Consider the following 55,611-nt stretch of genomic DNA (forward strand, 5'->3'; position numbering starts at 1 on the left):
ACACGTCCGAGCAGCGCAGAGTCTTTGGCTGCAACCCTTGGCTCGAAGGGCTCAAATCCGTCCAGATACGCTGACAACGCCAGATCGGTCGCCCGGCGACGTTCGCCCGCGCCGTAGGCCTGAACGGCTTCACTCAAGCGGGTCCGGGCCAGCTCGAGCGATGCCCCCTGGACCGGACTGAGTGCCTCAGGATGCCGGCGCAAATAGGCCGTGATGGCCGCGGCACGTTCATCACCCAGCTGGGCGACAAGCTGGGCCGGGGTCGTCCCCGCCAGCGCTTCCGGCCTTGGCAACACCGCCCGCACCATCGGATCTGAGCGCCACAGGCGCTCTCCTTCCGCGGAAAAGGACGCCGGATAGGCGAGCGTTCCGGTGTGGAACGCCAGAGCCCAGCGGTCTTCAGGCGATAGCTGAGCGAAGCTTGGCATTGCTGTGCCGTCCAAGCCCTGGGTGATTACCTGATAAAGCGCAAACAGACTGCGCTCCTGGGCCCGGGATCGATCGGTAAAGGCAATCGGTGGAGGGTCTAGGTTCGCAGCCGCCGGCCCATCGCCAGCACCGCTCAGACCATGGCAGCTGGCACATTGCTCAGCATAGAGAGACGCGCCTCGCGGCACGTCTGGAGTTTTTGCCGGAGCGAGGGGTACTGGATAAGCATTCAGCAAATGTGTGGCCAGGCCGCGCGCCAACCTTGCGACATCTTCAGGCAGGGCTCGGGCCGCAATGGCGGCTTCCAACGCTGTGACATCGGCTATCAGCTGAGCTTGTTGAGGATGAAAGGGCAGTTGGCCGAGGCGGGTTCGTACGGATCCGGCAAACTCGACCATCTCCTCATACTCGGACTGGCTGATGATGCGCCCGTCCTCGACCGCTCCCGGATAATCCACGGCAATGTAGTCCAGAAGGCGCCAAGTGGTTTGAATGGCCGCATCGTCTGCCGCTCGCCCCGGCTGGGAGAACACCAAGCCGAGAAGAAGGGACACGACCAGAATGAAGCGGTACGCCATTGATTCGCCTGTAGATTTGCGACTGCGAAGCTATCGCAGCGATGAAGTCATGCCCAGGGGAGAGATCTGGTGTTTCGGCGGTGGGCTCGGACGTACCGTGTAGATGTGCCTATGTTCCGGTTGGGGCGAGCGCTTCGATGATCCGGCACTCGGCGACCCGGCCATGCCGGCACTGTCCGATCAGGGAGTCCAGCTCCCGGCGCAGCGCCTGCAAGTCGGCAATCTTGCGTTCCACTTCCTCCAGATGCTGACGGGCAATCACATCGACGGCTTCGCAGGGCAGGTCCTGTTGCTCGGCGATATCCAGCAGCGTGCGGATTTGATCCAGCGAAAAGCCAAGGTCGCGGGCGCGCCGGATGAAACTCAAGCGGGCAAGGTGCGCGGCGCCGTACGCCCGGTAATTGCCGGACGTACGATCAGGAGCGGAGAGCAGCCCCACCCGCTCGTACCAACGGATCGTCTCCACCTTCGTGCCGGTCGCTTTCGCCAGGACACCAATATTGAAGGTGGTATCTGCTTCCATCGTCCTTGACCCTGTAGTGGCTACAGGGTCCATATAGAGGGTGGCGCGTGGTTCGGGCAATCCGAGATGCGCTCCAGGATGGGAAAACGACGATGGCGGACGGCGATCTGGTAAGTGTAGGCGCAAAGCCGCGAGCAACCCTGCGATACCGGGTGGAGGGCATGGACTGCCCCAGCTGCGCCTCAAAAATCGAAACGGCCGTGGGTCGGGTAGCCGGTGCTGAGGATATACGCGTCAACTATGGCACCCAGGTCTTGGCGTTCCGCCTGGACGAGACGACCACATCTCGAACGGCAATCGAGGAGCAGGTCCGCAAGCTGGGCTACGGCATCGCGCCTGTAGAGGCGTTGCGGGTCGAAGCGGGTAACGTAAGCGCCGCGGCCGGGGATGCGGGGCCTGGCCGCGCCCCCCTGCCCTGGTGGAAAGGCACCAAAGCTCGCCTGGCGGCTGCTATTGCGACCCTGACGGCGGCCGGTTTTGCCGCCTCGCTGGCCCTTCCTGATCTGGAGCATTGGGCGTACCTGCCCGCCGCCCTGCTTGGCCTGGCTTTCTTCGGCCGTAAGGCGATTGCGGCGGCCCGCGCCGGCTCGCCGTTCTCGATCGAAATGCTGATGTCGATCGCCACGGTCGGCGCGATCCTCATTGGCGCGACGTCCGAGGCGGCGGTGGTGGTGTTCTTGTTTACCATCGGCGAACTGCTGGAAAATGTGGCGGCCGGCCGGGCCCGGGCAGGTATCGAAGCGTTGGGCAGCCTGGTGCCGCGAACCGCCCTACTGGTGGAGAACGGTACGGCGCGTGAGGTGCCTGCCGCCCAGCTGAAAGTGGGTGATCGGGTGCTGGTACGGCCGGGAGACCGGGTTTCGGCCGATGGCGTCGTGGCCGAAGGCGAGTCTGAGATCGATGAGAGTCCGGTCACCGGAGAATCCGTGCCCGTCGCCAAGACGGAGGGCGATCTGGTATTCGCCGGCAGCGTCAATGCTTCCGGCGCGCTGCAGGTCCAGGTCAGCAAGCCCGCCTCGGACAACACCATCGCCCGCATCATCCGCCTGGTCGAGGAAGCACAGGAGGCCAAAGCCCCGACCGCCCGCTTCATCGAGCGGTTTTCCGCCATCTACACCCCCATTGCGGTGGCTGTGGCGGCGCTGGTTGCCGTGGCGCCGCCACTGCTCTTCGGGGCGGACTGGGACACCTGGGTGTACCGAGGGCTGGCGCTTCTGCTGGTGGCCTGCCCCTGCGCCCTGGTACTCTCGACACCAGCCGCCATCGCCTCCGGGCTGGCGGTTGGCACCCGGCGCGGTTTGCTGGTCAAGGGCGGCGGCGCCCTGGAAATCATCGGCCGTATCCGGACCGTGGCCTTCGATAAAACCGGGACACTGACGGAAGGCCGCCCGCGTGTGACTGACGTCCAAGCTCTGTCCGGCTCCGAGCGGACGATGCTGGGGCTGGCGGCAGCGGTCGAGAACGGCTCGAGCCACCCGCTTGGCCGCGCCATCCTGGAGCGGGCTGCGGCGGATGGTATTCCGTTGCGCCCGACCAAGGACGCGCGAGCCATCCCCGGCAAGGCCGTCGAGGCCATCATTACCGGCAAGCGGGTCAGTGTCGGCTCTCCGTCCTATGCGGCCGAGCAGGCGCCGCTGACGCCAGAGGCGGAATGGGCCATCACCGCCTGGGAAAATGAGGGGAAGACGGTCGTCGTCGTGGCGGTGGATAACGTACCCGCTGGCCTGATCGCGGTCCGTGACGAACCGCGCGCCGATGCAGCGGCTGGTATCCGGGCGCTTAATGCCCTTGGCGTTCAGTCTGTCATGCTCACCGGCGACAATCCTCGCACCGGCCGCGCCATTGCCGAAGCCCTCGGCCTTGAGGTGAAGGCGGGGTTGCTGCCGGAGGACAAGCTGCGGGAAATCGGCGCGCTGAAAGCCCAGGCGCCGGTCGCCATGGTCGGCGACGGCATCAACGATGCGCCGGCCTTGGCGGCGGCCTCGATTGGGGTCGCCATGGGCGGTGGGACGGATGTGGCTTTGGAGACGGCCGACGCTGCGCTGCTGAACAGCCGCGTCATGGATGTCGCTGCTCTAGTCGGGCTGTCGCGGGCAACACTGGCCAATATCCACCAGAACGTGGCCATTGCCCTTGGCCTGAAGGCGATCTTCCTGGTCACGACGGTGGCCGGAATCACCGGACTTTGGCCTGCCGTATTGGCCGATACCGGTGCCACGGTGCTGGTCACGCTGAATGCGCTGCGGTTGCTCGGCTACCGTTTCAAAGGCGCCACATAGGACCGCTTGGTCTCGCACCGGGCGAGTAGGTGACGGGCAACCTCAGGTGCACGGCTTGGCTGTTTCGTCCCCATAGCGGTCGCAGGCAGCGATGCCATCCGCCACGCCGCCCAGGAGATCCAGAGCCAGCTGTAACAGCTCACCGACCCGCGCATCGCCGAGCCGGTAATACACGAACCGGCCGCGCGGCTCGGCCTGCACCAGTCCGCACTCGCTCAGGCAACGAAGGTGATTGGAGACGTTCGACTGGCTGAGCCGGGTAGCGGCCACCACGGCGCCGACATGCAGTGGCCCGCGGCACAAGGCAGTCAGGATCGCCAGGCGCGAAGGATCGGCCAAGCCACGAAACAGCTTTGCCTGAAGATCAAGTGTTTGCGCTGGGGTATCGAGCCGCATGGTCTCTTTATCTACCAGCTCGACATATTGAGTTCCACTGATATGATGCGACATATCATCCACCACTGATACGAGAAGGGCGACGATGAGTACCACCACGACCTCCGCGCCCGTCACGGCGCGCTACCGCATTACCGGCATGGATTGCCCTTCCTGTGCCGCCAAGATCGAGCAGGCAACGCGGGCGGTCGGCGGCGTGGAGAAGGTGAAGGTCTCCCTCGCCTCACAGATCATGACGCTGCGCCTGGACAATCCTGACGCCCGCCTGCCGGAGATCGAGCGCACCATCACCGGCCTCGGCTACCAGCTCGACTGGCTGGACCGGCCCGCCCCTGTCGAGGGCGGCGGCGATGATGACGAACTGCCGAAAGACCTCAGCCACATCACGTCCGGCTACAAGCGGGCACTGTGGATCGTGGTCGCGCTGAATGTCGGTTACGGCCTGGTGGAGATCGTCGGCGGCTTCCTCGCGGGCAGCCAGGCGCTGAAGGCCGACGCGCTCGACTTCCTGGGCGACGGCCTGATCAGTTTCCTTGGCCTGTTGGCTATTGGCTGGAGCCTAGTCTGGCGCGCGCGTTCGGCGCTGATCCAGGGCATATTTCTCGGTGTCCTTGGTTTGGGTGTGCTGGTCGCTACTGGCTACCGGGTGCTGGTGCTCAACCAGCCGGATTCCGAGTTGATGGGCATCTTCGGGGCGATTGCCCTGGTGGTGAACGTCGCGGCCGCCGCCGTGCTGATCCCGCACCGCACGGGCGATGCCAATGTGCGCGCGGTCTGGCTGTTCTCGCGCAACGACGCCATCGGCAACGCCGCCGTGGTGATAGCAGCGGGCCTGGTCTGGTGGACCGGCACGGCGTGGCCCGATCTCGCCGTGGCCCTGGTGATCGCCGGGCTGTTCCTGCAATCCGCCTGGTCGATCATCCGGGACGCCCGGCGCGACCTGGCCGAGGCCACGCCCTGATGCAGGCCCGGCCAAGCCGTTTTCTGGTCTGGGGGCTGGCCTTCGCCGCCCTCGCCTTCGCCATCGACCAGGCGACGAAGGCGGCGGCATTGGCGACACTTGCCCTGGCACGCGGAATCGAGGTGCTGCCCTTCCTCGACCTGGTGCTGGTGCATAACCGGGGCGTCACCTTCGGACTACTGGCGAGCGATCACCCAGCCGGCCGCTGGCTGCTGATCCTGCTGACCGGCACGATCACGGTGGCTTTGCTGATATGGCTGAAGCGGGCGCAGAGCCGTACCCAGGCGGCGGCGCTCGGCCTGATTATCGGCGGGGCGCTCGGCAACTTGGTGGACCGCCTGCGCCACGGCGCGGTGACGGATTTCCTGGATTTTCATGCTCAGGATTACCACTGGCCGGCCTTCAACTTGGCGGACAGCGTCATCGTGCTCGGAGTGGCGCTGCTGCTGATCGCCGAGCTGCGCGCGCCTAAGGGCGGCGCGCTGAGCAGGCGGGAAGCGTGAGCTGCCATCGCGGTACTCGCCCTGCACCCTTCCCACTAGGGAGGGTCGTTCCATCCACTGGTCCCAACGACAAAGGAGGCTTTATGCGCAAAATCATTGCACTGCCTGCGATCATGCTCGCAGGAGCGCTTGCCACTGCCGGTGCGTTTGCTCAGGGCAGCGCACCGCAAGGTGGCATGCCGGGCATGCAGCAGATGCCCGGCATGCAGCACATGCCAATGATGCAGGGCCAAGGCGGCATGATGATGGATTGCCCGTGCCCAATGATGCAGCGCATGGCGTCGCTGGATCAGCGGGTGCGGCAGCTGGAGGAGCGAGCCAACCTCCCGACGCCTGCCCAGCCGAACGCGCCCGCGATGCCACGCTAGGGCTGCTACCATCCGTAGATGCCGAGGGCCGCACGTGGTGCGGCCCTCGTACCCGCGCGCTCTGAGATGATAAGGCCGCCTTCCCTTCATGATGCTTGAGCTGTCGGCGTTCGGCCTGTTTCTCGCGTTCGGCGGCGGACTGGTGTCGTTCCTCTCGCCCTGCGTGCTACCGCTAGTGCCGGGTTACGTGGCCTGGGTGGCCGGCGCGAACCTTGCCCAGGCGCAGGCGCGTCCCTGGCGCACGCTGCGGCTCGCTCTGTTCTTCGTGCTCGGCTTCTCGGCGGTGTTTGTTGCCCTTGGCGCAGGCGCCACCCTGCTCGGCGGCTGGTTGCGGCGGTGGAGTTATGAATTGTCTATCGCGGGCGGCATGCTGATCGTGCTGCTCGGTCTGCTGCAGATGGGGCTATTGCGGCTGGCGCCGCTGGCGCGCGACCTGCGCTTTGCCGCGCCCGATGCCGGCGGCAATCCGGTGTCGGCCGTGCTGATCGGTATCGCGTTCGGCTTCGGCTGGACGCCCTGCATCGGCCCGGTGCTCGCTGCTGTGCTGGCCGCCGGTGCCATGGCCCCGGTCGGAGGTGTGGCGCTGCTGGCCGCCTATGCGGCCGGCCTTGGCGTGCCGTTCCTGCTTGCTGCTCTTTATCTGCCGGCGCTGCTGGCGCGCGGCCGGCGACTGGGACGGCTCGGCCATGGGCTGCGCCTGGCCAGCGGTGCGGTGATGGTGGCAGCCGGCGTCGCCATCGCCGCCGGCGAGCTGACCACCGTGGCCGGCTGGATGCTACGCGCCTTTCCCTGGCTGGCGAGCATCGGCTGATGTGCACGGCGCCTATTCGCTTGTACGCTCAACGTGGCAGGCTGAAGCCTGAAAACGTCACACGGAACCGGGAAATAGCGCCTTTAGTAGAACATAAGCGGACGGACGCGCCATGTCTTCATGGCTGAAATCAAAATAAATACTGACCGTAGCCGATGACCAGATTATATTCACTGTGCTACGGCGTATCTGATACGTTATTACATAACAGGATTTCTGCTTCCTCCGTGCCTCATACCCTTCCTTTCCGCCCCACGACTGCTGGCCGCCGCCATGGGCTGATCAGCCTGCTGGTGCTCGTGTTTTTTGTCGCAGCATTGGCGGTCTCCACGGTGGCCCTGGCCTACCCGGCGGTTGGCGCAGGTTCCATTCTCACCGGGTCCGAGTGCTTCGATTGCGCCCCGGACAGTGATCTTCCCCAGGAAAAAGGTGCCGTCGCTGGCCACCATGGTGTTCGTTGCCTGTGCCATGGCGGCATGCGCGCCGATTATACGGCTACTTTCGCTCCCCCAACGCTCGGCACCGTGGCCTATGGCCCGATCCCGCGTGAACCGATGCGGACATCACGCCAGGACGCGCCGCCGCTGCAACCACCCCGCGTCTAAACCCCGGTCTTGATCCGTGCGGCCGCGAAGAATGCGGTCGCTTGTAGAACTGTGTTCAGGGACAGCGTGATGCGTACCCCCTCTTTGCCTGCTTTGCTGGCCGCACTGGTGGTGGCCATGCCAACCGCCGTGACAACGGCCCATGCCCGCGACGCGACTCATCGGTCGGCGGCCCCTCTTCCGGGTAGCACCCTCCGGGTCGCCTCACCGGAAGCCGCCGTGACGCTTGCGCTGGAGCGCTCGCCAACGTTGGGTGCGGCGCAGGCGGCGGTCCGCGCAAGCCGGGGTGAGGAACTCCAGGCCGGGCTGCGACCGAACCCTGAGCTCCAACTCAGCAACCAGAACAATAGCGGCTCGGGCCCATACCGGGGCGGACGCCCGCTGGAGACAAGCGCCGGCCTGTCCCAGCGGCTCGAGATCGGCGGCCAGCGCGCCGCTCGAACTACGGTGGCCGCCCGCGACGTGATCCTTGCCGGGCACGACCTGGCCGCCGCACGGCTCGACCTGGTGCGCGATGTCCGCACGGCATACGCCCAGGCCATCGCGGCGCGGCGCGCCGTGGACATCGAGCAGGAACGCCAGCGTCTTGCCGAGGAGGTATTGCGGGCGACGCGCGAACGGGTGAATGCCGGCCGCGAAGCGCCGGCGCAACAACTGCGCGCAGAATCCGCGTTGTCTACTGCCTCGATCGCGCGGGACCGGGCACAGCGGGAAGCGACAGTGGCGCGTCGCGGGCTGGCGGTTCTCCTCGCCGCAGAGGACGTCGAGCTCGTCGGCCGTACCGCTGATACCTGGTTTACGGAGATTGGCCCGGCCCCAGCCGTCAACGGTCGACGTCCAACCAACAACCCGGACTATGCCCGGCTTGATGATGCCGTCTCACGCGCCCGTGCAGCCCTGGACCTGGAGCGACGGCGGGCCACCCCAGATGTTACCCTGAACGGGTCCGTTAGCCAGTACCGCGAGGCGTCTGCGACCGCGAGGGACACTGCCTTCGTGGTGGGCCTGTCCGTGCCGCTGCAGCTGTTCGACCGGAACCAGGGCAACATCGCGCGCGCCGGCGCCGATCTGACCCGCATCGAGCTGGCGAGCCAGCAGGCACGCCGGACGCTCGAAGCCTCGCTGGCAGACGCCGGCCAGCGTTACGAGGCCGCTTGGCACGAGGCTGACGCCCTGCGTCGCACCGCGCTGCCGGCGGCGGAGCGCGCGTTTGGCTATGCCCGCGAAGGCTACCGCGAGGGCAAGTTCTCTTTCCTTGAGGTGCTTGATGCACAGCGCACCCTGTTCGAGGCACGCGGCCAGCTGAACGACGTGCTGCGAGAGCTCCATACCCGCCGTGCCGAGGTGGACCGCTTAAGTGGCGGCCCGCTGATCGGTCCCATGCAACCTAACAGCCCAGGAGGCCGGCCATGAAAACGACCCGTTTCACCACCCTGACCGGCCTGGCCGTTAGCGCGATGCTGGTCGGCGCCGTCGCTGGCGTTGGTATCCGCCCGGTCGATGCTACCCTGCATGCGTTTTGGACACGACCGCCTGCCGCAACGGTAGCAGAAGAGAAAGAAGCGGGGGAGGCCAGCCGAGAGCGCGGTGGCGAGCAGCACGCCGAAGGCGAGGTGCATCTGACCGCCGAGCAGATCGAGGCGGCTGGCATCCAGCTGGTCGAAGTCAGCGGCGGCACGATTGCCCGTCATGTGACGGTGCCCGGCACCGTCACGGCCAGTGCGGATCGTCTGGCCCGGGTGCCGGCGCGCGTGGCGGGGACGGTGACGGAGCTGCGCCGGCGGCTGGGCGACACCGTGGCCAGTGGCGACGTGCTGGCCGTGGTGGAAAGCCGCGAAATTGCCGAGGCCAAGGCCGGCTATCTGGCGGCGCTGCGCACCGAAGCCCTGGCGCGTACAACGGCCGACCGGGAACGCCGGCTATGGGAGCGGAAAATCTCGGCGGAACAGGATTTCCTGAAAGCCCGCACCGATGCCGAGGAGGCGCGCATCCAGCTCGACCTTTCCCGCGCCAGGCTGTCGGCGCTGGGGCTCGGTGCACAGGAGATCACTGCGCTCCCGGGGCAGCCAACCGAGGCGCTCCGACGCCAGGAGGTACGCGCCACCTTGGCGGGACGCGTCACTGACCGCCGCATTGATGTAGGCGCCTCCGTGACACCGGAGACGGAAGCCTTTGTGGTGGCCGATCTTTCTGTCGTCTGGGTCGAGATGACGATCTCTGCCAGCGACCTGGCTTTCCTGCAGGAAGGTCAGACGGTTTTGGTCACCGGTGCGGGCGTGGAGCAGCCGCGGGAAGGGCGCATCATCTTCGTCAGCCCAGTGCTGGACACGCAGACCCGTACGGCGCGGGCCGTGGCTGAGCTGCCTAATGCGGACACGGCTTGGCGGCCCGGTGCCTTTGTGGCCGCCGCGATCGCGGCCGAAGAACAGCCCGTCGAGCGGCGGGTGCCGCTTGAATCGCTACAGACCGTCGAGGCAGAGACGGTCGTGTTTGTGCGCACCGAAGAAGGCTTTGAGAAACGCAAGGTCACCCTGGGCCGGCGCGATGAGCGCGTGGCGGAGGTACTTTCGGGCCTGGAGCCGGGCGAGCAGGTCGCCGCAGCAGGCAGCTTCATCCTGAAAGCTGAACTCGGCAAGTCCGACGCCGAGCACGAAGATTGAGGGCCCGGTCATGATCGAACGTCTGATTGCCTTCTCCATCGCGCGTCGCTGGCTGGTCGTGCTGGGCACGCTGGTCGTGGCCGCGCTTGGGATCGGCGCGCTGAACCGGTTGCCGATCGACGCGGTGCCCGACATCACCAATGTGCAGGTGCAGATCAACACGGTCGCGCCGGCGCTGGCTCCCGCGCAGGTCGAAAAGCAGGTGACGTTTCCGGTGGAGACGGCGATGGCGGGCATTCCAGGTCTGCACGCGACCCGCTCGATCTCCCGCAACGGCTTTTCGCAGGTCACGGTGATCTTCGAGGACGGTACCGACATCTATTTTGCCCGCCAGCAGGTCACCGAGCGGCTGCGTGAGGCGGACGAGGCCCTGCCGCCCGGGGCCCAGCCGCGAGTGGGTCCGGTCACCACCGGCCTCGGCGAAATCTATATGTGGGCGGTCGAGTATGCCCCGGCCGGCGACCCGGCGCGGCCGGCGCCGCGCGATGGCCAGCCTGGCTGGCAGGGCGATGGGACTTACCTGACGCCGGAGGGTGAGCGTTTGCGCGAGCCCGCGCAGCGCCTCGCCTATTTGCGGACCGTACAGGACTGGATCATCCGGCCGCAGATTCGCAACGTGCCGGGGGTCGCCGGGGTGGACGGCATCGGCGGCTATATCAAGCAGTACCATGTCCGACCGGATCCGCAGCGCTTGCTCGGTCTCGGCCTGACCTTCCGCGAACTGATTGAAGCGCTGGAGCGCAACAACACGGCGATCGGCGCCGGCTATGTGGAGCGCGGCGGCGAGGGCTTCGTGGTGCGCGCCGATGCGCGCATCACGAGCTTGGAGGAAATTCGCGACGTGGTGGTCGCCACCCGGGCAGGCACCCCGATCCGGCTGCGGGACGTGGCAACCATCGAGCTCGGCCAGGAGATGCGGACGGGCAGCGCCAGCCATGACGGCGAGGAGGTGGTCGTCGGGACCGCCTTGATGCTGCTAGGTAGCAACAGCCGTACCGTCTCGGCGGCGGTCGATGCCAAGATGCAGGTGGTGGTGCGTACTTTGCCGCCCGGGGTGCGGGTGCAGACGGTCCTCAACCGCACGACGCTGGTGGAGGCGACCATCCACACGGTGGCCAAGAACCTGGCGGAAGGCGCCTTGCTGGTCATCGCGGTGCTGTTTTTGCTGCTCGGCAACCTGCGCGCCGCCCTGATCACCGCCGCCGTGATCCCGGTCACCATGCTCCTGACCGCGACCGGCATGCTGAAAGCAGGACTGTCGGCCAATCTGATGAGCTTGGGCGCGCTGGATTTCGGACTGATCGTGGACGGCGCCGTCATCATCGCGGAAAACAGCCTGCGTCACCTCGCCGAACGTCAGGAGCATGCCGGCCGGGTCCTGACCAGGCGCGAGCGGCTGGAGACCGTGCAGGTCTCAGCGGCGGAGATGGTGCGCCCGTCCGTGTTTGGCCAGGCGATCATCATCCTGGTCTACGTCCCGATGCTGACCTTTACCGGGGTGGAGGAAAAAATGTTTGCGCCGATGGCGCTGACAGTGATGATCGCGCTCGTGGTGGCGTTCCTTCTGTCTTTGACGTTCGTGCCAGCCGCGGTGGCCTTGGTCATCAGCGGGCGGGTGCAGGAGCAGGAAAACTGGTTGGTCCGCCGGCTGAAGTCGTCGTACACGCCGGCGCTCCAGCGATCGGTCAGCCGCCCCCTGCCCTTCATTCTTGGCGCCACGGCTTTGTTCGGCCTGTCGCTGCTGCTGTTCACGCGGCTCGGCCAGGAGTTCACCCCGACCCTGGACGAGCGCAATCTCTTGGTCCAGGCGGTCCGCATCCCAAGCACGGGCCTAGCGCAGTCGCAGGCCATGCAGCTGAGGATTGAGCGCACCCTGTCGCGTTTCCCTGAAGTCGCCTTCGTCTTTTCCAAAACGGGTACGGCGGAGGTTGCGACCGACCCGATGCCGCCGAATATCTCCGATACGTTCATCATGTTGAAGCCAAAGGAGGAGTGGCCGGATCCGTCGCTGACGAAAGACGAGCTGGTCGAGCGTCTCTCGGCAGCAGTGAGCAAGCTGCCCGGCAATGCCTATGAGTTCACTCAGCCGATCCAGATGCGGTTCAACGAGCTGATCGCTGGGGTACGGGGCGATCTGGCGATCAAGGTATTCGGCGACGAGTTCGAGCCGATGCTGGCGACTGCAAACCGCATCGCCGGCATCCTGCGGGAGACCCAGGGTGCCGCCGATGTACGGGTCGAGCAGGCCAGCGGCCTGCCCTTCCTCGATATTCGTGTTGACCGAGCAGCAGCGGCCCGGCGAGGGCTGGCCGCCGCCGATGTGCAGGAGGTGGTGGCGGTGGCTGTAGGTGGCCGGCCGGCCGGCCTCGTGTTTGAGGGTGACCGGCGCTTTGACATCGTGGTGCGCCTTTCGGATGCGATCCGGGGCGATCTGGAAGCACTGCGGAACCTGCCCGTGCCGCTGCCGACCTCCAACGGCCAGGCAGCCAGCGTGCCCTTGCGGGATGTGGCCAGCTTCGCCTTCTCCGAAGGCCCGAATCAAGTGAGCCGCGAGAACGGCAAGCGCCGCATCGTGGTCCAGGCCAATGCCCGTGGCCGCGACATCGGTTCGCTGGTGGCAGAAGTCCAGGAGCGTGTCACTGCCGACGTCAGGCTGCCGGCCGGCTATTTCCTCGAATGGGGTGGACAGTTCGAGAATCTGGCCGCGGCGCGGTCCCGACTGATGCTCGTTATCCCGGTGGTGTTCGCAGCCATCCTGATCCTACTGTACGGGGCATTAAGATCATGGCGCGATGCTGTGCTGGTTTATAGCGGCGTGCCACTGGCCCTGTCCGGCGGCATTCTGGCGCTATGGCTGCGCGACATGCCGTTTTCGGTCTCGGCCGCCGTGGGCTTCATTGCTCTATCCGGCGTGGCGGTTCTAAACGGGCTGGTCATGGTCTCCCGCATCCGCCAGCTCATGGCCGAGGGCATGCCGCATGCCCAGGCGGTGGTCGAAGGCGCCCTGACCCGGCTGCGGCCGGTGGTTATGACGGCGCTGGTTGCTTCCCTCGGCTTCGTGCCGATGGCGATCGCCACCGGCACCGGCGCCGAGGTGCAAAAGCCGCTCGCCACCGTGGTGATCGGCGGACTGATCAGCGCCACGGTGCTGACGCTGCTGGTCCTTCCCGCGCTGCATATCCGCCTTGGCGCCGGCGTTGTCCGGCGCCCGGAGGAGGAGGAAGCACCTCCAATCGTTCGGCCCACCACGCCGGCGGCTCACGCGTCGGAATACGCAGACTAACAGCGTCAGAAGGAGGGCGACGTGGGTTCAGGACATAGTCATAGGCGCGGCACGGAGTGCAAGCGACCAATGCTTATCGCCCTTACGCTGACGGCGACCTTTATGGTCGCCGTTACCTCCGTCGCCTCCTGTACCGCAAACAGCGATTGAAGCTGCCATCGAGTGCGGCGAAGGCGCATCGTGCCGTTGGACAAAGCCCTCGAAAGCACTGAGAGATACCCGGCACCTCAACGCTTGTGAAAGCGCGGCGTCCAGCTCTCGGTCAGCGCCTCTTCTTCGTCCTGCTCGTCGTCATAAGTGTCGTCCCTGACGGTGCAGGTTAGCACCGTCAGCGTCCGTCCATAGCCGCCGAGGCCGATCACCTCTTCCCTGCCCCGCACCGACTGGCCACTCAGCCAGTCCGAGATGTCGATATCATCGTCATCGCGGCCGGCAGCCTGTACACGCTGCGCGTCGGCATTGAAGCGTGCCGTCAACGTACCGGCCGGTACGGGAGCACCCTTGCGCAACCAACGGATGTCCTTCAGCGACTTGATGCCTTCGGACAGGAAGGCGAACTCAACGATAGGTCCACTGCTGACGATGACCGCGATCGCACCCCGGCTTAGATCGGCATACCGGATAGCCGTGGCCGTCAGCGACGAGCAGCAGAGCTCCGATAGCTCCATAATCGCTTCAAGACCGTCGTCACGGCGGCGCATCTCGCGCTGAAACGGGTCGGTAGGCATCAGCAGGCCGGAGGCGAAGTAGTCGGCTTCGCGCTCCATGACATCGTCGGAGGCGAAACCGGCATGGGACTGATGCATGCTGCCCGACGTTGGCACCAGTTGCTCGGCATGGCCTTCAATGAAGAAATGCCCGAGCTCATGGGCAATGCTGAATCGTTGATAGCCGACGCTCGGGATATGAGTGGAATAGTAGATACCAAAGTCATTTCCAAAACGCAGTAACATGCCGGAGACACCCGCGGCAGCATCCGGCTTGGCCTGAACAATGATGTCACGTGATGCAGCGAGTGCATCGATGTCGACTGGCAGCGAGTTCAGTCCCTCGTCTTCGAGAATCCGTTCGGCCTGGTTGATGATCGATCGGCGACGAAGGTCTGGATGCTTGGGTTTCGCGCCACTCATGTCTCGTCTTTACGCCGGTTTTGGTTTCGCTCGGCCAAAAGCCGCAGCATTTCCTCGGCCAGAGGCCGATCCGCGCCACTGATATTCGCCATGTGGCGGAATAGGGGATCGCCGGCGCCTGCCATATCCGGGATGTCGACCCGGCCGAGCAGGTAATCCGTCGTCACCATCAGCGCGATGCCGAGGCGGCGCAGATTATCGAACGAAGGCTTCCGCGCCCCCGATTCGAAATGGGCGATCGAGCTCGCTGGAAGCTTGGCGGTAGCGGCCAGCTCGCTCTGGCTCATCCCCTTCAGTTCGCGCGCGGCGCGCAGCCGGTCCTTGAAAATATCGGACTGGTCGGTGGTCATGGCGTTTTCGGCATAAATTTCTTGTCGCTTTCGACATATATCGCTATACTAGACATAGATGGCATGGCGAACCCGACAAGAGCAAGGGGGATGCCCGCTACAGGTGGCAAACCGTTACGGAAAGGTTGAAACTATGGTTGATACGTCACAGGATGAGATCGAGGACCTCGCCAGCACTGCCCTGGCGGGCCGGCGCCCCCGCGAGCACGGCCCGTACCGGGTGCTGTTCGGCAATGAGGAGCTCGCCTACCGGCCCGCTATCATCGCGGATCCGGTGCCAACCGGGCAGCAGCTGCTGGATGCCGCAGGCGCGCACCCGGCGAGCGAGCATTCGGTGTTCCAGCTGCTGAGCAACGGCCTGCTGGAAGGGCTGCGACCGGATGAGACCACCGACCTGCGCGAACGGGGCATCGAGAAATTTCTGATTTTCCGTAATGACCGGTCTCTTCGGTTCGAGCTGGACGGCCGGCAGTTTGAATGGGGCGGCACGTTCATCTCGGGCCGGACGCTGAAGTCGCTTGCCGGCGTTGATCCCCAGACTTACGGCGTCTGGCTGGAGGTTCGCGGCGCGGATGACCGGCCGATCGGGGATAGCGAGATGGTGGATCTCGCCGCCCGTGGGGTGGAGCATTTCTTCACCGGCATCGTCCAGACCACGGAGGGCTGATCGGTGACCGCCCTCCCCCTCAAATGCCGGCGGTATCTGACCGGGCGCGACATGCGCTTTGATGAAATCGAGGAAGGCGGCCAGAAGGCCGTCATCCTGCGCGGCGTGCCCCTGCCGGCTGGGCGCTTCGACGCTGCGGCGGCAGACATTCTGATTCTTCTGCCGGCGGGCTACCCGGACGTCGCCCCCGACATGTTCTATGCCCTGCCCTGGCTTCGCCTGGTGCCGGCGAATCGGTACCCCAACACCGCCGACCAGTCCTTCGTATTTGGCAGCCAGAATTGGCAGCGCTGGTCTCGCCACAACGATGCGTGGCGCTCAGGGGTCGACGGCATCTGGACCATGGTGAAGCGCGTCGAGACGGCGTTGGCGGTGGCGGCATGACGCCCGTCGATCTGACCCTGCAGGAGCCGCATCTGGAAGCGCTGCGCGGCCTGGTCCTACGCGAGGATGGGGTCGAAGCGGCGGCCTATTTGCTTTGCGGGGAGGCACGGATCGCCCGCGACCCTTGGGAGCGGCGAAGCCGGCGGCGCTTTACCTCCTATGCCGTTTTGCCGATTCCGCCGGAAGACGCGGTATCGGCCAGCCATACGCATGTCACCTGGTCGACCATGTCCTTCGTGCGCCTGCTGAAGCGGGCCAAGGAGGAGGGTCTGGTCGCGGGCATTGTCCACGCGCATCCGCGTGGTCCGGACCGCTTTTCCGACCAGGATGACCGCAATGAGCGCGAGCTGGCTCGCCTGGCGCGAAATCGCAATGGCGAGGATGCGGCCCTGCTCAGCGTGCTGCTGATCGGCGACGGCGCGGTGCGGGCGCGGTTGTGGCCGGATCTGCATGCCCCGGTCGCGGCGGATCCGGTCCGGGTCGTCGGGCGGCACCTCACCTTCCACGGTGCGCCGGCACCGGGAAGCGGTGGCCTCGAGGCCTTTGCCCGCCAAGCCCTGGCCTTCGGGCCGGAGCTTACCCCCCGGCTGCGTGCCTTACGCGTCGGCGTGGTTGGGTGCGGCGGCACCGGCAGCCCGACGGCGGTGCTGCTGGCGCGCCTCGGCGTAGGCCAGCTCGCTTTGTTTGACGATGATATCGTCGAGGTTACTAACCTGAACCGGCTCCACGGAGCACGGCGGGCGGACGCCGATGCCATGCGGCCGAAGGTCGAGACGCTCGCGCGCGAGATCACCGAGATGGGCCTCGGCACGCGGGTGGTGCCGGTGCGCGGCTGGATTGGTGACCCGGCCTGCCGCGACGTCCTGAAATCCTGCGACGTCATCTTCGGCTGCACGGATGACCATGACGGTCGGCTGCTGCTCAACCGCCTTGCCTATTTCTACCTGATCCCGGTGATCGATATGGGGCTGGCGATCGATCCGGCCCCGGGCGGTGGCCTGCGTGATCTGACCGGCCGTGTGACGGTGCTGACGCCGGGCGCACCCTGCCTTCTGTGCCGGGGCATCGTCGATCCGAGGATGGCGCGCGACGAGGATCTGCGCCGCAAGCAACCCGAGGAGCATGAGCGACGCAAGCGCGAAGCTTACGTTCGCGGTGGTGGTAATCCGGCGCCGGCGGTGGTGACCTTCACCACGGCCACGGCCTGCATGGCGGTGGATGAACTACTGCAGGGCCTGACCGGATTTCGCGGGCCTGACGGCTGGGTGTGGCAGCGGGCACGGCGTTTCGACCGTTTGGAGGACCGCCGCCCCGGTGCCACCCAGGATCCAAACTGCCCGGTCTGCAGCGACAGCGGCTACTGGGGGCGCGCCGATCTTGAGCCGTTCCTGGATCGGGTCGGTTAGCCATGTGGCGCGACGCGCTTCGCCGGCTCCTGGTCAGCCTGGGCGCCATCAAGCGGCCGGATTTGGTGGCTCGTACGATGGACCGCCATCCAACCCCCGAGGAATTGCCGGCAGGTAGGCTGGTCGTCGTCGAGGATGGCGGACGCCAGAAATGGGTCTGCTTCCGTTGCCCCGGTGGCTGCGGGGCGCGCCTGCAGTTGTCGCTCAATCCCACCCGCCGGCCGCGATGGGGCGTCTCCCTCGACTGGCTTCGCCGACCAAGCATCAGCCCGTCCGTGCATCAGACGAACGCCTGCCGCTGCCATTTCTGGGTGAAGCAGGGCGCGATTGATTGGTGCCGCGATACCGGCACCCGCCCGCCTGTCTCCAACACCCCGCTAGCCACTTCACCGATGGAAGGCCCATCACGATGACCAAGCGAAACCAGCATATTGTGCCGCATCCCGATGGGTGGGCGGTGCGAGGCGCCGGTAGCGAACGCGCCAGCTCGGTGCATAGCACCCAGCAGGAAGCGATCAGCCGCGGACGGGAGGTGTCCGGTAACCAGGGCACGGAGTTGCTCATCCATGGGCAGAACGGCCGCATCCGGGAGCGTGACAGCCACGGTAAGGATCGCTTCCCGCCCAAGGGTTAATCACCCAACATGCCCTACATATGCCCTGCACATGCAGGGCGTTTTTACAGATAGGAAGTACCAGCCCTATGGCGATGAAACTAGAAGTCGTGTCGGTCCATAACCACGGCAAAGCCGCGGAGGAGCATGTGCTCCTGCGGGCAAACGAAGATTGCGACGTCGGCAAGTATCTCCTGGCGGACAGCACGTTCCTGGACAACGGAAAGGTCTCCAACCGGCTGCGCCATCTCTTCTGGTTTCCTAAGAAAGCCGTCAAGAAGGGGGAGCTTGTCTCCGTCCGGACCGGCAAGGGCACCAACACCGAGGTCACCAACCAAAGTGGGACCAAGGTGCACCGTTTCTACTGGGGCTTAGGGGCAGCTGTGTGGAACGATGAGACGGACTGCGCGGTCCTGATCGAGGCGAATACCTGGCAGTTTCGTCGCGCCAAGGGATAGGGGGCGGGAGCGGACGTTCAGGACGACAAACTTGACTTTACGGTCTTGCTTCGCTAGATTGCTTTCATCAACACCGCCCTCGCCTCTCCGGTTTTCGGACCGTGATGCGTACTAGGGCGGTTTTTTATTATGGCCGTCCGTATTTATAGCCGCCCTGCCCTCTCGGTCGACGACCAGCTCGCGCGACTGCGGGCGCGCGGTATGCTCATCGTGGATGAGCCGCTGGCCCGCCATACACTCACCGTGGTCAGCTATTACCGCTTCACCGACTACGCACAGCCACTGCTCGACCCGGCGGCATCTACCATCTGCTACCGTGCCGGCACCGGCTTCGAGGACGTGCTCAGCATCGTTCGCTTCGATGAGGCACTGCGTGGCCTGCTCCTGCCCGTGCTGGAGCGCATCGAGATTGCCGCGCGCACGGTCATCTCCAACGATATGAGCGTACGGCACGGGCCGCACTGGTACCTCGACGCGGCCCACTATTCCGATCCGGTCCGTTCTGGCGAGACCATCGCCAGGATCCAGGCGGATATCGGACACACCGACCCGCGCAAGCGGCACGCCTCGGTCCGGCAATATTACGAAGACTATGACCAGCCGGTGATGCCGCCGAGCTGGATGGTGTTCGAAGCCCTGCCCTTCGGCACGGTGGCCAACATCTACCGCAACCTGAACGGCCACACCCACCAGTACCGCATTGCCAAGGCCTTCGGCCTACCCCACCAGCTGGTCGGCTCGTGGCTGTTTGCCTGCTCCTATTTGCGCAATCTGGTGGCGCATCACGGGCGGGTATGGAACCGCGTTTTCACCATTAAGCCGCACGTTCATACGCCCCATAAGGCCTACATGGATGGTCGCAATGACCGGCTATTCGGCTTTTGTGTGGTCCTGCAGCTGCTGAACAAGGCGATCTCGATGGAGACCGGCTTTGCCACCCAGCTGCGGGCGCTGCTGGAGGCCTACCCTGCCCTGCCGCTTGAGGCCATGGCATTCCCTGACGGCTGGGCCAAGCGGCCGCTGTGGCAGGAGAAGTTGCGGCGACCGCCCCCTCCCCTTCCTGCGACAGCGACTTTACCGAGCACCCCATAGTGGCAAATCTACGCCCTGCATATGCCCTGCGAAAGCAGGGCAAACGCCAGCCGCCTGCCCTGCCGTTTACTCCGCCACGTCGGACAGACCCGAGCGGCGCCGGGCGGTCTTCAAGGCGTCCAGCTGCCGATCCAGGTCGTGTGCAGCCGCTCCCCGCACGATGCTCGCCAGGGAATGCATCTCCTCCTCCATCTTTGACACCTCTTCCTCGCGTAGCCGCCGGAGCATCACGTCGCTGCTGACGATGGTCTGGTCGGTATCCTGGCCGGTGGTGAGGTAGGTCCCGACGAAGGTCATCCGCTGCTCGAGAACCTCGCCGATATCGGTGATGAAGTGGATGTAGTCGCCACGATGGCTGTAATTACGCTTCTCGAACATCCAGAACACCTTGTTGGAGAGGACGCGCAGGAAACCATCATATTCCCAGTACGGTGGGTAATTCGGCTCACGGTTGATGATGGGCACATTCAGCTTGCATCGGATGACCAGGCCACGCCGGATCTTCAGCACGTAGCGGACGCGCAGTCCGCATAACAGCCATTCCGAGCCGCGCCGCATCCACATCCGGTAGGCACCGCCATAGGCGGCGAGGCGCTGGCTGGCCTGAGCGCGACCAGTCTGGTCGGCCGGATACAGGAGCGAGGGAAAGACCGGCCAGTGGTCATAGATGATGTTGTCGATAATCTGCTGAGCCGTGCTGATATCCATGCCGAACCGGCGAGCCGTGTCATAGAGATGCTCGCCAGGCTCCGGCAGAAAATAAACGTCACGTATTTCCTCGATGCGGTCTAGAATCTGCTCTTTCTCGCCCGGGCCGTATTGTTTTGCTTTGATTGTATTTTCTACGGCGCGAAATACCTCTTCGGCAAACCCTTCATCGATCGGCCGGCCCAGTTTCCAGTAATGCCAGGTCGCCGCAGCAATGTCGGCTTCCGCCAGAATATCCACCTGCTTGATGCCGCGTGGCGATTTGAGGATCCGGTTCCACCACCGGCTCTTTGGTGACAGGAACAAGATCATGATCTTGTTCTTCTTGGGCAAGGACATGGCAGCTCCTCCGATCAAGCACGGAGGCTCCGCGCGGTGAAACTTTCACCCAGGCTTCACCCGCCAGCAATAATCCGCCGGCCGTTCGGGAGGTCACGATTTGGGTTAGGTGGGTCGACCAGGGTGGCAGCGGAGACGAAAAATGTCCTGCCTACGGCCGAGCAGGCCACAAGATGGAAGCGGTGCTACGGCGCTGGTGTGTGAAGCGCAACTGGCGTCGGGCGAACTCTCCCGTGAGGTCATGCAGCACCTCCGAGAGCTGCATCCCGAGCTGCTGGGTGCGCTGCCGCCACCGCTGGTGGAGCTGTTGCAGCAGACAGTTCAGCAGCACGGGGTGCAATGGCTGTGCGCGACGGCCCAATGGTGGGCAGACCGCCAAGGCGGTGAGGATGCGGAACGCTGCAGTCACTGCCGCGGGCCGCTTTAAATCCGAAAAACAGGGAACATGCCCTGCAATGGCAGGGCATGTGCAGGGCGACTGTCCTGCCTGCTCAGTCCATGTCGGAGCGGGCGTGCCGAACGGCGTCGACCAGGGCCCGGGCATCGGCCTTTTCCCCAAGCACCAGCAGGCCGCGCAGGAGATCGGAATCTTTGATGGGGCGGCCAGCCTCTTCGCTGACGCGTGCCACAAGGCGCTGCAGGCGGCTTTCCTCGGTGCCGCTCAGGCGTACCGTGTGATTGCGGCGGCGGCCTACTGTCTCGCGCTTGATGGCGGGCCGGTCGGCCGCGCTCGTCTCGGCCGTGCTGATGGCCAACTGGCCCAGTTTGCTGCCCCCTGCCCCACCGAGCTGCCGCTTAGCCATGACGCAGCACCTCCTGCGTCAGCGCCTCGAAATCCTGAGCCCCATGTCCGCTCGGATCGAAGGTGAAAATCGGCTCGCCCGTGATCTGGGCCTGGTTGATCGCCTCGGTCTTGCGGATCACCGTCTGCAGCAGCAGGTCTTTCACCCCTTCAAGCTCGCGATTGACGTAATCGTTGGTCTGGCGGTTCCGGCTGTCGAAGGCGTTGCGCAGGATAAAACGTCCGCCTGGCCGCTCGCCCCGGAGCACTTCAATCGAGGCGAAGAGATCGGCGATGCCGTCGAGGGAATATTTTCCGTAGGTCGTGGGGATCAGGATGGTATCCGCGGTGTAGATGGCGTTGGCCGTGATCACACCGAGATTTGGAGGGCAATCCAGCAGGATGACATCGTAGGTATCTTTCAGGCGCTTCAGCGCCCGGTCGAGGATCTGCTCCCGGAAGTGATGCGAGATGACCCGCTCGGCGGTCACCGCCAAGTGGATGTTGGACGGGATGATCGAGAGATTGGTGGTCGCCTCACCTTTCGCTTCGGCGGGACGCACCAGAGCGGACAGGTCGGTTTTGCGGTCCTCGAACACCGCCCCGATGGTGGCGTCCTTATCGACCTGGGGGCAGTAGATCGCGGTGGAATGGGCTTGCGGGTCGAGGTCGATCAGCAGCGTACGTTTGCCGGCCCGTGCCAGCCCGTAAGCAAGATTGACGGAGACCGTGGTTTTTCCCACGCCTCCCTTCTGGTTCAGCACCGTGATTTTCATAGGGCTCCGCCGTCGGTTGTGCTGGGCGAAGGCAGGGCGTTCGCCTTGCATGCGCCCTGCGTTTGCAGGGCAACCATGAGCAGTTGCGAGGCCGTCGTCAAACCGCACGCGTCAAAATCGATGCCGCAGCAGCGGATCGGCGGACCGGTGTGGCGAATAAGCCGCGGAGGGCGCCTGCCGATGCAGGGCTTTCGCAGGGCAACGGCGCAAAAGGGCGGAAGCTCAGAAATCTCGGCGGACCGATCGCCGGCGGATCCTGCCCTGGCCGGACCGCTTCATTCGCTTCTTCGACATCGGTTAAGGCTCAGGGAAGCCCACAGACGGAGCCGATGCCTCCGCAGCACCCGAGGGGGCACTTTTTGGCTTCACTGCCTTCCTGGCGCAGCTATGGGGCACTGGCGGTGCCATTCGTCGCGCACCCCTTCTGCAAGCCAATCTTTTCCGTTCCACAGGGGAGGGCGGTCATGGAGTCCACTTGTCGATGACCATCATAGCTCGGTCGTTCTCGTTCGATCGGGAACGGTGAATGCGGGTCGGCTCGACGAACAGCTGGAGCGCGTAGCGCTCGCCGTTTCTCCCTTCAGTGCCGCTGCTGCCAGTCGTCGTCGGGACTTTGGGAACGCTTATCCCCAGGCTCGGCGGGTTAGAGAGGTTAGATATACTAGAGTTAAAGAGTTAAGGGCCTCAGACCGCTCGAATCTGCTCCGAATTTCAGTGACTTACGAGAAGTGCCCGTTCCTGATATCCCGTGGATCTGTTCCTGAAGTCCCGAGGGTCGCGTTCCTGATGTCCCGTGGATCCGTTCCTGAAGTCCCGAGCCTCCGTTCCTGATATCCCGATAGGCTGTGGATAACTCGCCCTTTGGCTACCAGGGCTAGGCACAGGTGGCGCTAACCCGCAGAAACCGTAGCGCCTGCAGGCCATCTATCGGGATATTAGGAACAGCCGGTTTAGGCGCGCCGGGCATGGTGCTGACGCACAAACCCGTAGAAGGCCGCCTCGTAATTTGCGGGGGCGCGGCCCTCCTTGCTGGCCAGCCAGCCGTCAAACTCGATCTGCAGTTCGTCAAGGTCCCAGCCGGGAAAATCGCGGCGGATGCGGGCGACGGCGTCGGCGGACAGGACATGCCGTGGCTGGAAGAGCGGGAGGGCAGGGGGCGGATCGGGCGGCGCAGGTTTCGCCCCTCGAGGCGGCGCTGGAGGCACTGATGACGGTTCCTCGGATGACGGGGTGGCATCCCGGCGGATCATGCGCAGCAGTGGCTCGCCCTTGCCGTGCTCGAGGCTCAGATTGAAGTTGGGAAGCTTGTTCTCGTTGGCGATCGCCTGCATCTCGAACTTGAAGCGGCGATAGGTGCCTTCGGCGCCCGATTTTTCGAACAGCGTCTGCAGGGAGATGGCGAAGCCGTCCGGCCCGGCGCCGCCAGCATGCTTACGCGCCACGCGGTACAGCCAACGCTCGCGGCCGCCCGTGATCGAAAAATACACCGGATCGATCGATAGCAGGCCGCCATCCATGAGGATGCCCTCGTAGAACCATTCCGAGAGCGTCAGCGTCATGCCGCGGCTGGCGCCGGTCTCCTCGTCCTGGAGGTCGGTCCAGCCTTCGACCCAGCTGAACTGACGGTGCTTCTTACCCCGGCTGACCCGGATGTTGGTGACCACCGTAGTGGCCTGCAGCCGCCCCAACCCCTCGCGCAGCAGCTTGTACTCGCGTCCGCCGGTCTCCCGGTAGATCGTCTTGAGCAGCTCATAGGGATGGAAATGCAGCGTACGCGGCAGGTCATTGATGCCGCGCTTGCGCATCTCGTTGAGCACCGAGGCCGCCCAGATCAGCACGTCGGCATCCCAGATCGTCGCCATCCCGAATTCGGGGTTGGCGGTGACGCGGACGAAGACACCGTCGCGGCTGGTGTACTCGATGGCCTTCAGCCGCTTGCGCTTCGAAAGGCTGAAAAAGGGCCGTTCCATCGTCTCGCGCTGGTCGCGCATCGGCAGGTCCGCCACGTAGGGGACGAACAGGTCGAATTGCGGGTCGGCGGATCGGCGGGTCACCATGCGATGGGGCTGATTAAACTGAGTTTCATTGAGTCATAGAACCATAATGACTGCAAGCACTTAGTATAACATGCCCTGCCAATGCAGGGCAAGCGCCTTGCATTGGCAGGGCAGATGCAGGGCGCTTCTGGGTCTTGCTCTGCCCATGGATCGATCCGTGACGACGGTCGACATCGTGCTGGTTGGTCGCTCCGGGGCGAAGAGGAGAGTGGCGGAAAGCCGGTTATCGTGCCGAGGCGTCCGCCGTATCGGGGTTGCCCCACTTCGCTGCAAAAGAAAGCGTCCTTAAGCGGAGACCGGGCCACCCCTTCCACGGGACTGCCGCGTGCCTGAGCGACAGGCTAGTTCATTGCATGGACCAGGGTATCCGGGGAGGTCGAGACCATCTCGGCCGCCGCATAAAGCACGAGCATGGCCACCAGCGCTTCCATGGCGATCGACCGAGCCAGCCGGCGTCCTGCGCCTGGAATGTTGGCAGCGAGGGCAGGGGTTAGTCGGCGATGGTGCCAGGCGGCAAAGCCCAACAGGACGCTTACCAGAGCAAGCTTCGCCAGAAGTGCCCAGCCATACCAGGAGGCAAAAAGCTGCTGCACGCCACCCAAAATCCACCAGGCGAGCAGCAGGCCGGCCACCGCGAGCACCGGCACGGCGATCATGGCGACACGCGCCCAGGCCTCGACCAGGTGCGCCGCCGCCGGGCCTTCACGCCTGGCGCTCCAGGCGAGGGGTAGCAAGCTGCCGATCCAGAAGGCGGCCACCAGTAGATGGACCAGCAACAGCCCCGCCAGAACCGGTCGCGGTGTCAGCATAGTGGTATGCCCGAGCAGGGCGTAGCTGGCGCAAACAAGAACGCCACCGAGAGCCGCAGGTATCGTCCAGCGTGAGCCCACGGCCAGCAACGCGACGAGCAGCAGGCCGGCACCCCCCAGCCCGTAGGAGCTGCCGGCCCGGGAGGCGAGTACGACGTTCCATACCTCCGGATCGGTGAGCGCTTCACCGTCGGTGAGCACGCCAACCTGGGCGGCTAGCGCGCCGATCCCGGCCAGTAACCCGAGTACTGCAGCACCCAGTGCCCAGCGGCGCAGCCGCTCAGCATCGGTCGCTTCCTGGCGGGAGCCTAATAACAAGGCGAAAAACGCCAGTCCTGCCCCGCCGAGGCTGCCGACATAGTAGGCGGCGCGCAGCACGACGGCGGCGCCGGGATACCCCACCTGGCCGCTTTGCAGCGCCGCCAGAATCACCGCGACGGCTCGATGCGGAACCGCACCGCGCTGCCGCCGACATGTCCGTCGGGCGATGCACCGCGCCATTCGATCCGGTAGTCGCCCGGCGGCAGCGTGCCCTGCACCGTGGCGCGGGCCTCGCTCGTGGCGGCGGTGCGATCACCCTCACGTCGAAGCGGCCTTTCCTTCCCGGCCTGATCCACCAGGCGCAGGGTCATCACCTGCACCGGAACGGGAAAGGCAAGAAAGATCGAGGTAGGCGCGGTGCGCAGCACCGCGCCATCGGCGGGTTCGGAATGGTGCAGATCGGAGTGGGCCGCGGCCGGCGTCGCAGTCGCCAGCGCCAGCAAAGCGGCAAAGGCGGCCGCTATGCGGCGGGAATGGCGAAGGGCAGGGGTCATGCGGTACCTCGGTGCGTTAGTGGACATGAGCAGGGCCGGCGGTCGCGGGTGCTCGGCCGGGATTCAGCGCCGCGGCCGGCACCGCGGAGGGCCGTTGGTTCTCACCCGGTACTCCCTCGCCTGAAGCATGCGCAGGCGTGACAGCGCGCTGAAGTCCGGCGGTGGACGCCGCGCAGGCGGCAAGCAGGGCGGCAGTCGCCGTGAGCAGCATCGAAGTCCGCAGATAGCTCATCGTGATCTCCTGGCGACATGCCCGTGGCGGCGCTAGCGGACCGCCACGGGCATCGGATTAGTTGGTGCGGCGGGGTTGCGGGGTGGCAGGCCCATGGCCGTGCTGCACCTCAGGGCCGCCACTTCCACTGTTGCCAGTGATCGTGCCACCCGACGGACTGCCCATATTGCCGCCGCCCATACGGCTATGGTCCATCGCGGCGTCGGCGCTGCCGCCACCCTGCGGCGTCAAGGTCGGTGCCGGTGTTCCTGGCCGGGTCGCCTGGCCTTGGCCGCCCATGCGGCTGTGATCCATCTCGGCGTCGGCGCTGCCGCCACCTTGCGGTGACAAGGTGGGTTGAGCGATCGCGCTGCCGGTGACGACCAGCAGGGCGGCAACGCCCGTAAGCAGAGGACTGGCGTATTTACTAGTCATGGCACTATCCTTTTTTCCGACCTTCTTTTGTTGCTAACGGAATGCCGATTTTGAAGGTCATCGGCCATAACTATTACCGCTAGCATGACGGTGTCGCAACATCATCCAGGTAACCAAACGGGGACGTCAGAGCACAGAGTGCATTAAACTATTAAAATTGCTTGTTATCAGATCCATCGGGCAATGCTTTGTCATAGAGTAACATTGCGAACGGTCCCGACAAACTTTGCAGAACCAGCAATATTTTAAAATAATTAGGACGCGTCGTCCTGCTGTGCTGACGAGCTGGGCAGCAAAGGAATCGCTTGCGTCCGCAGGGCACTTGCAAGGCATAAGCCCTGCAGGTGCCCTGCGACATGGAATCAAAAGAAGAGCCGGATGCCGGCAACGACGGTGGATTGGGAGGGTTTTTCGCCCAGGCGGCGGTTCAGGCCGGCCGCGCCGCCAGTGTAGGATTCATACGAGTAGCCAATATAGGGCGCGAACTCGCGGGTGATCTCGTAGCGCAGCCGCAGGCCAGCCTCGACCCGGTAAAGGCCAGGAGCGATCAGCGCATCGCTATCGCGCCCAGCAGCAAAATTGAGCTCCGCCTCGGGCTGCAGGATCAGGCGGTTGGTGATCAGCAGGTCGTACGATGCGGCGGCACGCGCGAGCAGGGTGCCGCGTTCGCTGACAAAGCCATGCAACTGGACCTCGAAGAAGCCGGGCGCCAGGCCCTGCAGACCGAACACACCATAGGTGCGGGAAGGCGTGCCTTGCCGCGGATCGATCTGAAAATCATGGCGCACGCCGGCCTGGACATCCCAATAATAGCCAACGAGGCGGGAGTAGAGCGCTTGCACCTCGGCCCGCTCCAGCCCGCCGCGGTCGCGGTTCGTTTCACCGCGGGCATTGACCCAAATGCGGTGATAATCGCTGCCGTAATAACCGAGCCCCTCCCAGGCAAATAGGGGATTGCCGCGGCCGTTGCTGCGCATCTCGAGCTGGTCGAACAGGACTGCCCCAAAATACAGCGGCGCATGGCCGCTATGCTCGTCCGCACTGGCCACGGTCATGCTGCCGCCGGACACGGGGGAGGGACGTGGCGCCGCGGGTGTAGCGTGCGCCTCGTGGCCGCCGGCTTGCTGTGCCCAGGCGGCGGGCGCCATCAGCGCCCAGACTCCTACCGCCAACACCTGCAAGAACTTGGACGTCATGCTGATCCCCGCGCCGTTAGTGAGAGTGAGCCGCAGGCATTGCAGCGGACGTTTGCCGCGGCGCGGCCGCGACCGGGGCGCCGTCCCGCACGACCCGGAAGATCCGCATCATGCCGGATTCCATGTGGTAGAGCAGATGGCAGTGGAAGGCCCAGTCGCCCTCCGCATCGACGATGATGTCCACGTCCTGCGTCGTGCCAGGCTTGATGTTCACCACGTGCTTGCGCGGATTGAAGGCACCCTTGCCAAGCTCCGGCACCATCCACATGCCGTGCAGATGCATCGGGTGGTTCATCATGGTTTCGTTAATGAAGCGGATGCGTAGGCGTTCTCCCAGCCGGGCGACGATTGGCTGCGCGTTCCAGAATTCATTGCCGTTCATCGACCAGATGTAGCGCTCCATGTTGCCGGTGAGCCGCACTTCGATCATGCGGTCGTAGGGGCGGAATTCCGGATCGGCGCGTAGCGGCCGCAGGTCGCGGTAGGACAACACACGGGCGCCCGGCGGTGCGCCGGTATCCTGGGTCAGCGGGTCGGCCATCGTGCCGTGGCCCATCGCCGCATGCGCGGACATGCCGCCGGCGGTCGTGGCAGGCGGCGTACCAGGGCCGTTCGCGCCGCCCTGCTGGACCGGTGCCGGGGGCATGGCGTGGCCCATGGCGGCATGGTCCATCGGCATGTCCATCGCCATCGGCGGTTGCGCCGGGGCGGCGGCGGCGCCATGGCCCATGGCTGCGTGATCGGGTGCGGCGCCGCCGGCCATGGCGCCTGAGCCCATCGACCCATGGTTCATGCCGCCCATGGGAGCGACCTGGCCGGGCCGGTCGGTCTCGGGCTGCGGCGTGCCGCGATCCAGTCCGGTAGGACCAGGGGTCATATACATGTCCGCCATGGTCAGAATCGGCCGCGCCCGGTGCGGCGGCAACGGCGCGGGCGGTGTGGCCGCGCGCGGCGCAAGCTGCGCCCGCGCCCAGCCGGTCCGGTCCATCGTCTCGGCGAGAATCTGGTACGCACGGTCCTCGCGCGGCTCGACGATGACATCGTAGGTTTCGGCCACGGCGATCCGGAGTTCGTCGACCACGACGGGCTGGATGTTGTTTCCGTCTGCCTGCACCACGGTCATCTTCAGGCCGGGGATGCGCACGTCAAAATAGGTCATGGCACCGGAATTGATCAGGCGCAGCCGGACCCGCTCACCAGGGCGAAACAGCAAGTTCGCTGGCGTTTCCGGCCGGATGCCGTTGACCAGATAGCGGTAGGTCGCACCGGTGATATCGGCGATGTCGGTGGGATCCATCCGCATATTGCCCCACTCGATGCGGTTCTGGATAATGGCCCGCTGGGCATCGCCATCCGGTGCACGACGCAAGTCGCGCAGCAAATCGGTCAGGGTGCGGCGGTTATAGTTGTAGTAGCTCGGGTCGCGCTTGAGGTTCTGCAGCACCCGCGCCGGCCGTTCGTCGGTCCACTCGGAAAGCTGGACGACATGCTGGCGATCGTAGCGAAACGGCTCCGGCTCGCGCGGGTCGATGATGATCGGCGCATAAAGGCCGCGCTGCTCATGATCGAGGTTGTGCGCATGATACCAGTAGGTGCCGGACTGCACGACGGGGAAGCGGTACTCAAAGGTCTCACCCGGACCGATGCCGCGTACAAAGCCCGTGCTGAAGCCGGGCGCGCCGTCCATGGTGGCTGGCAGAATCAGGCCATGCCAGTGGATGCTGCTTGCTTCCTGCATCTTGTTGGTCACGCGGATGACGGCGTCCTCGCCTTCGCGCAAGCGCAGCAGCGGCCCCGGGAATTGGCCGTTGACCGTGACGGCCGGACGGTCCTCCCCGTTGAAGTTCACGGTTCGCTGCTCAAGCACCAGATCGATGGGCTGTGCCAAGGCCGGTACGGCCAGTGCGATCAGCACCAGGCTCATCAGCAGCGAGCGCGCAACGGCGCACCAAGGCTTTGTTATCATCATTCCATCACCCTTCGCTCAAAGCGCAGCGAGCGACCTCGCTCGCACAGGCGAGCAGGCAGTACCGGCCCGAGCGAAGGAAACTGCCGGGCTGGCACTTGATCTTCAATGCACAGACGGTCTTGGGACATACTACGTAATACAAGGACAGCACCGAACTGACTGGCAGGCGGTTCAGCTCGTGCGGGCGGCATGACTGAGACGGATTGCATAAGGCTCTCGGCAGCCAATACCGATCGGCCCGTCACCGCATCCCATAAGCCGGCCTGATTCATCGCGCCCACTACTTACAACATTGAACGCAATAATCCAATATCGAAACTTAATCTCGATTGAGCGTTGTGAAAGAAACAAAGAAGACGAAAGGCGCAAGCCGCGAGGCCTGGAAGATATTCTGCCATCGAGATGCTGACATACTATGTCATGCACTTCGTTTGAACTGACGTCATCCGGTCGGGTTCTCGGTCGCTGCGCAGCCCACCAGACAAGGCGGGTAGCCGGACCAGCAACAAGACGGAGGACGATATGAAAAACGGTAGAACGATCAGCGAGACCGGGCAGGAGCAGGCCTCGGCCGCGTTCACCGGCATGCCTGATCATCAGTTGGCTATTGGTGGTCCGGGCACGGACCAGTTCGGCGGTACGGATGCCGCCGATCATTACTGGGGCTTGGCGGGTGCGGATGCGTTGGGAGGAGGCGCCGAGGGCGACGTGCTGACCGGCGGCGAGGGGCCGGATCTGCTCTCCGGCGGGCCTGGCATGGACCATCTGCATGGCGAAGCGGGGAACGACACGCTCTACGGTGGGGCAGACTCCGATGCGTTGATGGGCGGTCCGGGCAATGACTATCTGGACGAAGGTCCCGGCCATAGCAGCATGGACGGAGAGGAAGGCAACGACACCCTGGTAGGCGGCCTGGGACCCGACGCCTTCATCGTACGTCCGGGCTCAGGCGATGACGTCATCCGTGATTTCACCGCGGGCCCCGGGGTGGGTGACCACCTGGCGCTTCAGGACATTCGGTGGGACGACCTCACGGTCACCGATACGGATGGGGGCGTGAAGGTCAGCTGGGACAGCGGCTCGGTGTTGCTCGAAGGCGTACAGAAGGCTGAGCTGTCGCAAGACGATTTCATGTTCTTCAACCAGCCGGACCTGCCGCCGGCGGCGCGTGCACCCGAGGGACCGACAGAGGAGCGTCCGAGCCCAAGTGAGGACGGCCCGTCCATCACCGGCGCCTTGCCTCCGGTGGATACCGGCGTGGTCCCGTCGGACGGTGAGCACGCCCGCACCCTTTCGTTCGATAGCTATGCCGCCATCATCGGAACCGATGACGCCGAGCAACTGCGCGGCAGCAGCGCCTGGGACCAGATCTTCGGTCGAGCAGGCGATGACCGTCTATTGGGCCAGGAAGGGGACGACGTGCTCGACGGCGGTGCAGGCAATGATTGGCTGCGCGGGGGCGCGGGACCGGACCAGCTGGAAGGCGGTCCCGGCAACGATCGCCTGATCGGCAACGCCGAGAACGACGAGCTGATGGGCGGACCGGGCAATGACTGGCTCGCCGAAGGCCCCGGCCACGGCATGCTCGAGGGAGGGCCTGGCAATGACATCTTGCTGGGCGGTTCGGGCTCAGACGCCTTCATGGTCTCGCCCGACAGTGGGGATGATGTGGTGCTCGATTTCCGCGCGACCGGCTTGGCGCAGGGCTTATTCGATCATATCGCCTTCCGCGATATTGAAGCGAGCGACGTCACGGTGCAGGACATGAAACTCGGCGCTGAAGTGGCCTGGGACGTGGACCATGACGGAACAAACGACGGCTCCGTCCTGCTGCTTGGGGTGGCCAAGGACGAATTGCGGCAGAGCGACTTCATGTTTGAGACGCCGCAGTTTGTCGACGGCATAAGTGACGTGGGATCCTGGTATATCTTCAGCTGACCAGCAGCGCGCCGGCTCCATTGTGGGGCCGGCGCATGCAGTTACTGGGTCGATGCTGCGGCTGACGTGTTTCGGGGCGGCAGATCGGGTGCATCCGACGGTGTAGGGCTCCGCTCGAGATCGGCAATCAACTGTTTCATTTCGCCGATCTCACGGACCTGCGCCTCGATAATCTGGTCGGCGAGACGTCGGACGCGCGGGTCGCGGAGATGGGCGCGCTCACTGGTCATAATGGCAATCGAGTGGTGCGGGACCATCGCTTTCATATAGGCGACGTCGCTGACGGTCTGCTGACTGCGCACCAGCCAGAGGGCCGCCGCGGCGATCACCACGCTGCCCACGATAATAGCAATGTTCGCCCGCTTGCTGGCGTACATCTTCAGCATAAACAACATCATGATGACGGCCATCACGGCGCCCATCAGCACGGCCATCCAGGTGCGCGTCTGGCTGTAAAGGACGTGATCGAGCGCGTAGGTGTTGAGATACATCAGGCCGAACATCACGACGGTCGAGGTCGCAATCATCGTAGCGAAGCGGGCGTAGCTCATCATGGGGCCTTACGTATCTGGAGTAGGTCCGGCCCCGGACGCGGCCGCGACATCAGGCCGCCATCTTGCGGCAGCTCTCAGCACAACGGCGACAGGCCTGGACGCAATCGTCCATGCCGCCGACCTGTTCGCAGCTGCGGGCGCATTCCTCGCAAATCTCCGCGCATTCGCGACAGGTATGCTTGTGGTGCCGGGTGCCGATCAGCATGAAGTTGGCAGAGGTTTGGCACATCTCGGCACAGGCTAGCATCAAACGGAAATGCTCAGGCTCGACGTGTTTGCCGCCAGCTTCCAGGCAGTGGTTCATCGCCATGCCAAGGCACGTGCTGTGGCAACGCAAGCACTCGTCGATGCAGGCCTGCATTTCGGCGGTCATGTGGTGCATAAAAGTTCTCCTTCTTGAGTGGTGCACTCGGTCGCTTTTTACCAGCGCATGACCAAAAGCAGTATGTCGAGCAAAACGCAGCTAACGGCAGGAGCTCCTCGGTAACGCTTCTCCGACGTTGCGATATATTGCGTAAAAGATCGATTCTGATTAAGCCATATGTTGAAAGGCAGGCTGGACTACCTGATCTCCGTGTCGAGACAACCAAGACCGACGTAATGAACGAGGAAGGGTGAAGCCGGTTTGCGAACTGATTGCGACAAAGCATGTCCGACAGGCTGCCAAGTCGTTGCAATGCTTGACCTTCCCACAATGGGAGACCCCATGTCGCCCGTCAGAGTTCGGTATCGGGAGATTTGGATGGTCCGCTTCAAAGTTGGGAACATGCGCTGCGGTGGTTGCGCCCGAGCCGTGACCGCCGCCCTGCGGAGCGTTGATCCGAAGGCGGAGGTCCACGTGGACCTCGCCCGACGCGAGATTTCCGTGGAAAGCTGGACCAGCGATGACCGCCTGTCCCACGCGCTGCGTAATGCCGGCTTCGAGGGGCAGAGGCTCGCGGCGTAATGCAGTCGGTATCGGCCTGGCCAGCTTGGTCATGAACACGCCGCGCGATCCGAAAGGCGGCTCAGGCCCCGAGCTGCCTGCGCGGCGCAGTTTGGAACCGGAGGCCCATATTCTGGTCGTCGAAGATGATGGGCCGGTGCGGCATCTCATCACCCGCCTGCTGCGGGAAAATGGCTTTCGTGCCACCGGGGTCCGCGACGGGCAGGAAATGTGGGAAACGCTCGGACATGCCGAGGTCGACTTGGTACTGCTGGACATCATGTTGCCCGGACAGTCCGGCCTGGAGCTTCTACGCGCCCTTCGTGTCAGGCCGGGTTCGCCGCCGGTGGTGATGGTGACGGCCAAGGGCGAGGAAGCGGACCGCGTCCTGGGCTTGGATCTGGGAGCGGACGACTATCTGCCAAAACCGTTTGGACGGCCGGAGCTTCTGGCGCGCATCCGCGCTGTGCTGCGCCGCGCTCGGGCGCCGGCTTCTAGTTCGGCCGAATTGGTGACCGGTGCCACTGCCCGCCAGCTCCGCTTCGCCGGTTGGACGCTCGATATGGCACGGCGTGAGCTGATCTCGCCCAGCGCCGCTGTGGTGGATCTCTCCGGCGCGGAGTACGACCTGCTGCTGGCCTTCCTCGAGCATCCACACCGAGTGCTGGCGCGTGATCAGATCTCCGAGCTGGCACGGGGACGGCTGGCGGACCCGTTTGATCGAAGTGTCGATGTTTTGGTCAGCCGCTTGCGCCGGAAGATCGAGGGGGAGGGCGGCACGGTCATGATCAAAACGGTGCGCGGATCGGGATATATCTTTCTTGCCGCGGTGGAACGCACGGCGTGAACCGGGCACTGGACCGCATCTTGCCCGGAAGCTTGGCCGGACGGACCACGCTGACCTTGCTGGCCGGATTGCTGGTCTTCCATCTCGGCAGTGTCTGGTTGCTCCAGCAAGGCGTGCACGGCGCGGTCGAGGACGGACGCGAGCTGCAGGTGGCGGAATGCTTAGCCGCTGCCCGGCGCACCCTGAGCGCTTTGCCTGAAGACATGCGCGACACCGCAGCGCGAGCGCTCTCGTCTACGGCGCTCGACATTATCTGGCGCCGCGATCCGCCGGCCAATCCATTGGATGAAGCGGCGCTGACGGCGCTGCGGGGGCGGCTGGAGAACCTCGCGCCGCAGCTGACCGGGCTGCATATCGGATATGACACGGCGGCCGTCGAGGGGCGGCGGATTCAGGGCAGCATGCCGCTCGCGGACGGCACCTGGTTCACCTTTGCCAGCCCGTTGCTTGACCAGCCGCCCCGGCCGCCCGGCCATAACTCGCTGGCGTCGCTCAGCGCGATGGCGATCGGTATCGTGCTGGCGTCGGTCCTCGTCGTGCGTTGGATCACCCTGCCGCTGCGCCGACTGGCCGAAGCGGCCGAAGGCTTCGGCAAAGGGGCGGCGCCCGTGCTGATGGCCGAAGAGGGTCCGGACGAAGTCCGGGACGCCGCCCGCACCTTCAATGCCATGCAGGCGCGCATTCATCGGCTGATCGCGGACCGCACGCAGGCGTTGGCCGCTGTGAGCCATGATTTGCGCACCCCCATTCAGCGTCTGCGGCTCCGGGCAGGGTTCCTGGAGGACATGGAAGCCCAGCGCGCCATCGACACCGATCTGGAGGAGATGGAAGCCATGGTGGAGGCGACGCTTGCCTATTTGCGTGGCGACACTGAGAGCGAAGCCGCCCGGTCGGCGGATCTCGCCGCTATTCTGCGGACGCTCTGTGATGACGCGGCCGACCGCGGAGCGACGGTGGCCTATGACGGTCCCAGCCAGCTGCAGCTGCGCCTGCGGCCCGTAGCGGCAAAGCGCGCGTTCGCCAACCTGATCGACAATGCGGTGAAGTATGGCGGTGGGGGGCGAGTGACGCTGGAAGGCTTGCCGGCCACCGTGGTGGTCCGGGTCAATGATAACGGCCCCGGGATCCCGCCGGAGGCGTTGGAGACCGTGTTCGAGCCATTTCGGCGGCTGGAGGCGTCGCGTAACCGCGGCACGGGCGGATCCGGCTTGGGTCTGACCATCGCCCGCCAGATTGTACAGCGGCATGGCGGGGCGCTCGCCTTGACCAATCGTTCGGGCGGCGGCCTCGCGGCCGTCGTCGAACTGCCGCGAGACGAACCAAGAGGCGGAGAGGACCCAAGATGAGGCGTCGATGGCTTTGGACGATCGTGACGTTGGGGATGGCAACACCCGGTGCGGCGACACCCGGTGCGGCACAGGCCCTGCACCGGCGGCTACAGGTCTGGCGCGACCCGGCCTGTGATTGCTGTGGCGGCTGGGTTGACCATATGCGCGCGGCCGGGTTTCAGGTGGAGGAGCATCACGTCGCGTCGGTGGCCGCGGCGCGGCGACAGCTCGGGATTCCCGCCGACCTGCTCTCCTGCCATGCCGCATGGGTGGACGGCTACGCCCTGGAAGGTCACGTGCCGGCCCCGGCCGTGCTGCGGCTGCTGGCGGAGCGACCAAGCGGTATTCGCGGCTTAGCGGTCCCTGGCATGCCGCTGGGATCGCCGGGAATGGAGATCCCGGGCCAGCCCAACGACAGCTACGACGTCATCGCCTTTGCGGACGGCCATCCACACCGCGTCTTTATGCGCTTTCGGGGTAAGCAACAGGTCTGAAGCTGACATGGCTGGCAACGGCCCGCCCGGTGTTCTGCATAATGAGCGCAATACGACAAAGTATTGCTGGCGCCGTTCTGGTGCCACTCGCGCTGGGCACCGGCGTTGCCAAGTCCAACCATGACGGGTGGCTCGCGCGGATTCGCGTAGGGCAGGCCGGTGCGGCACGATTGAACATAAGGAAAAGAAGCATGACACAATGGAAGAATGGAATGGCCGCAGGCCTGGCGCTCCTGCTGACCGGCGGACTTGCCGCCTGCGCACCGCAGCAGCAAAGCGCCCCGCCGGCAGCGTCCGCGCAAGGGATGAGCGGTATGCAGGGGATGCAGGGCCATAATATGTCCGGCATGCAGGGCCACAGCATGGCGGGCATGGATCATCAGGCAATGATGGCCCATTGCGCGCAGATGCGGCAGCAGGGCGGGCGCATGACGCCTGAGATGCAGCAGATGATGGCCCAGTGCGCCCAGATGGATCGCTCGATGAGCGCGCCGCCAGCACGGTAAGCAAGCCGACACTGGCGACAGCGGACGCCAGCGAGACCCGCAGGTCTTTACCGGCCGGCGCGGGTAAGAAGGCCGACCAGCTCCTGGACTTTGCGGCGCTGTGCGGCCGGATCGCCGGACGCGATGACATCCTCCACGCAGTGGGCGGTGTGGTCGCGCAGGATCTCTTCCTCGACCCGCCGGAGCGCCGCCCGCACGGCGGTGATCTGGGTGATGACGTCGACACAGTAGCGGTCTTCGGCCACCATTTTGGTGATGCCGCGCACCTGCCCCTCAATGCGGCCAAGCCGTTGTAGGCAGGTATCTCGTGTAGTGTGCTGCATCCTTGAATGATACCCCTACCGGGTATAGGTATCAAGGACCGACAGCGGAGAGACCTCCCGCGGCAAAGGAGACCCGCCATGGAAAAGCAGCCCGTCCACCCATCGTCCGCTTGCCAGCACCACGGCCACGAGCACCACCACGGCGCAGGGCATGGTGCGCCGGCGGCGCCTGACGCGGTGAAGGATCCGGTGTGCGGGATGACGGTCGATCCGCACACCACGCCGCATCGCGCCGAGCATCACGGCCATCCCTATTATTTCTGCTCGGCAGGATGTCGGACCAAGTTCGTCGCTGAACCCACGAAATATCTGGGAGACCGGGCGGCGGACACGGCAGCGGTAAAGCCCGGCACGATCTATACCTGCCCGATGCACCCGCAGATCCGTCAGACGGGGCCGGGCAGCTGCCCGATCTGCGGCATGGCGCTGGAGCCGGAGGTACCGTCCGGCGAGGCCGAACCGAACCACGAGCTGATCGATTTCACGCGCCGCTTCTGGATGGGCCTGGCGCTCACGGCGCCGGTCTTTGCGCTGGAGATGGGTGGTCACCTGCTTGGGCTCGACCATCTGGTGGCACGCGGGACGTCGAACTGGATCCAGCTGCTGTTTGCCACGCCGGTGGTGCTGTGGGCGGGATGGCCGTTTTTCGTGCGCGGCTGGCAATCGGTGGTGAACCGCAGCCTCAATATGTTCACGTTGATTGCACTGGGTACCGGTGTCGCCTGGGCCTTCAGCGTCGTAGCCACGGCCGCGCCTGGACTGTTTCCGTCGGCGTTCCGCGGGCCGGACGGCTCGGTGGCCGTGTATTTTGAGGCGGCGGCGGTGATCGTGGTGCTGGTGCTGCTGGGGCAATTGCTGGAGCTGCGGGCGCGCGAGCGTACCGGAGGCGCCATCCGTGCCCTGCTGAACCTGGCGCCGGCCTTGGCCCGGCGCATCAAGGCGGACGGCTCGGACGAGGAAGTGCCGCTGGCCTCCATCCAGGTCGGCGACCGGCTGCGGGTGCGCCCGGGAGACAAGGTGCCGCTGGACGGCGAGGTCCTCGATGGCGGCAGCAATGTCGATGAGAGCCTAGTCACTGGCGAGCCGGTACCGGTCACCAAGGCACCGGGCGCGCAGGTGATCGGCGGGACCCTGAATGGCCAGGGCGCCTTTGTCATGCGTGCTGACCGGATTGGACAGGACACAGTGCTGGCGCAGATTGTGCGCATGGTGGCCGGAGCGCAGCGCTCGCGCGCCCCGATCCAGCGGCTGGCCGATCAGGTCGCCGGCTGGTTTGTGCCGGCCGTGATGGGGATCGCGGTGCTAGCCTTCATCGCCTGGGCCGTCTGGGGACCGGAGCCGCGGCTGGCGTATGCGCTGGTCGCCGCCGTAACCGTGCTGATTATTGCCTGCCCCTGCGCTCTGGGTCTGGCGACGCCGATGTCGATCATGGTGGGCGTGGGGCGCGGCGCTCAAGCAGGCGTGCTGATCAAGAATGCCGAGGCGCTGGAGCGTATGGAGCGCATCGACACCTTGGTCGTCGACAAGACCGGAACGCTCACCCAGGGCCGACCGGAAGTGGTGGCCGTCGTGCCGGCGGCAGGATTCGACGAAGCGGATGTGCTGCGCCTGGCTGCCGGGCTGGAACGCCCAAGCCAGCACCCTTTGGCCGAAGCAGTGGTCCGGGCCGCGCAGAAGCGTGGCCTGCCGGTACCGGCCGTGGACGGCTTCGACGCACCAGTTGGGCGCGGCGTGACCGGCAGGGTAGAGGGCCGGCAGATCGCCGTGGGCAATGCACGGCTGATGCAGGAGCTCGGCGTGGACGCCACGCCGGTGGCCGCCGAGGCGGAGCGGCTGCGCGGGGAGGGGGCCACGGCCTTCTTCGTGGCGGTGGATGGCCAGCCAGCCGGTCTGGTCGCAGTCGCCGACCCGATCAAGGAGACCACCGCAGCGGCTCTGGCGGGGCTGGCGAAAGAGGGCGTACGGGTGGTGATGCTGACGGGTGATAATCGCACCACGGCTGAAGCTGTCGCCAAACGGCTTGGCATTGCCGAAGTGGTGGCCGAGGTGCTGCCAGAGGACAAGCAGCGGGTCGTCGAACGGCTGAAGTCGGAAGGCCGTCGCGTTGCCATGGCTGGCGACGGCGTCAACGATGCGCCGGCGCTGGCCGCCGCCGAGGTGGGCATCGCCATGGGGACTGGTACGGACGTAGCCATCGAGAGCGCGGGCGTGACGCTGCTGGGCGGCGATCTCACCGGCATCGTCCGGGCCCGCCATCTATCCCACGCGGTAATGCGCAACATCCGGCAGAACCTGTTCTTCGCATTTGCCTATAATGCCGCCGGCGTGCCGCTGGCGGCCGGAGTGCTGTACCCGTGGTTCGGGATCCTGTTATCGCCCATTATTGCTGCCGCCGCGATGGCGCTTTCATCGGTCAGCGTGGTCGGCAATGCCCTACGACTGCGGACGGCCCGGCTGGACTAGACACGTCGAAAGCACGCTGCGGCCAGCAAAGGCGCCGCAGCGTGCTGGTTGGACAGCAGCCAACAGGCAATACCAAATCATAAATAACGCGGTAGCCAGAGCTGGCATACGACATTCAATTCGCTCACCTTCATCATTCTGTCATGTAAATGTTTTAGGATAAGAAATTCTAACGCTAGTTATTACCGAGATAATGCAGGATATATCCCTTTCTACGGACGCAATAAACAAAGCAACCGAAGCTTTTTATAAAACTATTGTTGAAAAATACGGTGAGCCGCATCGCTTCGACAAGCATCGAATGATGGGATCTCGTCCAGGATCGTATTTGGAATTGTACAACCGCGAGCTCTTCGGCCGCACCCTTGACATCCCCGCATTGCCCCAGACAGTCGGACAGCTGGCCGAACGCCTTGAAGCCCTATGCCAAGCTGTCAATCGCCAAGTGAAAAAACATCCCAGCCAATACCGTGACGGCGACGCAGACAGGGAGGCTCGATTCACCCAGCCCGAGGAAGCGAAAGACCTTGCGAAGCAGGCCGCCCGAGCAGCGATGGAAGCGGCGCTACAGAGCCTGCAGCAGGCTCAGGAACAGGCAGCGCACCAGGTGGTGGACCTTCGCGAAGCCCTACCATCCACCAGCTTGAATGCCCGCACTGCTACCCATGAAGGGTCGCCCGGAGCGACGCCCGACGACGGCAAACCCGGGCCTGCACGCTCGTAAATCCGCTTTAATCTGATTCCCCTAATGCCCGCTCTTCGAGACAAACCTCGAGGACCTCAAATAAACTCAGCTTCTAAACAAACATTCAGTAAAAAGTCCTAAGCGCCGCTTAGGGGAGACGTCTGTACCATTAGATATTTCGCTTGTTTATAGCATTTTTAGTTTTTTGCCCTCGCAACCCGCGTTAGAATTATATCATGCTGCGGATACATCAGAGCGTGTCGGCAGCCGAGGCCAAATCGTACTATACCCAAAGCCTGGGGCACGCGGATTACTACGTCCAGGGACAGGAAATCGCCGGGCATTGGCATGGAGCGCTAGCGGCACGGCTCGGCCTGTCCGGGCCCGTGACGCGCGAAGCCTTCCATGCCTTATGCGACAACCGCGACCCTTCGACCGGCCGGACGCTGACCGCTCGGCAAAAGGACGATCGCCGGCCCGGCTACGACCTTACCTTCAGCGCGCCGAAAAGCGTCGCGCTCCTCTATGCCATGACGAACGACGCGCGCATCCTTGCCGCGTTCGATGCCGCGAGCAACGCGACCATGCGTGAGATCGAAGCCGAGATGCGGACCCGCGTGCGCCGGTCGGGCCAAGATACGGACCGCGTCACCGGCAACGCGGTCTATGCCGACTTCACCCACTTCACGACGCGCCCGGTCGACGGCCAGCCCGACCCGGATCTGCACCGCCACTACTACCTGTTCAATGTCACCTTGGATCCGGTCGAGCAGCGCTACAAAGCGGCGCAACTGGGCGACATCAAGCGCGATGCGGGCTACTTCGAAGCCGCCTTCCATGCCCGCCTGGCAGCCGGTCTATCTGCCCTAGGCTTCCGTATCGAGCGCCACGGCGAGAAATGGTGGGACGTCGCGGGAATCCCGCGCGAGATGATTGAACGCTTCTCACGCCGCTCGGCCGAGATTCAGGCGAAGGCCGCCGCACTCGGCATCACGGATCCTGATGCCAAAGGGGCATTGGGGGCACGCACCCGCCAAGGCAAGGACACGAGCCTTGATTTGGAGGAGCTGCGCGGGTTGTGGGGCGCGCGGATGAGCATGAAGGAGCGGCTGCAGCTGGAGGCGGTGGTGCGCGCCGCGGCAGTGGGGGAAAGGAGCCCGCCGATTGGGGAGCGGGTGACGCCAGCGACGGCGATGGATTTCGCGCTTGCCCATGCCTTCGAGCGTGCCTCTGTCACCAGTGAAAAGCAACTGCTGGCCAGCGCGCTGTGGCGCGGCTGCGGTGTGGCGCTTCCCGAGCAGCTGATCGCCGAGTTGGCACGGCCCGAAATGATAGCGCGGGAGGTGGAAGGCCGGCGCTTGGTCACCACCCGGCCCGTGATGGCACAGGAGCAGGCAATGATCGCCTATGCCAGGCAGGGCAGGGGCATGTGCGCCATGCTTGGCACGGGGCGGCATGCCTTCCAGGATACCCGCCTGAACGCGCAGCAGCGCGCAGCAGTCAAGCATCTCCTTAACTCGCGGGACCGGGTCATTGCGGTACGCGGCGGCGCCGGCACGGGCAAATCCACCCTGCTGAAGGAAGCGGTGGCCGGCATCGAGGAGGGCGGCTGCCAGGTCGGGCTCTTCGCCCCCACGGCGGCGGCGGTCGACGTGCTGAAATCGGACGGCTTCCAGGAGGCTGCCACGGTGCAGCGGCTGCTGGTCGACCCCGAACTGCAGGCGGCCATGCGCGGCGGGGTCATCCTGATCGACGAAGCCGGGCTGGTCGGGGTGCCGACGCTGGCCCGGGTGTTCCGCATCGCCGAGGCGGTAGGCGCCCGGGTTATCCTTTCCGGCGACACCCGGCAGCACACGGCGGTCGAGCGAGGCGACGCAATGCGGCTTCTGGAGCGTTCAGCCGGCCTGCCGGTGGCCGAAGTGCAGACCATCCTGCGCCAGACAAAAGTCGAGTACCGCGATGCCGTGGCCGCGGTTGCGCGGGGTGACGCGGCTGGGGGTCTGGCCCGGCTTGACGCGCTCGGCTGGGTGACGGAGGGCAACATGATCGCCCGCAACCAAGCGCTGGTGTGCGACTATCTGGCGGCGATCGGCGCCGGCAAAACCGTCCTCATCGTGGCACCGACCCATCGGGAGGGTGAGGCCGCGACCCGCTTGGTGCGCGAGGCGCTGCAGGCAACAGGACGCCTCGGCAGCGAGGAGCGCACCGTTTCGGCCTTGAGAGATCTCCGCTTTACGGAGGCAGAAAAAGCGGATCCCTATCGCTATCAGCCGGGCATGGTGGTGGAGTTCCATCAGCATGCGCGCGCCATCAAGAGCGGTACGCGGCTGCGCGTGACCCGCATCGACGATCTCGGCCGGGTGGTCGCGGTGGACGGGCGTGGCCGCGCTCATGCACTGCCATTGGATACGCCTGGGCGCTTCACCGTCTATCAGCCGCACGCCTTGGCGCTGGCACCAGGCGATTTGGTGCGGATTACCCGAAACACCACGTCCCTCGACGGGCACAAGCTGGCGCGCGGCAATGTCTACCGCCTGGCAGGCTTTACTAAAACCGGAGACCTGCGGATCGAGGCCGGCCGCGAAGAATGGTGTGTCAGCGCCGATCATGGCCATTTGGCGCATGGCTACGTTGCCACCTCCTATGCGGCGCAGGGCCGGACGGTCGACCAGGTCTTCCTGCTGCAGACAGCGCAATCGTTGCCCGCTACCTTCGCTGAGCAGTTCTATGTGTCGCTCAGCCGCGGCCGAGAGCGTGTCCGGATCTACACCGATGATCGCCAGGGACTGCTAGCCGCCGTCGCCCGCTCCAGTCAGCGCGGATCGGCGACGGAGCTACTGGAAGGGCAGCTTGACCGGGACAGCTTGAAGCCGCGCGTGGCGGCCCGGCGCCGACAGCAGGCGCGGACCCAGCGCTACGCGGCGTATCTGGAAGAGCAACTGGGTGACGTGACAGCCGACAGCGACGGCAGCCGGAGAGGACGGGATGTTTCAGCCCGCACCTGAAAGCCATGCGGCCCGCTTGGTGCGACCACACCTGGCGCCTGCGGACCCGGTGGCGGCACTGCCGGATCGCCGGCAAGCCTTCGACTTCCGGGCGCGACCGTTGATGGCGCTCGACTGCCGCTTTGAAGGTGGGCAGCGCAAGGCGTTCAAGTATCCGGATTTGCTGAGCTGTGAGTTCGACGGCGGCCGCCGCATCACGCTCTACTTCGAGATGGCGACGGTGATTATCGAGGGTCGGAATCTCGTGACCGGGTACGACCACCTGGTGGAGTGCAAGGTGGCCTCCGTGCAGGAGCGGCACTGCTCGGAGTTCGAGCTGGAAGATTGCGGAAGCTTCGTCGAGCGCATTCGCGTCGGCGATCCGCAGCCCCGCGGCCCTGCCGAGCACCCGGCGGGAAGACCCGGAGGCCAGGCTATTACTGGATGAGGACGGCGCCTTTCATGTCGAGCGTCACCGTAATGGTGTTCTGATCGGTCGCGGTGCGGCTGGTGGACCCGCCGACGGTCAGCACGAGAATCGTCACCTTGAGCCCGCCTTTGATGACCTCTTCCGCCGTAAAGTCGAGGGCAATGCTGTTGGCGCGGTTTCCGTCCTGCGCGAACTGCAGGCACTGGCCGCCGCTGTTGACGGTGGCCAGCTGCTTACGGAACTCCAGCAGGGCTTTCAGCAGATGCATGTCGGCAGTATCTGCGGTTGTCCGGCTGCGCGTCCCTCGCCCCGGTGGGGCGAGGGTAAAGTTCAGAACGGTCGTCTGACGATTGGTCGACGACCGGCTACCGCTGGCACTGGGACCAATAACGACGGGAATCGGTCCGGCTGGCACGTTTGCCCCGATTTCTGCACCGCCCTCGATGGCAAGGGTGGTCTGCACTTCCACTTTGACGCCGGCCAGCGTCATCGTGATGTCCTGATTATTGTTGCAGGCATTGCCACGGATTGGCGTCGCCGCGGCTTGGCGATTGTACTCCGCCAGTTCGAGTTTGATTTGGTTGAGGACATTCGAAAGCGGCACGGCAGGTGGGGGCGGCGCAGCTATCGGCCCATGGGTGCAGGCGGCTACGTCCAACAGGGTCGCTAACGCCATCGCGGCAAGACCTCGTCTCATCCTGCTTCCCCCTTGTTGCCAATAACGGTGAGGCGGGGGTGGCGGCCTTGGCAAGCGTTAACGCTTGGCGGTCATCGTCGAGCTGCGCCCGGCATGTGCAGGGCATCTGCAGGGCGCTCCCAGGGGCTTCACGTGACCCTCCACGTCCGCTTCAACGGGAGCCGTAGCAGAAGCGCTAAATTTCATAGGACTTAGCGTGAAAACTTCACAGCAGAATCCCCAATTCCCATCGCCTCCTCTAATCTATGCGCTGTATTGTGCCGACAGCGAGATGAAGGGTGGAGGCGGTAGGACTTGGCGAAGCGATCAGCTCACGGTCCGCATGCGGAATTTGACCAACCGGTCCAAGCGGTGAGGGCGTCTCACATGCACGAGGAAGAGGAAACGCTCCCGCTATCTCCTTCAGACATGCCGCTTGAACAATTCCTTCGCCAAAAGATCAACGAAGATCAGTTATATAACTTCGCACGGCGTTTGCTGAACTGGCAACACGTCCAAGCCGCCAAACAAAAAGAGTCTGCTAGAAAAGGTGCAAGAACCAACATTGGAGCAATAGAAACGTTTATTGCTGAATTTTACTCACCAACCGTAGATTTCCTACGACACTGCTGCGCGGTAACCCGGATACCGAGTTGGTATTTTGAACCCATTGCTGAAATTGATAAGTCAGAACTGAGCCAAGATATTGTTGAACGCTGGCCGATGGGCGTGATTGGCAAAGTCCGCCGCGCAGTACAGGACTTTCTCAATGCCTGCTGGGCATTTCATATAAACGGCCCTCTCGCAGAAAAAGAGTTCTCTGATGTCAGAAGCGCTTTGGAGCGCCAGGTGGCGACGGAGCTGGCTGGCTGGCAGGACGCCAAGGCGACAAGCACGCACAGAAGCGCCGCGCCTGAGGAGGACGCACGCACGCTTGGGGCCAACCTCTACCGGTTACGGGTCGGAAGCGGGCTGACGCAAACGGAGCTCTCGGCGCTGTCCGGAGTGACGCAATCTCACATTAGCGCGATTGAACGGGCCGCGTTTGAGCCGCGCGTCAAGACGATCATGGCGCTGGCACGAGCGTTGAAGGTGCAACCCGGCGAGCTGTTGCCACCTCTCGACGAAAAATAGCTTGTGTTCGACTAGTAGAATCGCATCTAAGATGCCTGGGCCATCCGGTCGAGGTGAGTCTTGGAGCCGCTGTCTCTCGCATTGGTCCTGCAACTGGCGTCCACCCCGGCCTGCACGGCCCCGGGAGTGCCGGCTGAGAATGTAGCCGCCGTCGCCCGGCAGGAAAGCGGCTTCCATCCCCTCGCCATCCGCGACGAGCAGACGGACCGCTCCTACTTCCCTGAGACGCTCGAGGCAGCGGAGACACTGGCAACCAGCCTGACTGCGCAGGGGCACCTGCTGGGGGTTGGGCTCATGCAGCTCACGCCTCCCAGCCGGTTCGGGCTCTCGATCCGGGAGGCGCTGGACGCCTGCAAAAACATGCGCGCCGGGGCCGAGCTGCTGGCGACCAATTACCGCCGAGCCATCCGCGCTGCCCTGTCGACCTACAACTCCGGCCACCCGACACGTGCTGAAGCGTATGCCCGCTCGGTAGAGGCGCATGCCGCCCGGATGCCGCCGATCGCGGATCCTTCACCGGCCCCTACTCCGTCTCCTGCACCCGCCGCCGCCCCAACCGGCTGCGCTCCGTCCTGGGACGTCTGGGCGCGCTGCAGGCGGCGTCCGCAAACCGACGACGGCGGCAGTCGAGCCGCGCCCGCCGCGCCGGTCCTCCTGCGTGGCTCACCGATAAAGGAATCCCGATGACAAGGCACTCCGCCCTCGCCGTGGCGCTGGTCGCCGCTGCGCTCCTCCTGCCTGACATTGCGCTGGCGCAAGCCGGTGGCGGCGGCGATCCGTTCAGCCAAGCAGTGACCTGGTTCGTCTCCGGCCCGGCGCGTGGCGTCGCCATGCTCGCCGTCGCCTGTGTTGCCGTTCTGGCATGGGTCTTCACCGCCTCACTGCGCGTGGTCGGCTTCGTGCTCGGTGGCGGCCTGGTGCTCGCCAACGTCAACACGATCGTCGGCTGGATGGGGTTCTGACGCCATGGCGGACGAGCTGTTCTTTGATGGCGAGGACGATCTGCGGGCCGGGCCGATCCATCTCGGCGCAACCCGTCCGCCGATGGTGCCGGGCCTCGGCATCCCTTTCACCGCCGCCGTGGTCGTGCTGCTCGGCGCGGCGGAAGTCCAGATGGCGGTGACCGGCTGGCAGGGCCTTCTCTATGCGGCAGGCCTGATCGCCGCGGTTGCCGGGCCGCTGCGCATCTGGGTCAGCTACGACTGGTACGCCATGGAGTGCCTGTTCGTGTGGGCCCGTACGTCGGGACCTGCGCTTGATAACCGCCGCTGGGGCGGCTCCACCGTGAGCCATTTCCCTCTGAAACCCTCTAGCATTCGCGGCCTCACGGCGGGAGCCAGCCGGTGAGCGCCCCCTTCGAGCGAGCCGGTACGCGCTACGTCCGCCATTTCGGCCACGTGACCGACGGCACGGTCCTGATGGATGACGGGACCGTCTGCGGCGTGATCGCCATAGCGGGGTTCCCCTACGAGATGGCGGACCCGCGCACCCTGAACGGCCAGCACGCCCTGCGCGCCGCCATCCTGCGCGCGATGGCCGATGATGATATCCAGATCTACGAGCACCTGGTGCAGCACGACGCCGTGCCGGAGGTGGCCGGTGGCCCTTTGGAGCGACGCGGTTACGCCGCCGAGCTCTACCGAGACTACGAAGCTAGCTGCCTCAAAGGCCTGCGCGAAGCCACGTGGCTTCTGACCATCCTCGTGCGGCCGCGCCTGACGGTCCCGGGCATGCGCGGGCTGCTCGGGATGCAGCCCCGTTCAGAGGACCTCAAGCGGGCAAGGCGTGCCGGTCCTAACCTCGACCAGCGACTCAATAAACTGGAGGACCGCATCAGCGGATGCCTTGCAGCGCTCGCACCCTACCAGCCACGGCGGCTCGGCATCCGCATTGAAAAGGGGGTTTCCTTCTCCGAGATCGCCGAGGCGCACCGCCTCGTGGTCTACGCGCGCTGGATGCCGGTACCGCTCGTCGAGCCCGGGGATCTTGGCGCATCGATCTATACGGATCGCGTCATCTGCGGCACTGCGGGGTTCGAGGTTCAGCTTCCCGGTGGTGGGCGGCGGTTTGGCACCATGCTCGGCTATCGCGTCTACCCGAACCGGTGGCGGGTCGGCATGGCCGATCAGCTCATCGGCCTGCCCTGCCGCTTCACCCTGACCAACAGCTTCCTGTTCCACTCCCGCGCCAAGGCGGGCGACAAGCTGGCCCAGCGCCTGCGCCGGATGGAAAACGCGGGAGACCGGGCCCATTCGCTCAAGGAAGAGCTCACCGAGGCGATGGATGAGGTCGACCGAGGCGAGCACGTCTTGGGCGAGCACCTCTTCTCGCTGGCCATTCATACTGAGCGCTGGGAAGACCTCGAGCCCGCCGCCGCCGCGGCGCGCGCCAAGGTCACCGATATGGGCGCGGTGGTCGCCACTGAAGACATGGCGATGGAAGGCGCGTTTTTCGCTCAGCTACCCGGCTCTCCCGGTTTCCTCCGCGCCCGCGCAGGTGCCGTATCCTCCTCTGCCTTCGCCGCTATGTCCTCGATGCATGCCCATCCGAAAGGTGAGCCAAAGCATCACTGGAAGCGGCCGCTGTTTCGCCTCCGGACAACCGGCGGGACGGCCTTCGACTTCGGATTTCACTTGCGCGATGTCGGGCACAAACTGCTCATCGGACCCAACGGATCCGGCAAAACGGTCTTTCTCGGTTTCTGCCTTGCCTTACTCGACGTCCTCGTCGGAGCGCAGGGCGGCACGCAGACCGGCACGCAGCTCCTGTTCGACAAGGATGGCGCCAACGAAACCGTGGTTCGCGCCATGGGAGGGCGATATGCCCGGCTCCTCAGAGGGGAAGACAGTGGAGCGGCTCCGCTGCGGGCGCTGCCGAATGACGAAACCTCCCGCGCCTGGCTGCAGCAGTTCATCACCGGCCTGATCATGGCCGACGGGCGCGGTGCACTGACGCCGGAGGACGCAAGGCGACTGGCGACCGGCATTGCCTTCATCATGCGTCTGCCGGTTCCCATGCGATCGATCGCCGGTTTGCGCGAGTTCCTCGGATACAGCGACGCGCTTGGGGCCGGCGCCCGGCTGGAGCGATGGTGCCGGGGCGGAGCACTCGGCTGGGCGTTCGACGGCGATATCGATCTGATCGAGTTCGACCATCGCATCGCCGGAGTGGATCCGACTGCGATCATGACCGACGAGACGGTTATGCCACCACTCGCCGCATATCTCCTGCACCGGGCCAACAGCGTGATGGACGGACGGCGCGCCGTATTGTGGGCTGATGAGTTCCGTGCCTACCTGCCGGACGCACGCTTTGCACGCGGCTTCGAAGACTTCGCTCTGACCGGGCGTAAGAAGAACTGGAGCCTGTGCGTCGCAACGCAGCAGCCCGAACACATCTTGGAGCACCCCATCGGGGCGTCCCTGATCGGGCAGTGCAAGACGCGGGTGCTGTTTCGCAATCCTGACGCGCGCCGGGGGCCGTACCGTGACGGTCTCGGCTGCACCGAGCGCGAGTTTCGCGCCGTGTCGGAAGACATGCTGGCCGGGCCGCACTCGGTGCTGATCAAGCGCGAGGAGCGCTCTGTGCTGTGCCGCTTCGATCTCTCGGAGATGCCGCAGCACATTCCGATCCTGTCGGGAACGGAGCGCAGCGTGCGGTTGCTGCGGGACGTGATCGCGCGGGTCGGCACTGACGATCCCGCCGTCTGGCTGGAGGAGTTCCGTCGTCGCCTTCCGGAGGCGGCCGCGTGACAGGAATAGGATTGAAATATTTGCGACCCGAGAAGACAGGAGAAGCACCATGCGCCGGAAGTTACTTATCGCCACCACAGCCCTGACTCTATGTGCGGTGCTTCCCGCCCGCGCGTTCGACATCGTCCACGATCCTGCGAGCAACGCGACGCGCATCGTCGAGGCGGCACGGGCCATCTCCGAGGCCATCCGCCAGTACCAGATGCTGGAGCGCACGTATAACGCTGTCGCGCATGCCACCGATCTGCAGGGCCTCGCGCAAGCGCTCGGGCCTGTGACGCGTACCTATATGCCGGAGGCAGGGTCGGCGCTGGAGTCCATGCGCGGCGTCGGCCAGCTCTGGGGCCAGGCGCAGCGCCTCCGCACCGGGAACCGCATCTACATGCCGCCCGTCCTGGACGAATGGGCGAATGAGATGGAGCGCCGGGAGAATGCCACGGCCAATGCGCAGGCCATCGCGGCAGCGGGCATGGAGGACGCGCAGGACCGCATCTCCCGGCTGAGCGCCATGCAGCTGCGGCTCGAGACAGCGCAGGACGGCACTGAGGTAGCCGCCGTCAACGGTCAGATTCTGGTCGAGCAGCAAAACCTTGCCGCCCATCGCGCGCAGATCGAACAAGCGCATCTGGTGCTGGCCGCCGAGGACCGTGTAGCGCAGCAGCGCTCCGAGCAGCGCTGGCGGCGCGACGTCGATGACTGGGCGGCGAAGACCGAAGGCGCACTGGCGGGATGGTAGGCATGCGCGCAGCACTTCTAGTGAGCGCCATGGCCGCCTTGTCCGTTCCGGCGATCGCGCAGGATATTCCGCGGTTTGAGGCGCATCCGGCCGAGCGTGCCGCGCTGCTGCGCCGGTGCCACGATGATCACCGTCTGGCGCGCACCTCCATGTGCGCCAACGTCGAAGCGGCGGAGACTCGCGCTTACGCAAAGCGGCTTCAGAGACAATCCGGCGAGCCCGATCCGCCAAGCCCCATGGTGATGCAGGCCGCCAAGCGTGCCTGCGCCCGTCCGCCATCGCAGCGAGGTCCGCTCGGCGCGTACTGCGGACGCACCTGATTCATAAAGGAGGCCCCGTCTCGTGTACGAGGAGTTCGCCCGCTTCACCGACGACCTGACGATCGCCGGGATGGATAGTGGGATCGCTGCCGGGATTGCGGCCTCGCTCGGTGTCATCCGGTCCGCGCTCATGCTCTACGTCGTCATCGCCGCCGTCCTGGTGATGTACGCCAAGATGGACGGCTGGGATGCGGTGAAGCGCGGCGTCCGCGCGATGGCGATTATTGCCCTGCTGCAGGCCGGTACCTATGGCTCGATGGTTCGGGAGCAGTTCTGGACCACCATCCCGAACCTCGTGGCCACCTCGCTCTCCGGAAACGTCACGGCCATCACCGCCGCCCAGCGCTTCGACCGGGTGGATATGGCGGCATCGAACCTGATCGCGCGTGCCGACGGGCAGGCGGCTGGTCTGTTGAACCTCCGCCCCCAGATCGCCATCAGCTTCGCGCAGGCGGCGATCAAGGTGTTCCTGCTTGTCAGCTTCGCATTGTGGCTCGTTTCCCGCGTGGCCACAGCGCTGCTGATCGCGGTGGGGCCGTTCCTGCTGATCGCATGGCTCTTCGATGCGACACGCGGCTGGGTATTGCAGTGGATTGGCAAGCTGATCGGGCTTGCCGTCTGGCAGCTCTGCGCCGCGATCCTCGCCGAAATGGTGCTGAGAGGCTCGATGTACTGGGTACAGCGCGTCGCGGCCTTTCCCGGCGCAGGCCTTGCCGAAATGCTGGATGGCCTCTGGAAGGTCGCTATCTGGTTCGGCATCAACATGCTCGTGATGCTCGGCCTCCCGTACTATGCGGCGATCGGTTCGTCGTCCGCCGCCGGAGCGGGTGTTGCGGTTGCGACCGGCGGCGCGCTCGTTGGCGGTGCCGCGTCGATGGGAGCCCGCGCCGGAGCCGCTGCAGCCTCGGCCGCCATGCGAGCCGGTGGGGCTGCTTATCAGCGGATGCGGCGCAACTCGTCCTCTTCCTCCAGTTCCAACCGAAGGAGCACCCCATGATTGCCGTGCGTCGCATTGCCTTGCTGGCGGCGCTTTTCCTGGCCGCCTGCTCGCAGCCTAGGGAAGCGCCTTCCTGCAGCGGCACGCCGTTCCAGCTGAATGTTGGTCTGTGGCATCCTGTGATTCGGCGTGGAATAGGGACCCTCTTGGAGGGGTGATCGGCGTCCAAAAGGGACCCCTCTGAAGGAGGGGTTCACGCTGGCTTCCGGGACGGACGGGAGCCATGGACGGGATGCTGGTCGTGGAGACGGTAGCGAAGATCCGACGGCTGCATTTGGCGGAAGGTCGGTCGATCAAGGCGATCTGCCGCGAGCTGGGTTTGTCGCGGAAGGTGGTCCGGAAGGTCCTGCGGTCGGGCGCGACCGAGTTTCGCTATGAGCGGACGCGCCAGCCCTTACCGAAGCTGGGGGCGTGGCAGGCCGAGCTGGATCGGCTGCTGGAGGAGAACGCCGCCCGGTCGACGCGCGAGAAGCTGACGCTGATCCGCCTGTTCGAGGCGCTGCGGGCGCTTGGCTACGAAGGCGGCTACGACACGGTGCGGCGGCATGCGCGGGCGTGGGAGAAGGCCCGTGCGTCGCTGTCGACGGCGGCTTTTGTGCCGCTGAGCTTTGCGCCCGGCGAGGCGTACCAGTTCGACTGGAGCCACGAGGTCGTGGTGATGGACGGCGCGACCGTGACGGTGAAGGTCGCGCATGTGCGGCTGTGCCACAGCCGGATGATGTTCGTGCGGGTCTATCCGCGCGAGACGCAGGAGATGGTGTTCGACGCGCACGATCGCGCCTTCGCATTCTTCCGGGGCGCCTGCACGCGCGGGATCTACGACAACATGAAGACGGCGGTGGACGCGATCTTCGTCGGCAAGGAGCGCGCCTATAATCGACGCTTCCTGCAGATGTGCAGCCACTACCTGGTCCAGCCGGTGGCCTGCACGCCGTCCTCGGGCTGGGAGAAGGGCCAGGTCGAGAACCAGGTCGGGCTGGTGCGGGAGCGGTTCTTCGCGCCGCGGCTGCGGGTGAGGAGCTATGAGGAGTTGAATGCCCAGCTGCTCGACCGCTGCGTGGTCCATGCCCGGGCGCACCGGCATCCCGAGCAGCGGGAGCGGACGATCTGGGAGGTGTTCGAGGCGGAGCGGCCGAGCCTGGTGGCCTACACCGGTCGGTTCGACGGCTTCCACGCCGTGCCCGCCGCGGTGTCCAAGACCTGCCTGGTGCGGTTCGACAACAACCGGTACTCGGTCGCGGCGAGTGCAGTTGGGCGGCCGGTGGAGATCCGCGCCTATGCCGAGCGGATCGAGTTCCGCCAGGACGGCCGGGTTGTCGGCGAGCACCGCCGCTGCTTCGGGCGCGACCAGACGATCTACGATCCCTGGCACTACGTGCCCGTGCTGGCGCGCAAGCCCGGGGCGCTGCGGAACGGCGCGCCGTTCAAGGACTGGCTGCTGCCGAATGCGCTCGAGCGGATCCGCCGCAAGCTGCGCAGCGCCGAGGATGGCGACCGGCAGATGGTCGACATCCTCACTGCGGTGCTGAGCGACGGGCTGACGGCGGTCGAAGCGGCCTGCGCCGAGGCGCTGCGCGAGGGCGTGCACTCGGCCGACGTGGTGCTGAACATCCTGGCCCGCCGACGCGACCCTCCGGTCCCGGCGCCGATCCTCATCCCTGAAGCCCTGCGGCTGCAGCACGAGCCGCTGGCCGACTGCAGCCGTTATGACAGCCTGAGGAGCAACGCGTGATGGAACGGTCCGAGATCCTCGCCGCCATGGGCGAGCTACGGTTGTTCGGCATGAAGGCCGCGTTCGACGGCATCATCGCGGCCGCGGTAAAACGCCAGCATGAGCCACAGCGGGTGATCGGCGACTTCGTCTCGGCGGAGATTTCCGAAAAGCAGGCCCGCTCGATCAAGTACCAGATGACCATCGCCAAGCTGCCGCTGGCCAAGGACGTCGAGGACTTCCAGTTCGAGGGGACGCCCGTCAACCAGGCGCTCGTGCGTGACCTGGTGGGCGGCAACTTCCTCGCCCAGCAGCGCAACGTGGTCCTGGTCGGCGGCACCGGCACGGGCAAGACGCATCTGGCGATCGGCATCGCCCGCGCGCTGATCCGCAGTGGCGCCCGCGGCAGGTTCTACAACGTCGTCGACCTGGTGAACCGGCTTGAGGCCGAGAGTAGGTCAGGACGCGGCGGCCGCATGGCCGATCATCTCTGTCGGCTGGACTTTGTCGTGCTCGACGAGCTCGGCTACCTGCCGTTCGCGCTCTCCGGCGGCCAGCTGCTGTTCCACCTGGTCAGCCGCCTGTACGAGCAGACCTCGGTGATCGTCACCACCAACCTCGCATTCGGTGAATGGCCGACCGTGTTCGGCGACGCCAAGATGACCACGGCCCTGCTGGACCGGTTGACCCACCACTGCGACATCGTCGAGACCGGCAACGAGAGCTGGCGGTTCAAGAACCGCGCCTGATCACCCGAACGCCGAGGCCGCCACTGGCTGGTCGGCCGCCCCTCCGCCTCCGGCTCCGAGGCGACCGACCAGCCAGTGCCTCAGCACAGCCCAAGGGGTCCCTTTTGGACGCCGATCCGGGGTCCCGATTCCAAGCCGATTGACACTCTGGCGGTAGAGATGCGCTGATCGGGCTGGCCTGCCTCTGATTGGGATAATCTCTTACCCACCCCCGGACGGGGCTCGGTAAAGGAGGGCGTCCATGGAGTTTTTTGTCGGTATTGATGTGTCGCTCGACAGCTCGAGCATCTGCATCGTTGACGAGCGCGGGGTGATCATCAAGGAGGGCAAATGCCCGAGCGAGCCTGAGGCTATCGCGCGCTTCATTCGGCACAAGGGCCGACGTGTCGAGCACGTCGGCCTTGAAACCGGCGGCCTCTCGCAGTGGCTGCATGCGGGGCTAACGCGCGAGGGGTTCCGGGTCACGGTGATGGAGGCGCGGCATGTCCGAGCGTCACTGGCCACCATGCGAGTGAAGACCGACCGCAATGACGCGCGCGGCATCGCCCAGCTCGTACGCCTCGGTTGGTTCAAGGCTGTTCACGTGAAGACGCCTACGGCGCAGGAGACCCGCGCACTGCTGGGCGCACGCCAGTTCCTCGTGGACAAGGTGACCGCGGTTGAGAACTCCATGCGGGCAGCGCTTCGCAACTTCGGGCTGAAGATGGGACCGGTGACGCGGTCGAAGTGGGCAGCGCGAGCCCGGGAACTTGCTGCAGGCAACCAGGCGCTCGAGATCGTCGTGGAGGCGCTGCTGCGCGTACGTGACGCGCTGCTGGAGGAATTACGCGCGCTTGACCGAAAGCTGCTCGAGACAGCACGTGCCGATCCGGTAGTCCGCACGCTCATGACGGCACCCGGCGTCGGCGCGATCGTCGCGCTGACGTTCAGAAGCGCGGTTGATGATCCCGGACGGTTTCCCAAAGCTCGTGACGTAGGGCCCTGGCTGGGGCTGACGCCAAGCCGCTACCAGTCCGGTCAGGTCGATCGGATGGGTCGAACCACCCAGGCAGGAGACGCTGGCCTGCGCGCGGCGTTCTACGAGGCCGCGGCGACCCTTTTGGGCCGCGTGACCAAGTGGTCGGCGCTCAAGGCTTGGGGCGTCCGCTTGGCGCGACGCAGCGGGACAAAAAAGGCCCGCGTCGCCGTCGCACGAAAGCTGGCGGTCGTGCTGCTCAGCATGTGGAAGGCTGATGAGCCGTTCCGCTGGTCCACCCAGACGGGGGAGGAAGCCGCCATGGCATAGAGGCGGTTCTCCACCCCTGCCAGCGCGGCCCCTCCGGCCGCGTCAGAGGTCCCCAACAGGGACGAGGGCGGGACGAGCTCGTACTTGCCGAAGTTGCCTTGAGCACGTGGTACAGATTTGGAGCCGTCCGCCTCCTCGTTTCGCATCATGTGGCGGCCACGCCGACCACGGACAGAAGCATGGCCCTGTTTGGTGGATCCTCGGCGCTTGACGGAAGAGGCCCGATCACAGAAGCGGCAAGTGGTCGGCGTATTTCGCCACCAGCACATGGGCGAGCAGACCCGCGGTGGCCCGGCCGCGGGCGATCGGCAGGGAGGGCGGCGGCGCCTGGGTGATGGTCTCGCAGGCCCGGCAGGACCAGCGGGGCCGGACGTGGCGGATGACGCGGAACCGGCCCGGCACATAGTCGAGCACCTCCGTCACATCCTCGCCGAGGCGCCGCAGGGCGCCGCCGCAGGCCGGGCAGGCGCAGGCATCGGCCCCGTGCTCGACCGTCTCGCGCGGCAGGTGGTCGGGCAGCGGACGGCGGGCGGGCTTGCGCCGCTCGGGACGGCCCATCCTGCCCTCGCCAGCCAGCGGGTTGTCGGCCACCGCCGGGGCGGGCGCATCCGCCTCCAACTCCTCCAGCGCCAGCTCGAGTTGGTCCGCCTCGCCGGCGAGGCGCTCGGAGGAGCGGCCGAACTGCATCCGCCGCAGCCGGGCGAGTTGCAGGCGGAGGCGGGCAATGAGCTCGCGTTGGCCGGTGATCTCGGCGTGCTGCGCCAGCACGATCGCGCGCAGCGCGTCGACGTCGCCAGGCAGGGATGCGGGATCGAGTTCCACGGCTGCATGGTCGCGCATCGCGCCGCGTCGGGCCGAATGAATCCGCCGCGAGGGCGGACTACCCCGCCATCTCCGGCCGCCAGGTGCGCGCGGGCATGCGCCAGTCGATGCCCTCCAAGAGCATCGAGAGCTGTGCAGGCGTCAGCGAGACGACGCCGTCCTTGGCCTGCGGCCAGACAAACCTGCCACGTTCGAGGCGCTTGGCGTAGAGCACCAGGCCCTGGCCGTCCCACCACAGCACCTTGACCAGGTCGCCGCGGCGGCCACGAAAGACGAACATCTGCCCGCTGAACGGGTCCTGCCCCAGCGCCTCCTGCACCTGCCGCGCCAGCCCGTCGAAGCCGCGGCGCATGTCGGTCG

At 65.2% G+C, this 55,611-nt stretch carries 56 protein-coding genes and 2 pseudogenes (2 of these 58 cut by a window edge); 37 read left to right on the forward strand and 21 right to left on the reverse strand.

What is annotated here, in order from left to right:
• Positions 1-1,007: the 5' portion of a cytochrome c/FTR1 family iron permease gene (locus tag HJG45_RS24520; RefSeq protein ID WP_171616029.1), read on the reverse strand. Its footprint begins 913 nt before the window's first position; only the first 1,007 of its 1,920 coding nucleotides appear in the window; the start codon lies at positions 1,005-1,007; the stop codon falls past the left edge of the window.
• A gap of 109 nt (positions 1,008-1,116) precedes the next feature.
• Entirely contained in the window at positions 1,117-1,530 is a 414-nt protein-coding gene (locus HJG45_RS24525) for a helix-turn-helix domain-containing protein (protein WP_171616031.1), read from the reverse strand.
• Between the two features lie 92 nt (positions 1,531-1,622).
• Here HJG45_RS24525 and HJG45_RS24530 point away from each other — a divergent pair, with 92 nt between their 5' ends.
• Positions 1,623-3,809 (forward strand): heavy metal translocating P-type ATPase, encoded by a 2,187-nt coding sequence (locus tag HJG45_RS24530; RefSeq protein WP_254452761.1) that lies wholly within the window; start codon positions 1,623-1,625, stop codon positions 3,807-3,809.
• Between the two features lie 42 nt (positions 3,810-3,851).
• Here HJG45_RS24530 and HJG45_RS24535 read toward each other — a convergent pair whose 3' ends face one another.
• Entirely contained in the window at positions 3,852-4,301 is a 450-nt protein-coding gene (locus HJG45_RS24535) for an ArsR/SmtB family transcription factor (protein ID WP_368040673.1), read from the reverse strand.
• Between HJG45_RS24535 and HJG45_RS24540 the strand changes: the two genes are divergently transcribed.
• The 8 genes from HJG45_RS24540 to HJG45_RS24575 all read left to right on the forward strand — a co-directional run bounded on the left by HJG45_RS24540 (position 4,291) and on the right by HJG45_RS24575 (position 13,396).
• Positions 4,291-5,166 (forward strand): cation diffusion facilitator family transporter, encoded by an 876-nt coding sequence (locus HJG45_RS24540; protein WP_217363031.1) that lies wholly within the window; start codon positions 4,291-4,293, stop codon positions 5,164-5,166. The genes HJG45_RS24535 and HJG45_RS24540 overlap by 11 nt on opposite strands.
• The gene (lspA, locus tag HJG45_RS24545) at positions 5,166-5,669 is read left to right on the forward strand and encodes a signal peptidase II (RefSeq protein ID WP_171616033.1); all 504 of its coding nucleotides are present in this window, start codon (positions 5,166-5,168) and stop codon (positions 5,667-5,669) included. Before HJG45_RS24540 ends, lspA begins: the two co-directional genes overlap by 1 nt.
• Positions 5,670-5,752: 83 nt before the next feature.
• Positions 5,753-6,037: a hypothetical protein gene (locus HJG45_RS24550; protein WP_171616035.1), complete on the forward strand. Its 285-nt coding sequence runs from the start codon at positions 5,753-5,755 to the stop codon at positions 6,035-6,037.
• A gap of 88 nt (positions 6,038-6,125) precedes the next feature.
• Positions 6,126-6,848 (forward strand): cytochrome c biogenesis CcdA family protein, encoded by a 723-nt coding sequence (locus HJG45_RS24555; RefSeq protein WP_171616037.1) that lies wholly within the window; start codon positions 6,126-6,128, stop codon positions 6,846-6,848.
• A gap of 155 nt (positions 6,849-7,003) precedes the next feature.
• Complete coding sequence (locus HJG45_RS24560; RefSeq protein WP_171616039.1) at positions 7,004-7,453, forward strand: hypothetical protein; 450 nt, start codon at positions 7,004-7,006, stop codon at positions 7,451-7,453.
• A gap of 219 nt (positions 7,454-7,672) precedes the next feature.
• Positions 7,673-8,866, forward strand: coding sequence for a TolC family protein (locus HJG45_RS24565; RefSeq protein ID WP_171616041.1), 1,194 nt, complete (start codon positions 7,673-7,675; stop codon positions 8,864-8,866).
• The gene (locus HJG45_RS24570; RefSeq protein ID WP_171616043.1) at positions 8,863-10,113 is read left to right on the forward strand and encodes an efflux RND transporter periplasmic adaptor subunit; all 1,251 of its coding nucleotides are present in this window, start codon (positions 8,863-8,865) and stop codon (positions 10,111-10,113) included. The genes HJG45_RS24565 and HJG45_RS24570 overlap by 4 nt, the downstream gene beginning before the upstream one ends.
• A 10-nt stretch (positions 10,114-10,123) precedes the next feature.
• Positions 10,124-13,396 (forward strand): efflux RND transporter permease subunit, encoded by a 3,273-nt coding sequence (locus tag HJG45_RS24575; RefSeq protein WP_171616045.1) that lies wholly within the window; start codon positions 10,124-10,126, stop codon positions 13,394-13,396.
• A 227-nt stretch (positions 13,397-13,623) separates the two neighbouring features.
• Here the strand turns inward: HJG45_RS24575 and HJG45_RS24580 are convergent, their stop codons facing one another.
• Positions 13,624-14,526: an ImmA/IrrE family metallo-endopeptidase gene (locus tag HJG45_RS24580; protein WP_171616053.1), complete on the reverse strand. Its 903-nt coding sequence runs from the start codon at positions 14,524-14,526 to the stop codon at positions 13,624-13,626.
• On the reverse strand, positions 14,523-14,876 hold the full coding sequence (locus HJG45_RS24585) for a helix-turn-helix domain-containing protein (RefSeq protein WP_171616055.1): 354 nt from the start codon (positions 14,874-14,876) through the stop codon (positions 14,523-14,525). The genes HJG45_RS24580 and HJG45_RS24585 overlap by 4 nt, the downstream gene beginning before the upstream one ends.
• A gap of 103 nt (positions 14,877-14,979) precedes the next feature.
• Here HJG45_RS24585 and HJG45_RS24590 point away from each other — a divergent pair, with 103 nt between their 5' ends.
• From HJG45_RS24590 to HJG45_RS24615, 7 genes are all read left to right on the forward strand, one after another.
• Positions 14,980-15,543, forward strand: a complete 564-nt coding sequence (locus HJG45_RS24590; RefSeq protein WP_217363032.1) for a multiubiquitin domain-containing protein — start codon at positions 14,980-14,982, stop codon at positions 15,541-15,543.
• A 3-nt stretch (positions 15,544-15,546) separates the two neighbouring features.
• A complete protein-coding gene (locus tag HJG45_RS24595) occupies positions 15,547-15,927 on the forward strand; it encodes an E2/UBC family protein (RefSeq protein ID WP_171616057.1) in 381 nt (126 codons plus the stop codon).
• Entirely contained in the window at positions 15,924-17,333 is a 1,410-nt protein-coding gene (locus HJG45_RS24600) for a ThiF family adenylyltransferase (protein ID WP_171616059.1), read from the forward strand. The genes HJG45_RS24595 and HJG45_RS24600 overlap by 4 nt, the downstream gene beginning before the upstream one ends.
• 77 nt (positions 17,334-17,410) lie before the next feature.
• The gene (locus tag HJG45_RS29525; RefSeq protein WP_368040676.1) at positions 17,411-17,746 is read left to right on the forward strand and encodes a DUF6527 family protein; all 336 of its coding nucleotides are present in this window, start codon (positions 17,411-17,413) and stop codon (positions 17,744-17,746) included.
• The gene (locus HJG45_RS24605; protein WP_171616061.1) at positions 17,743-17,967 is read left to right on the forward strand and encodes a DUF2188 domain-containing protein; all 225 of its coding nucleotides are present in this window, start codon (positions 17,743-17,745) and stop codon (positions 17,965-17,967) included. The genes HJG45_RS29525 and HJG45_RS24605 overlap by 4 nt, the downstream gene beginning before the upstream one ends.
• A 68-nt stretch (positions 17,968-18,035) precedes the next feature.
• Positions 18,036-18,404, forward strand: coding sequence for a hypothetical protein (locus tag HJG45_RS24610; RefSeq protein WP_171616063.1), 369 nt, complete (start codon positions 18,036-18,038; stop codon positions 18,402-18,404).
• A gap of 129 nt (positions 18,405-18,533) precedes the next feature.
• Positions 18,534-19,496, forward strand: coding sequence for an Abi family protein (locus tag HJG45_RS24615; RefSeq protein ID WP_171616065.1), 963 nt, complete (start codon positions 18,534-18,536; stop codon positions 19,494-19,496).
• 66 nt (positions 19,497-19,562) lie between these two features.
• On the opposite strand, the gene HJG45_RS24620 is transcribed toward HJG45_RS24615, so the two are convergent.
• The 9 genes from HJG45_RS24620 to HJG45_RS24660 all read right to left on the reverse strand — a co-directional run bounded on the left by HJG45_RS24620 (position 19,563) and on the right by HJG45_RS24660 (position 29,547).
• A complete protein-coding gene (locus tag HJG45_RS24620; protein ID WP_171616067.1) occupies positions 19,563-20,543 on the reverse strand; it encodes a hypothetical protein in 981 nt (326 codons plus the stop codon).
• 491 nt (positions 20,544-21,034) lie between these two features.
• On the reverse strand, positions 21,035-21,346 hold the full coding sequence (locus HJG45_RS24625) for a hypothetical protein (protein WP_171616069.1): 312 nt from the start codon (positions 21,344-21,346) through the stop codon (positions 21,035-21,037).
• The gene (locus tag HJG45_RS24630) at positions 21,339-22,100 is read right to left on the reverse strand and encodes a ParA family protein (RefSeq protein ID WP_302479806.1); all 762 of its coding nucleotides are present in this window, start codon (positions 22,098-22,100) and stop codon (positions 21,339-21,341) included. The genes HJG45_RS24625 and HJG45_RS24630 overlap by 8 nt, the downstream gene beginning before the upstream one ends.
• Before the next feature lie 950 nt (positions 22,101-23,050).
• Positions 23,051-24,157: a replication initiator protein A gene (locus tag HJG45_RS24635; protein WP_171616073.1), complete on the reverse strand. Its 1,107-nt coding sequence runs from the start codon at positions 24,155-24,157 to the stop codon at positions 23,051-23,053.
• A 341-nt stretch (positions 24,158-24,498) separates the two neighbouring features.
• Positions 24,499-25,398 (reverse strand): copper resistance D family protein, encoded by a 900-nt coding sequence (locus HJG45_RS24640; RefSeq protein WP_240757062.1) that lies wholly within the window; start codon positions 25,396-25,398, stop codon positions 24,499-24,501.
• A complete protein-coding gene (locus tag HJG45_RS24645) occupies positions 25,395-25,781 on the reverse strand; it encodes a copper resistance CopC family protein (protein ID WP_165943569.1) in 387 nt (128 codons plus the stop codon). Before HJG45_RS24645 ends, HJG45_RS24640 begins: the two co-directional genes overlap by 4 nt.
• A gap of 289 nt (positions 25,782-26,070) precedes the next feature.
• Positions 26,071-26,427, reverse strand: coding sequence for a hypothetical protein (locus tag HJG45_RS24650; RefSeq protein WP_132294233.1), 357 nt, complete (start codon positions 26,425-26,427; stop codon positions 26,071-26,073).
• 362 nt (positions 26,428-26,789) lie between these two features.
• Positions 26,790-27,623: a copper resistance protein B gene (locus tag HJG45_RS24655; protein ID WP_132294230.1), complete on the reverse strand. Its 834-nt coding sequence runs from the start codon at positions 27,621-27,623 to the stop codon at positions 26,790-26,792.
• Between the two features lie 16 nt (positions 27,624-27,639).
• Positions 27,640-29,547 carry a copper resistance system multicopper oxidase gene (locus tag HJG45_RS24660; protein WP_254452762.1) on the reverse strand — a complete coding sequence of 636 codons (1,908 nt, stop codon included), beginning with the start codon at positions 29,545-29,547 and terminating at the stop codon, positions 27,640-27,642.
• A gap of 567 nt (positions 29,548-30,114) precedes the next feature.
• Here HJG45_RS24660 and HJG45_RS24665 point away from each other — a divergent pair.
• Positions 30,115-31,530 carry a calcium-binding protein gene (locus HJG45_RS24665; RefSeq protein WP_171616075.1) on the forward strand — a complete coding sequence of 472 codons (1,416 nt, stop codon included), beginning with the start codon at positions 30,115-30,117 and terminating at the stop codon, positions 31,528-31,530.
• 41 nt (positions 31,531-31,571) lie between these two features.
• Here HJG45_RS24665 and HJG45_RS24670 read toward each other — a convergent pair whose 3' ends face one another.
• Positions 31,572-32,084: a DUF305 domain-containing protein gene (locus HJG45_RS24670; RefSeq protein WP_240757061.1), complete on the reverse strand. Its 513-nt coding sequence runs from the start codon at positions 32,082-32,084 to the stop codon at positions 31,572-31,574.
• 49 nt (positions 32,085-32,133) lie between these two features.
• Positions 32,134-32,466 (reverse strand): four-helix bundle copper-binding protein, encoded by a 333-nt coding sequence (locus HJG45_RS24675; RefSeq protein WP_132294221.1) that lies wholly within the window; start codon positions 32,464-32,466, stop codon positions 32,134-32,136.
• Positions 32,467-32,826: 360 nt separating this feature from the next.
• Here HJG45_RS24675 and HJG45_RS24680 point away from each other — a divergent pair, with 360 nt between their 5' ends.
• From HJG45_RS24680 to HJG45_RS24700, 5 genes are all read left to right on the forward strand, one after another.
• Positions 32,827-33,030: a heavy-metal-associated domain-containing protein gene (locus tag HJG45_RS24680; RefSeq protein ID WP_132294218.1), complete on the forward strand. Its 204-nt coding sequence runs from the start codon at positions 32,827-32,829 to the stop codon at positions 33,028-33,030.
• A gap of 31 nt (positions 33,031-33,061) precedes the next feature.
• A complete protein-coding gene (locus HJG45_RS24685; protein ID WP_132294215.1) occupies positions 33,062-33,856 on the forward strand; it encodes a response regulator transcription factor in 795 nt (264 codons plus the stop codon).
• The gene (locus HJG45_RS24690; RefSeq protein WP_240757059.1) at positions 33,853-35,202 is read left to right on the forward strand and encodes an ATP-binding protein; all 1,350 of its coding nucleotides are present in this window, start codon (positions 33,853-33,855) and stop codon (positions 35,200-35,202) included. Before HJG45_RS24685 ends, HJG45_RS24690 begins: the two co-directional genes overlap by 4 nt.
• The gene (locus tag HJG45_RS24695; protein ID WP_171616077.1) at positions 35,199-35,678 is read left to right on the forward strand and encodes a DUF411 domain-containing protein; all 480 of its coding nucleotides are present in this window, start codon (positions 35,199-35,201) and stop codon (positions 35,676-35,678) included. The genes HJG45_RS24690 and HJG45_RS24695 overlap by 4 nt, the downstream gene beginning before the upstream one ends.
• Positions 35,679-35,869: 191 nt before the next feature.
• Positions 35,870-36,184, forward strand: a complete 315-nt coding sequence (locus HJG45_RS24700) for a hypothetical protein (protein ID WP_171616079.1) — start codon at positions 35,870-35,872, stop codon at positions 36,182-36,184.
• Between the two features lie 47 nt (positions 36,185-36,231).
• Here the strand turns inward: HJG45_RS24700 and HJG45_RS24705 are convergent, their stop codons facing one another.
• A complete protein-coding gene (locus HJG45_RS24705) occupies positions 36,232-36,507 on the reverse strand; it encodes a metal-sensitive transcriptional regulator (RefSeq protein WP_171616081.1) in 276 nt (91 codons plus the stop codon).
• 78 nt (positions 36,508-36,585) lie between these two features.
• On the opposite strand from HJG45_RS24705, the gene HJG45_RS24710 reads away from it, so the two are divergent.
• The 4 genes from HJG45_RS24710 to HJG45_RS24725 all read left to right on the forward strand — a co-directional run bounded on the left by HJG45_RS24710 (position 36,586) and on the right by HJG45_RS24725 (position 43,087).
• Entirely contained in the window at positions 36,586-38,970 is a 2,385-nt protein-coding gene (locus tag HJG45_RS24710; RefSeq protein WP_171616083.1) for a heavy metal translocating P-type ATPase, read from the forward strand.
• A gap of 193 nt (positions 38,971-39,163) precedes the next feature.
• The gene (locus HJG45_RS24715) at positions 39,164-39,694 is read left to right on the forward strand and encodes a hypothetical protein (RefSeq protein WP_132294203.1); all 531 of its coding nucleotides are present in this window, start codon (positions 39,164-39,166) and stop codon (positions 39,692-39,694) included.
• 197 nt (positions 39,695-39,891) lie between these two features.
• Positions 39,892-42,660: a MobF family relaxase gene (gene mobF, locus HJG45_RS24720; RefSeq protein WP_171616085.1), complete on the forward strand. Its 2,769-nt coding sequence runs from the start codon at positions 39,892-39,894 to the stop codon at positions 42,658-42,660.
• Entirely contained in the window at positions 42,641-43,087 is a 447-nt protein-coding gene (locus HJG45_RS24725) for a hypothetical protein (RefSeq protein ID WP_171616087.1), read from the forward strand. The genes mobF and HJG45_RS24725 overlap by 20 nt, the downstream gene beginning before the upstream one ends.
• Here HJG45_RS24725 and HJG45_RS24730 read toward each other — a convergent pair.
• Entirely contained in the window at positions 43,077-43,766 is a 690-nt protein-coding gene (locus HJG45_RS24730) for a hypothetical protein (RefSeq protein ID WP_171616089.1), read from the reverse strand. The two genes, HJG45_RS24725 and HJG45_RS24730, sit on opposite strands and share 11 nt — an antisense overlap.
• 366 nt (positions 43,767-44,132) lie before the next feature.
• On the opposite strand from HJG45_RS24730, the gene HJG45_RS24735 reads away from it, so the two are divergent.
• From HJG45_RS24735 to istA, 9 genes and pseudogenes are all read left to right on the forward strand, one after another.
• Complete coding sequence (locus tag HJG45_RS24735; protein WP_171616091.1) at positions 44,133-44,879, forward strand: helix-turn-helix domain-containing protein; 747 nt, start codon at positions 44,133-44,135, stop codon at positions 44,877-44,879.
• A gap of 126 nt (positions 44,880-45,005) precedes the next feature.
• Positions 45,006-45,566, forward strand: coding sequence for a transglycosylase SLT domain-containing protein (locus HJG45_RS29530; protein ID WP_368040677.1), 561 nt, complete (start codon positions 45,006-45,008; stop codon positions 45,564-45,566).
• 20 nt (positions 45,567-45,586) lie between these two features.
• Complete coding sequence (locus HJG45_RS24745; protein WP_171616093.1) at positions 45,587-45,841, forward strand: hypothetical protein; 255 nt, start codon at positions 45,587-45,589, stop codon at positions 45,839-45,841.
• A gap of 4 nt (positions 45,842-45,845) precedes the next feature.
• Positions 45,846-46,226, forward strand: a complete 381-nt coding sequence (locus HJG45_RS24750; protein ID WP_132294184.1) for a VirB3 family type IV secretion system protein — start codon at positions 45,846-45,848, stop codon at positions 46,224-46,226.
• Complete coding sequence (locus tag HJG45_RS24755; RefSeq protein ID WP_132294181.1) at positions 46,223-48,631, forward strand: type IV secretion system protein VirB4; 2,409 nt, start codon at positions 46,223-46,225, stop codon at positions 48,629-48,631. Before HJG45_RS24750 ends, HJG45_RS24755 begins: the two co-directional genes overlap by 4 nt.
• Before the next feature lie 49 nt (positions 48,632-48,680).
• Positions 48,681-49,367: a type IV secretion system protein gene (locus HJG45_RS24760; RefSeq protein WP_132294178.1), complete on the forward strand. Its 687-nt coding sequence runs from the start codon at positions 48,681-48,683 to the stop codon at positions 49,365-49,367.
• 2 nt (positions 49,368-49,369) lie between these two features.
• On the forward strand, positions 49,370-49,687 hold the full coding sequence (locus HJG45_RS24765; protein ID WP_132294175.1) for a hypothetical protein: 318 nt from the start codon (positions 49,370-49,372) through the stop codon (positions 49,685-49,687).
• Between the two features lie 22 nt (positions 49,688-49,709).
• Positions 49,710-50,684 carry a type IV secretion system protein gene (locus HJG45_RS24770; protein WP_132294172.1) on the forward strand — a complete coding sequence of 325 codons (975 nt, stop codon included), beginning with the start codon at positions 49,710-49,712 and terminating at the stop codon, positions 50,682-50,684.
• A gap of 232 nt (positions 50,685-50,916) precedes the next feature.
• Positions 50,917-52,404: pseudogene (gene istA, locus HJG45_RS24775) on the forward strand (IS21 family transposase); the annotation flags it as partial.
• On the opposite strand, the gene HJG45_RS29535 reads toward istA, so the two are convergent.
• Positions 52,337-52,489, reverse strand: coding sequence for a hypothetical protein (locus HJG45_RS29535; protein ID WP_408902034.1), 153 nt, complete (start codon positions 52,487-52,489; stop codon positions 52,337-52,339). The pseudogene istA and the gene HJG45_RS29535 sit on opposite strands and share 68 nt — an antisense overlap.
• Between HJG45_RS29535 and istB the strand changes: the two genes are divergently transcribed.
• Both istB and HJG45_RS24785 read left to right on the forward strand, forming a co-directional pair.
• Positions 52,416-53,144 carry an IS21-like element helper ATPase IstB gene (gene istB, locus HJG45_RS24780; protein WP_171615985.1) on the forward strand — a complete coding sequence of 243 codons (729 nt, stop codon included), beginning with the start codon at positions 52,416-52,418 and terminating at the stop codon, positions 53,142-53,144. The genes HJG45_RS29535 and istB overlap by 74 nt on opposite strands.
• 241 nt (positions 53,145-53,385) lie before the next feature.
• On the forward strand, positions 53,386-54,429 hold the full coding sequence (locus HJG45_RS24785) for an IS110 family transposase (RefSeq protein ID WP_171616096.1): 1,044 nt from the start codon (positions 53,386-53,388) through the stop codon (positions 54,427-54,429).
• 231 nt (positions 54,430-54,660) lie between these two features.
• Here HJG45_RS24785 and HJG45_RS24790 read toward each other — a convergent pair.
• Positions 54,661-55,269, reverse strand: a pseudogene (locus HJG45_RS24790) (IS66 family transposase zinc-finger binding domain-containing protein); the annotation flags it as partial.
• Positions 55,270-55,309: 40 nt separating this feature from the next.
• On the reverse strand, positions 55,310-55,611 hold the 3' portion of the coding sequence (gene tnpB, locus HJG45_RS24795; RefSeq protein WP_408902033.1) for an IS66 family insertion sequence element accessory protein TnpB. Its footprint extends 25 nt past the window's final position; only the last 302 of its 327 coding nucleotides appear in the window; its start codon lies off the right edge, out of view; its stop codon occupies positions 55,310-55,312.

It is taken from the genome of Roseicella sp. DB1501, from assembly GCF_013112485.1.
In the GTDB taxonomy this organism is placed as follows: Bacteria; Pseudomonadota; Alphaproteobacteria; order Acetobacterales; family Acetobacteraceae; genus Paracraurococcus.

What these genes read in the sequence shown, in the direction of transcription:
- HJG45_RS24705 (WP_171616081.1), bottom strand. Translation starts at nt 36,507, where the DNA reads ATGCAGCACACTACACGAGATACCTGCCTACAACGGCTTGGCCGCATT.
- HJG45_RS24625 (WP_171616069.1), bottom strand. Translation starts at nt 21,346, where the DNA reads ATGGCTAAGCGGCAGCTCGGTGGGGCAGGGGGCAGCAAACTGGGCCAG.
- HJG45_RS24525 (WP_171616031.1), bottom strand. Translation starts at nt 1,530, where the DNA reads ATGGAAGCAGATACCACCTTCAATATTGGTGTCCTGGCGAAAGCGACC.
- HJG45_RS24660 (WP_254452762.1), bottom strand. Translation starts at nt 29,547, where the DNA reads ATGAGCCTGGTGCTGATCGCACTGGCCGTACCGGCCTTGGCACAGCCC.
- HJG45_RS24585 (WP_171616055.1), bottom strand. Translation starts at nt 14,876, where the DNA reads ATGACCACCGACCAGTCCGATATTTTCAAGGACCGGCTGCGCGCCGCG.
- HJG45_RS24700 (WP_171616079.1), top strand. Translation starts at nt 35,870, where the DNA reads ATGACACAATGGAAGAATGGAATGGCCGCAGGCCTGGCGCTCCTGCTG.
- HJG45_RS24650 (WP_132294233.1), bottom strand. Translation starts at nt 26,427, where the DNA reads ATGACTAGTAAATACGCCAGTCCTCTGCTTACGGGCGTTGCCGCCCTG.
- HJG45_RS24615 (WP_171616065.1), top strand. Translation starts at nt 18,534, where the DNA reads ATGGCCGTCCGTATTTATAGCCGCCCTGCCCTCTCGGTCGACGACCAG.
- HJG45_RS24695 (WP_171616077.1), top strand. Translation starts at nt 35,199, where the DNA reads ATGAGGCGTCGATGGCTTTGGACGATCGTGACGTTGGGGATGGCAACA.
- HJG45_RS24710 (WP_171616083.1), top strand. Translation starts at nt 36,586, where the DNA reads ATGGAAAAGCAGCCCGTCCACCCATCGTCCGCTTGCCAGCACCACGGC.
- HJG45_RS24670 (WP_240757061.1), bottom strand. Translation starts at nt 32,084, where the DNA reads ATGATGAGCTACGCCCGCTTCGCTACGATGATTGCGACCTCGACCGTC.
- HJG45_RS24555 (WP_171616037.1), top strand. Translation starts at nt 6,126, where the DNA reads ATGATGCTTGAGCTGTCGGCGTTCGGCCTGTTTCTCGCGTTCGGCGGC.
- HJG45_RS24540 (WP_217363031.1), top strand. Translation starts at nt 4,291, where the DNA reads ATGAGTACCACCACGACCTCCGCGCCCGTCACGGCGCGCTACCGCATT.
- HJG45_RS24605 (WP_171616061.1), top strand. Translation starts at nt 17,743, where the DNA reads ATGACCAAGCGAAACCAGCATATTGTGCCGCATCCCGATGGGTGGGCG.
- HJG45_RS24570 (WP_171616043.1), top strand. Translation starts at nt 8,863, where the DNA reads ATGAAAACGACCCGTTTCACCACCCTGACCGGCCTGGCCGTTAGCGCG.
- HJG45_RS24765 (WP_132294175.1), top strand. Translation starts at nt 49,370, where the DNA reads ATGCGCGCAGCACTTCTAGTGAGCGCCATGGCCGCCTTGTCCGTTCCG.
- HJG45_RS24760 (WP_132294178.1), top strand. Translation starts at nt 48,681, where the DNA reads ATGCGCCGGAAGTTACTTATCGCCACCACAGCCCTGACTCTATGTGCG.
- HJG45_RS24680 (WP_132294218.1), top strand. Translation starts at nt 32,827, where the DNA reads ATGGTCCGCTTCAAAGTTGGGAACATGCGCTGCGGTGGTTGCGCCCGA.
- HJG45_RS24620 (WP_171616067.1), bottom strand. Translation starts at nt 20,543, where the DNA reads ATGTCCTTGCCCAAGAAGAACAAGATCATGATCTTGTTCCTGTCACCA.
- HJG45_RS24600 (WP_171616059.1), top strand. Translation starts at nt 15,924, where the DNA reads ATGACGCCCGTCGATCTGACCCTGCAGGAGCCGCATCTGGAAGCGCTG.
- HJG45_RS24635 (WP_171616073.1), bottom strand. Translation starts at nt 24,157, where the DNA reads ATGGTGACCCGCCGATCCGCCGACCCGCAATTCGACCTGTTCGTCCCC.
- HJG45_RS24735 (WP_171616091.1), top strand. Translation starts at nt 44,133, where the DNA reads ATGCACGAGGAAGAGGAAACGCTCCCGCTATCTCCTTCAGACATGCCG.
- HJG45_RS29535 (WP_408902034.1), bottom strand. Translation starts at nt 52,489, where the DNA reads ATGCCGTCGAACGCGGCCTTCATGCCGAACAACCGTAGCTCGCCCATG.
- HJG45_RS29525 (WP_368040676.1), top strand. Translation starts at nt 17,411, where the DNA reads ATGGACCGCCATCCAACCCCCGAGGAATTGCCGGCAGGTAGGCTGGTC.
- mobF (WP_171616085.1), top strand. Translation starts at nt 39,892, where the DNA reads ATGCTGCGGATACATCAGAGCGTGTCGGCAGCCGAGGCCAAATCGTAC.
- HJG45_RS24750 (WP_132294184.1), top strand. Translation starts at nt 45,846, where the DNA reads ATGGCGGACGAGCTGTTCTTTGATGGCGAGGACGATCTGCGGGCCGGG.
- HJG45_RS24725 (WP_171616087.1), top strand. Translation starts at nt 42,641, where the DNA reads ATGTTTCAGCCCGCACCTGAAAGCCATGCGGCCCGCTTGGTGCGACCA.
- HJG45_RS24730 (WP_171616089.1), bottom strand. Translation starts at nt 43,766, where the DNA reads ATGAGACGAGGTCTTGCCGCGATGGCGTTAGCGACCCTGTTGGACGTA.
- HJG45_RS24530 (WP_254452761.1), top strand. Translation starts at nt 1,623, where the DNA reads ATGGCGGACGGCGATCTGGTAAGTGTAGGCGCAAAGCCGCGAGCAACC.
- HJG45_RS24655 (WP_132294230.1), bottom strand. Translation starts at nt 27,623, where the DNA reads ATGACGTCCAAGTTCTTGCAGGTGTTGGCGGTAGGAGTCTGGGCGCTG.
- istB (WP_171615985.1), top strand. Translation starts at nt 52,416, where the DNA reads ATGGAACGGTCCGAGATCCTCGCCGCCATGGGCGAGCTACGGTTGTTC.
- HJG45_RS24665 (WP_171616075.1), top strand. Translation starts at nt 30,115, where the DNA reads ATGAAAAACGGTAGAACGATCAGCGAGACCGGGCAGGAGCAGGCCTCG.
- HJG45_RS24575 (WP_171616045.1), top strand. Translation starts at nt 10,124, where the DNA reads ATGATCGAACGTCTGATTGCCTTCTCCATCGCGCGTCGCTGGCTGGTC.
- HJG45_RS24675 (WP_132294221.1), bottom strand. Translation starts at nt 32,466, where the DNA reads ATGCACCACATGACCGCCGAAATGCAGGCCTGCATCGACGAGTGCTTG.
- HJG45_RS24560 (WP_171616039.1), top strand. Translation starts at nt 7,004, where the DNA reads ATGACCAGATTATATTCACTGTGCTACGGCGTATCTGATACGTTATTA.
- HJG45_RS24715 (WP_132294203.1), top strand. Translation starts at nt 39,164, where the DNA reads ATGCAGGATATATCCCTTTCTACGGACGCAATAAACAAAGCAACCGAA.
- HJG45_RS24580 (WP_171616053.1), bottom strand. Translation starts at nt 14,526, where the DNA reads ATGAGTGGCGCGAAACCCAAGCATCCAGACCTTCGTCGCCGATCGATC.
- HJG45_RS24610 (WP_171616063.1), top strand. Translation starts at nt 18,036, where the DNA reads ATGGCGATGAAACTAGAAGTCGTGTCGGTCCATAACCACGGCAAAGCC.
- HJG45_RS24630 (WP_302479806.1), bottom strand. Translation starts at nt 22,100, where the DNA reads ATGAAAATCACGGTGCTGAACCAGAAGGGAGGCGTGGGAAAAACCACG.
- HJG45_RS24550 (WP_171616035.1), top strand. Translation starts at nt 5,753, where the DNA reads ATGCGCAAAATCATTGCACTGCCTGCGATCATGCTCGCAGGAGCGCTT.
- HJG45_RS24645 (WP_165943569.1), bottom strand. Translation starts at nt 25,781, where the DNA reads ATGACCCCTGCCCTTCGCCATTCCCGCCGCATAGCGGCCGCCTTTGCC.
- lspA (WP_171616033.1), top strand. Translation starts at nt 5,166, where the DNA reads ATGCAGGCCCGGCCAAGCCGTTTTCTGGTCTGGGGGCTGGCCTTCGCC.
- HJG45_RS24685 (WP_132294215.1), top strand. Translation starts at nt 33,062, where the DNA reads ATGAACACGCCGCGCGATCCGAAAGGCGGCTCAGGCCCCGAGCTGCCT.
- HJG45_RS24785 (WP_171616096.1), top strand. Translation starts at nt 53,386, where the DNA reads ATGGAGTTTTTTGTCGGTATTGATGTGTCGCTCGACAGCTCGAGCATC.